Raw genomic sequence first — 50,128 nt, 5'->3', positions numbered from 1 at the left:
GCTCCCGGACGACCTATCGCCCGACCGTGACCCCAGAGGAGAGCACCCATGTGAATACGTTCACGGGTACCACCTCCTCGTTCTCTCGCACGGCCCCCAGAAGGCTAGCAGACCAGAGGGATCAATCTTCCCTACGTTCTTCTTCGGGAGCGGGCGAGCCCTTCGTATGGTTGGCCCACCCAGGGGCGTCGGGTGTGGCTTTCAATCTTCTGCCACTCGTGGCTGGCATCGATTGGCCGCCCGGCGTCCCACGACGACTCGGCTGCCAATTAGGAATTGCGAATGATCGCTCCGTAGGGAATCGACAGCGAGGTCGTCCGTCGGGAGCCACCAGAAGCACACCGCACGGAGGCACCACATGGCCGCGATCTGGGCCGGCATCGACGCAGGAAAAGCCCACCACCACTGCGTCGCGATCGACGAGAGCGGCCGTCGGCTGCTGTCCCGACGCGTCGCCAACGACGAACCTGAACTGCTTCAACTCCTCACCGACGTCCTGGCCCTGGGCGACGAGGTGACCTGGGGCATCGCCCTGGCCGACGGCGGAGCCGCCCTGGCCATCGCCATCCTGCTCAACCACGACCAGCCGGTGCACTACATCTCCGGCCGGGCTATCCACCGGGCCTCCGAGAGCTACCGCGGCGAAGGCAAGACCGACGCCAAAGACGCCGCCGTCATCGCCGACCAGGTCCGCATCCGGCGTGACCTGCACCCTTACGGACCGGTGACGAGACCGCCACCGAGCTCAAGATCCTCACCGGCCGCCGCATGGACCTGGTCGCTGACCGCACCCGCACCGTCAACCGGCTCCGAGCCCAACTCACCGGCTTCTTCCCCTGCCTGGAGCGGGCCCTGGACCTCACCAACACCGGTCCACTCACCCTGCTGACCGGCTACCAGACTCCTGCCGCCCTTCGCCAGCTCGGCGCCAAACGGCTGGAGACCTGGCTCCGCAATCGCAAGGTCGCAGCGCCGATCAGCTCGCCGAGACAGCCGTCCAGGCCGCCGATCGCCAGCACACCAGCCTGCCCGGGGAGAAGCTGACCGCGCAGCTGGTGCACACGCTGGCAGACGAGCGCGGGGCTTTGGCCGCGAGCAGAGCGATCACCTCGTCGCACCAGCGGCGGATCGTGGTGGCGGAGATGTCGTTGCCGCCGGCCAGGTCGGCGGCGCGCTGGTCGTGGCGCAGCACCGCCAGCACAAGCACCGCGATCTGGTCGGCGGAGCGGGACCGCCAGCGGGAGCCGATCGCCTTCAAGTGGGCGCGCAGCAGGTCAGCGACGTAGTTCACGGTGTTCGTGGACAGCGGCAGGCGGCACTGGTAGACAAGGGATCCGGCACCCTCGGAGGGTTTGTTGGTATTCGTCACACAATCCCAACCGCCACCGAGGGTGCCTCCTCACGACCCAGCGCTTACGCACCCGCTGCGCGACCACCTGGCGAGCCCGTGGGCACCTTTGACGCCCGCTAATTTCGTTGAGCCCGCACCTGTGATCGTGTTGGCTATCGGCATCGAACTGTCAGTACCGCTGGTGTCCGCTTGGCTGTAGCAGGGAGTTAAACGTGCAGGACATTGTCGTCGACCCCGGTGTCCATAATCGGGCAGCCTGGGACAAGTATGTCCAGGAGGGCAACGAGTGGACGAGGCCGGTGAGTGCTGAGGATGTCGAGCGCGCCCGCATGGGCGACTGGTCGATTGTTCTCATCGGGCGTGAGCCAGTCGACCGCTCCTGGCTGCCGACGGACCTGACCGGCAAGGACGTGTTGTGCCTGGCCTCCGGCGGTGGCCAGCAGGGTCCGATCCTCGCCGCCGCAGGGGCGCGGGTCACCGTGTTCGACAACTCGCCCCGCCAGCTCGGCCAGGACCAGATGGTGGCGGCGCGCGACGGACTTGAGCTGCGCACCGTCCTGGGTGACATGCGCGACCTCAGCGCCTTCGGCAGCGCAGCATTCGACGTTGTGTTCCACCCGGTCTCGAACGTATTTGTACCCGACTTGGCACCGGTGTGGCGTGAGTGCTTCCGCGTCCTGCGACCGGGCGGAACTCTGCTCGTGGGCTTCCTCAACCCTGATGTGTACTTGTTCGACCACGAGGCCCTCGACGAGCTCGGCGAGCTGGTCGTCGTGCACAAGCTGCCTTACAGCGATGTCACGCAGTACTCCGCCGAGGAACGCGCCACGAAGTTCGGCGCGGATGCCCCTCTTGAATATAGTCACACCCTCACCGACCAGATCGGCGGGCAACTCGCCGCGGGGTTCGTCCTCACCGGCTTCGCAGAAGCACCGCACCAATCCAACGCATCCGCCCAATACATGTCGAACTATTTTGCGACGCTGGCGGTAAAGCCAGGCTGACCCAGCCGCGGCGCTGGCCGAGACGGCCGTGAACAACCAAATGCCATTCGGAGATTGGCCACTGGTTTATTCGATGTGGCCAATCTCCGACTGGCCAAGTGGAGCGCTGTGCCGGCCGACCCCCACTAACTTCGCTGACCCGCTAACGTCAAACGATCGAGACCACAGACAACCGCCCACGACCAGCACGAGCACCCGAGACCCCCGCCATGCCAGCACCCTGCCCAGCCAATTCAGGATGGTGGATCTTCAGTGGTCGCGGCAGACTAGCGTGGAGGGTGCGTCGGGTCCCGTTGCGGGAGCCGACGCGCTGTATTTCAGCTCGGCCACCGGCCGGGTGGTCGCGCTGTCGCCGTACGATGGCAAACCCCTGTGGACAACAGACCCGCAGGCCGATGGTTTGACGGGCGAGCAGGGCGCAAGCCCGCGCGTGAGCGTTGCGGGGCGTGCGGTGATCGTAGCCGCGGCCAAGAACACTCTCTTCGCCTTCGACGCGCAGAAGCCGCCGAAGTCGGGCTGACCCGGGCGGCACCGGACGTCGGCCGCTTTCCTTGCCGTGCGGACACCTCAGCGGCGCACTCGGTCGCCTACGCAGCCGGCGACGAGGTGTCCTTCCACCTTCCACAGACCCACCTGGATGAGGTCGATGTCGAGGCTCATCTCAGACAGCCAGACCACGGAGCGGCTGACCCGCTTGGGGGAGTCGGCAGCGATGATCACTTGCCGGGGGCTGTAGCAGCTCCGGGCTCCACTCCCCGTCCACGTGGTCGAGCAGGCGCTGCTTGCACACGTCGATCCCGCCGTACGGCCTGGTCGTCACGGGGCCAGCGCATGAAGAAACGGCACTTTCCCCGGAGGGACAGTGCCGTTTCGTCAGTTACTTCAGCTCGCCGGGGTCGTGGTGACCGTGACCTGGCGGTCGTTGGCCGCGTACAGCTCCATCGAGGCCACGTTCGCGTGCGAGGTGCTCGTGCCCAGCCAGCGGTAGTACCGGTAGGCCGTGTTGTTGTTGAGCGCCTTCACGTACCAGGACGACGAGTTCGCCGTGGCCGGGCTGTCGTCGATCGTGACAAGGTCGACGAAGCCGTCACTATCCGACGTGTTCGAGCCCTGGAGCTTCGCCCCCGCGATCCGGGCCGCGTTCGTGCCCGAGCGCGGCAGGAACCGGAGCACGTTGACGGGCGTCGGGCTGCCGAAGTCCCAGCCCACGTATGGCGTTGTCGAGCTGTGGTCGTAGAACGTGCCCGGATTGTCGTCGAAAGCGTTCCGCGGCGGGTACGAACCCCCGCTCGTCGAGCCGAACGCAGTGCCGTTGCCGTTGTCGTTCAGGCTCAGGTTGCGCAGCGGTGCCGGTACGTCGGTGAAGGTCACCGTGACCACCACGTCCGCGGCATCCGGGGCCTTCGCCGTCACCTGGTAGGCGCCGTTGCCCGTCACCATCAGCAGGCCGCCGCTCGGGTCGATGGTCGCGTCCGGCGCGGCCGACCCGTCGGCCGCAGTCACCGTCCACGTCCGCCCGGTCCCGGCGACCAGCTGGACCAGGTGCCCGCCGCGCACTGTCACAGCGCTCACGCCGGACAGGTCGGCCTTTGGTACGTCCGAAACGTCCCCGGATTTCACGGCAGACGCTGCCGACGCCAGCGCGGCGTAGGCAGCATCCACGTCCGCCTGGGTCGCCTGCGTGTCGTCGTTGACCTTCCGGGCCGCGGCCAGCGCCGCCTGCAGATCATCCCACGCCTTCGGGGTCGCGAAGTCGTCTGCGGTCAGCTTCGACGCGTTGGCGATTGCCGCGACCAGATCGGTCTTGTCCGGCAGTGTGATTGCGAGGGCCGGGTCGATCGCCTTGATGGCTTCGTTCAGCGCGATGGCCGCGAAGTACGCGGTGTCCTTGCTGATGTTCACCGCCGAATAGCCGGAGTAGCGCGCCTTCACGCCCAAGGCGTTGATGTACGCCATCTGGAGGCGTTCCTGCTGTCCTTCCCAGTCCCGGTTGGTCGAGACCCGCTTGAAGCCGCCACCTCCGGTGGTGTCGCCCGAATACGCCGAGACCTTCTTCGCCGCGGCGAGCACCGAGGCCAACGGGCTGTACTTGCTGAAGTCAGCTCCCGGTGAGGTCACCTTCACGGTGGTCGTGACCGGCGGCAGGCTCGGGTTGGCCATGCTGGTACCGGTGATCGTCACCGTGCCCGCCCCGCGCGCGATCACGAGCCCGTTCTTGTCGACCATCGCCACGTTCTGGTCGCTCGACCGCCAGGCGATCCGCCGGTCGTAGGCGTTGGCCGGGGACACCGAAGCCGTGAGCTGCAGCCGGTTCGTGCCGGTCACCTTGCCGGTGCTGGCACTGGTGGACGCCGGCCCGTAGATCGTCGCTTCCGACGGGCTGAGCAGTTGCAGTCCGGTCGGGACCGTGGACACGTCGGCGACCTTGATGTTGATCGTCTGGCTTACCCCGTTATCTGACAAGCCGCCTTGTTCGACGCTGCGCGCGGTGATCGTCGCGTTCGCGACCTTGCCGCCGCCGGTGCCGACCGCCTGGATCGTCGCCGTGTTCCCGGCCCCGGTCACCTTCACGACCTGGTTGTTCGAGGACTTCCACTCCACCGTGTCGCCGGGCTTGCCGCCCTCGAGCGTGGCCGTGACGGTGCCGGTGCCCGCGGGGGCGTTGCGGTTCTTGCTGTCGTAGACCAGCGTCGTCGAGTACTTGGACAGCGAGATGCCGGTGACGGTGTGGGTCTGGTCGGTGGTGTCGACCATGACCATGTACCGCCTGCCCTGCTTGGTGTTGAACACGAGCTTGCCGCCCTGCACGTCGTAGTCGACGCGCTCGCCCAGCGTGTTGTCGGCGTTGACCATCTGGATGACCGGGCGGCCGCTGGCCCACGGGTCGACCAGCGCGATCTTCCCGTCCCGCTTGCTGGTCACGTCCACATAGGACACCGAGCGCTTGTCCGCGTCGAACGCGCTCGACACCTCGACGTTGCCCTTCGCACCCAGCCGCTCGTAGCTCACCGACTGGGTCCGGTCCCAGTTCGGGAACACCGACAGGGTGGTCAGGAGGTCCGGCGTGGTGCTGCTCTGCAGCAGCATCGCGTTGACGCCCTCCATCGCGCCGACGGTCTCGACCGCGCCACCGCTGCCGTAGTAGGTCAGGTTGCTGGTGCGTACCTTGGCCTTGAGCGCGGTCTTGAACTTCGCCAGCAGGTCCGCGGCCGGCCAGCCCGCGTGCGCCGCGATCGGGAACACCTTGGGGAAGCCGTTGTTCTGGCTGCTCCAGCCGGCGAACCCGGTGGCCGCCCAGGAGTTCATGTACTCGAGCGTGTTCCGGACCTTGCCGAGCAGTTCCGGGTCGCCGTCGAGTTGCTGCGCGTTCTCGAAGGGGAACACCACGCCCTCGAGTTCGACCGGTTGGTCGCCCGGCTCGATCATGTCGACGTGCGCCTGGTTCGGCGACTGGTAGTCCGTGGCCATCAGCGTCGGGACGAAGTTGTCGTTGTTGTTCGCGGAGAATATGCCCTTGGGCAGCCCGGCTTCCGGGAACGCCGTGTGGTCTGCCAGGTCCTTCCATCGAGCGATGGTGGCCGAGGCTTCGCCCATTTCCTTGGCGTGCGCGGACAGGAACTTCGACAGGTACTTGATCGCACCGATGTCGAGGTCAGGGTTGATGTCGGCGGCGTCGCCCTCGTGGATCGACGAGCCGATCACCGAGTAGTGGTACTGCCCGTTCCCGTCGTCCTGCTTCAGGACGTAGGAGCTGTAGAAGTCGAGCAGCTGCTTGAGGTGCGGATAGAGCAGCTTCCGCAGGTACTGATCGTCCAATGTGTATTCATAGTAGGAGAGCATGTTGATCGCGGCGAAGAAGCCGTTCGACTTCTGGTCCGTGGACCCCGAGCTGAACCCGTAGACCGGCACGGGTGCCTTCGGGTTCAGTGCCGGCTGGTCGCTCGCCAGCAGGTGGAACGGGGACAGTGTCCGGACGTGCACCGCGCCGTCATGTCCCTGTGCGGCGGCGTTGTTCTGCTGCCACGGCAGGTCGTAGGCGATGACCCGGTTGAACGGCACTTCGGTGTCAATGCGGTTGATCGAGCCCGACGCGTAGTACTGGGCCTGCTGGTTGTAGTTGAGGAAGTACCGGCCGCCCCAGCCGACGTTGTCGGCGGGGACCCACTCGCCGTACATCGAACCCGGCAGATTCTGCGGGTTCACCTTCCCGTTCGCGCTCGTCGGTCGGTTCGAGCTGCCGAGCACGTACAGCGATCCGTAGTAGTACTGGGCCACTTCGGGATCGGCGAACTGGACGTAGCTGCGGAGCCAGTAGTTCTTCCACCAGGCCTGATGCTCGGCCTTGAGCTGGTCGACGGCGCTCTGCGACGCATACGCGCGGACCCCGTCGACGGCGTCCTTCTGCACGTCCGAGACGCTCTTGATCTTGGTGTAGTTACCGCTGTTGCTGGTCAGGTAGGTCACCAGGGACGCGGTCGCGCCTGGCGCGACGGTGACGTTCCCGGACTCGCCCAGCGAGTTGTAGTACTTCTTCTTGTTGCTGTCGTAGTAGTCGTTCGCTTCGATTTCCTCGCGCGGGTTCGCGAGCGCGGCGCCGACGACGGTCGTCGCGGTCGCCATCCGGCTGCGATAGCCGCTCGTGTTGGTGGTGCTGCTGTCCCGCGTCGTCCAGAGGACGGGACTGGCCTGCGAGGAGTCCACTCCGCCGGTGTACGGGTAGGTGCTCTGTGCATCGGTCAGGTCGGTCGCGCTCGAGCTCGCGTACGCCATCGCCGGGACCCACTGCTTGGTCCTCAGCGTCACCGGCCCGGTTCCGTTGTTGCGGATCTCGGTGACGAAGACGTTCGCGGTGTCGGCGGTCCAGGAGTTCAGCCGGATCGGAGCGTCGGCACCGTGGTCGTCCTTGAGCTCCAGATCCGTGGTGACCTGGGCGTTGAGGATGTCCTGCTTCATCTTGAACGCGCTCGCCGCGTTGGTACCCGCCGCGGTCGTCGGCCAGACGTCCAGCCCGCCGCCGGAGAGGATTCCGTCGTTGTCCTTGACCGAGCTACCCTGCGCGTGCAGCTTGCCAAAGAAGTCGTTCTTGCCGAAGTAGTACTGCTGCGAAGTGTCGGACACGCCGGCAGCGACGGCACCGATGTCGCCGTTGCCCATGAGCTGGCCGGTCGTGTAGCTGCCCTTGTCGACGTCGCTGATCTTGAGCGGCGACGTCACCGAACCGGAGATACCGGACAGGATCTTCTGGAGCTTGGCCCAGTCGTCCTGGCCGAGATGGTCGAGTACCGCTTGCGGCACCTTGAAACCGTCGGCGTTGGATGGCCCGACGTCCGCGGCGAGCGCGGGAACGGCCGTGAGGGCTCCTACCATCGCGAACGCGGATATTACCGTTATATGACGTCTCACATCAGCTCTCCTTGGCCGTCAGGATTTCACGAGCGGCGGCCACCGATGTCAGGCCACGGGGCCGTAAGCCGAGAGTATGGAGAGAAGGTCCGATGTCTGTCAACGATTAGGACCCCAAAACGCGGGCAGTGGATCCTCCATGGCAGGGCGGCTCTGCCTATTGATCCGATGTGTGGTCGTGTGTCGGTCATAGACAAACCCGCGCCTCCTCGCGCCCGGGAACAGCACGGGCTCGGCTGCAACGGCCTACCGCCCACTGGACCTCACGCGCTGTGGTGGGGCGGCAGGACGGAAATCGACACCGGCGAGGGCAAGTTCTACCTCGCGAGTGTCCACGACGCGTTCCCTCGCCTGCCCTGAGCTACGCGATGGGCGAGAGGTACGATGCCGCGCCGGTCAGTGTCGCGTTTCAGATGGCGATCGCGACCAGCGGCGGCCAGGTGAACGGCGTCATCTTCCACACGGACCGCGGCAGCGGAATACACCTCAGAAGCGTTCCAGCAGTTGTGCGGCAGGTGGACGTGGCGCAGTCGATGAGATTCCCGCACTGAACCCGGCGATGACAGGAGACGCCGCCCGGCGGCGGATGCCGTCGGGCGGCGCCTGGGGACAGGCGGCCTCAGCTGTGGTTCTTCGGGTACATGAAGCCGACCTGGATCTCGTCGATCTGGAGTTTCTTGTAGAACTTGGACACTGTGGGCTCGGCCCAGGTGTCGGCGACGTCGAGCTTGAGGTAGCGGGTCTCCAGGGCCGAGCCGCCGAGGTCGATGAAGCGGACGCCTCGGGCGCTCTCCAGGACGCCTTCCTTCACCTGCCGCCAGTGGACGCCGTCATCGCTCGCGGAGACCGTGTAGTTCTTGATGCGTGCGGAGTCCTCCTTGCGGCCGAAGGTCTCCCGGTTGTGGGTCGGGGACCACTCGCGCTGGTTGATGCCGAGGTAGGCGGCCTTGCGTACCTCGCCGAGGTCCAGGGTGAAGGAGACGGGCAGCTTGCCCTTGTTGTCGGTGTAGGTGGTGAAGTCGCCGTCGGTCAGGGCCGGGTCGTCGGCTGTGACGGTGCCCGTGGGGTAGACGCCCTGACGGTGGCTGGTGGTCTCGACCTTGAAGACGGTGTCGTACGGGTCCCAGTCCTGGATCGACCTGATCGTGAGGGTGCCGTCGTGCTGGTCGAACGGGATCTTCTGGCCGGTGCGCAGGTCGGTGATCCCCTTGACGCGGTGGCCGTTGTCCCGGATCTTCACCTGGTCGCTCGTGGTGGGGCGGGTGGTGACGTGGACGTACTGGGTGGTGTCCGGGTGGGCCCGGCTGACGGTGACATAGCCGTACGCACCGTCGTTCCAGGCACCTGGCTGCATGCCGCCGTACATGAAGCCGCCGCCGTCCACGCCGTGCAGGGACTCCCAGATGGGCGGGAGGTAGTCCTTCATCAGGTCGATGAACTTCTCCTGCTGCGGTGGGAACCTCCCGTCGACCATGGCGGTGAAGTCCATCAGGGACCGGACGGAGTTGCCCGCGTTGGCGATGTACCGGTCGACGTTGAGGCCGGTGGTGACGGGCCGGTCCTTGCCGTCGTACCACCAGGAGCCGGAGTCCGGGACCTTGTAGCAGGACTCGGCGAGCCGCGGCATCGGGGTCCAGATCGCCGAGGGCTGGTCGTAGGCCGGGGTCATCCCGGTCTTCTGCTCGTGGGACACCATGTCCATGATCGGGGTGTCCTCGTTGTTGTTGCTGAGCGTCATGTCCGGACGCGTCTCGTAGATCTTCTCGTACAGGTTGTTCTGCAGCCAGTACTCGTTGTTGTTGTCGATCCAGAAGCCCGCGAGCTTCGGGTAGTTGTGCATGACCTCGAAGAAGTTCTCGTAGGAGAACTCACCGAAGCCGGGGCGGGTGGTGAGGTCGACGTCGCGGCCCTTGTAGGCGGAGTAGGCGGCCGAGTCGAGGGTCTCCATGCCCTGCTCGCCGTGCCACTTGGGGTCGTCGGTCATGTAGAGGATGGTCTTGAGGCCCTTGGCCTCGGCGGCGTCGATAAGCTCACCGAGAATGTCCCGCTTGGTGGAGCAGGAGCCGGGGATCTTCGACGGCCAGGGGCGGGCGTAGCCGAGGCGGGAGTGGAAGGTGGCGAGGACGATGTAGCTCGCCTTGATCTTCTTCGCCTCGTCGATCCAGTAGTCGGGGGTCCAGCCGCCGTCGGTGACTGCCTTCTCCCACGACTCGCACGTGTAGTGCTTGGGCTCGGTGAACATGCCCCAGTGCAGGAAGAGTCCTGCGGTGGCGTTGCGGAGCATGGTCTGCCGGGGCGGGTAGGCGGGCGCGGCGGCGGATTCGGGGGCCGCGGGGGCGGCGTCCTGGGCCTGGGCGACCGGGGTGGCGGTCAGGGCGAGTCCGGCGAGCAGGGAGAGCACGGCCGCCCACAGCACTCCGAGTCTGCGGCGGCCTCTGCGGGCTCCGGCACCGCTCACCTGATGCGATCCGGTGGGGGTGGTGCGATTCACGCGTTCACCTCTGTTCCGTTGACGAACACTTTCCTCAGGACCAGATCCGGGGCGGACCGAATGATGTTCGGGTTCGCCATGTTGGTGAAGTCGCAATGCTCGATGTGGATGCCGAGGAACGGGTCGGAATCCAGTCCCTCCAGGTTGATGGCGCGACGGGCGCCGTCATGGACCATGTGCTCCACGCGGACGTTGCGGATGACCGCTGGGCGGTCGCCGGTCTGGTTGGAGTAGCGGGTGGTCAGATAGATGCAGTCGCGGTCGATCTGCCGCCCTTGGAACCGGCGTACGTACACGCCGTCTATGGCGCCGCCCCGTTTCTTGTTGGTCTTCAGGAAGACGGGGTGGCGGGGGTTGTAACGGCCAGGAAAATCGAGGGGGTTGATCCGGCAGTCCTCGGCGAAGATGTCGTACGCCCCGCCGGACATCTCGCTGCCGACCGCGAGTCCGCCCCAGCGGCCGGAGAACACGCAGTTCTGGATGACGATGTTCCGGCTCGGTACGCCGACGCGCAGTCCGTCCTCGTCGCGCCCGGACTTCACGGCGATGGAGTCGTCCTCGGTGTGGAAGCGGCAGCCGGTGATGTGGACGTCGGTGCAGGATTCGGGGTCGCAGCCGTCGCTGTTGGCGATCCGGCCGATCACGTCGACGTCCTTGACCAGGACATTGCTGCACAGCACCGGGTGCAGGGTCCACATGGCGGGTTCGAGGAAGGTGACGCCCTCGATGAGGATGTTCCGGCAGCGGTAGAACTGCACCATGCTGGGGCGCAGGTAGTGGCCCTCGCCGAAGACGCGCTGGTCGACCGGGACGCCCTCCTCGCCCATGCGGCGCAGTTCGGCCTGATCGATGGGGGCGCCGCCGCCGGGGTCGCGCCAACTCTTCCAGGGTCCGGTCATGCCTTGTCCATCGAGGGTGCCGGTGCCGGTGATCGCGAGGTCGCGCTGGTCGAGCGCGTAGACGAAGGGCGAGTAGTTCCAGCACTCCGTGCCCTCCCAGCGGGTGAGCACGACGGGCAGGTAGTCGGCCGGGTCGGTGCTGAACAGGACAGTGCCGATGACGTGCAGGTCGACACCGCTGCGCAGATGGATCGCGCCGGTGAGGAAGCGGCCCTCGGGTACGTCGACATGGCCGCCGCCGGCCCGGTGGCAGGCGTCGATGGCGCGCCGGATCGCTTCCGTGTTCTTCGTGGTGCCGTCGCCCACGGCGCCGAAGTCGCGGATGTCGAAGCGGCGGCGGGGGAAGCGGGGCGGGCGGATGCGCGCAAGGATCCTCGGGACCTTCTCCCAGGGGTCGCGGGCGAGACCCCGAACGGTGCGATCGGCTGCGGCCAGGGCCTCCCCCGGCAGCAGCGGCGGGAGCACCGCGGCGGCCGTGAGGGCCCCGGCGGCCCGCAGCAGGGCGCGGCGCGTGGCGCTCATGACCGCACCTCGGCTCCATTGACGGTGACCCGGTCGAGTGTCAGGTCGTCCGTGAACGCGACGCTGTCCGGCTGGCGTACGCCGGTGAAGTCGCAGTCGGCCAGGTGGACTCCGCGCAGGTGGTCGGTCTCCAGGCCGACGAGTCCGAGGACCGAGCGGGCGCCGTCGAGCCGGGTGTCGCGCACGGTGATGTCGCTGACGGAGACGGGCAGGATGCCGCCCTCGCCGCCGTTGTAGTCCATCGTCACGTAGATGGCCTCCCGTTCGACGGCCTGTCCGGTGAAACGGCGGATGTGCACGCCCTCGACGTAACTGCCGCGTTTCTTGCTCGCCTTGATGTACAGCGGGTACTTCACGGGGTAACGGCCGGGGAACTCAGGCGAATTGATGACGCAGCGCTCGGCGAAGACGTTCCGCACCCCACCGGACATCTCGCTGCCGACGGTCAGGCCGCCCCAGCGGCCGGAGAACATGCAGTCCTGGACGACGATGTTCTCGCTGGGGACGCCGACCCGGTGGCCGTCCTCGTCGCGTCCCGATTTGACGGCGACGCAGTCGTCGTTGGTGTTGAAGCGGCAGCCCGTGATATGGACGTCGCGGCTGGCCTCGGGGTCGCAGCCGTCGGTGTTGTAGAGGCTGCTGTCGACGGTGATGCCGCGCACCGTCACGTTGGAGGAGAGCACCGGGTGCACCGTCCACATCGGCGGGTCGATCAGGGTGACGTCGCTGACCAGGACGTTCTGGCAGCGGTGGAACTGCACCATCTGGGGCCGCAGATAGTGGCCGGCGCCGAAGACCCGGTCCTCCACGGGGGTGCCCGAACTGCCCATCTTCCGCAGGAGCTTCTGGTCCGGGCTCTGCAGTCCGCTGGTGCGATACCAGCTTTCCCAAGGGCCGAGTCGGGCTTGTCCGTCGAGGATGCCGTCACCGGTGACGGCGACGTTCCGCTGTCCGGAGGCGTAGATGAACGGCGAGTAGTTCCAGCACTCGGTGCCCTCCCAGCGGGTGAGCACGGCGGGCAGGAAGTCGGCGGGGTCCGGACTGAAGGCGATCACAGCGCCCTCTGCCACATGGAGGTCCACGCCGCTGAGCAGCCGAATCGCTCCTGTCAGGTACCTGCCATCTTTAGCGACGACGTGGCCGCCGCCCGCGTGGTGCGCGGCCGTGACAGCGCGCCGGAAGGCATCGGTGCACAGGGTCGTCCCGTCGGCGACGGCGCCGTAGTCACGGACGTCGAACCAACGGCTCGGGAAGTGCGGCGGGTGGATACGGGCAAGGATGCGGGGGACCTGACGCCAGGGGTCGTCCCGGCCGACGGGCACGGCGTCGGGGGGCGCGGCGGCGCCGGCCCGGCCGGGCAGCGCCACCGCCATGGCGGCCGAGAGGCCGGCCGCCTTGAGAACCGTTCGTCTGGACAAAGGCGCGTACAACGACGGTCACCTTCCTTGGAACGTGTGGAGGGATGTCAGTGGGGGATGCGGTTTGTCTACGCGGCCCGGTCGTCCTTGCCGCGGGTCACCAACTGGGTCGGATTGACGAAGCACAGCGCGAGGCTCACCCCTTTTCATCGGATGAATTGCGGTCGGGCACTCCACAGACACAGAGAGCAGCGGCGAGCACAGCACCGCCGACGGCCCAGCACGACAGTGTTCGGACTGGGGCCGGATACCTGGGCTGTGGTGCGAACACGGCGGCTCCTGCGGACGTCGGCGGGGGCATTTCCGATACGTGAGACAGCGCTCCCTCGGTCCGTTTGCTCGAACAAGGTCCTGCGATACATCGGATCTGTCAAGGCGTTACAGCCAGACAGGATCACTCAATTCATGAATCACCAGGTCAGCGGGGAGCGTCTCGGATCGCCCGATCAGGCCGCGCGCACGTGGACCAGCGCCGCGCTCTGGGGTGCCCGCGCAGGACCCGGTAGCCCGAGTGCTCCCAGCGCCGCACCAGACGCCTGCATACCCGTAACCTCCCAGGTCACCGACGGGTCGGGCGGAGCCACAAGCGAGGCGTGGTAGCTCCGGTTCGGGTCGAGTCCCGGGATGCGGAGCCGCGGTGGCACGGACACGATCTCGTCGAGCTGGGCGTAGGAGAAGAGCGCCTCCGACCGGTCCCGAGCGACGACTCCATGCGCGAGCAGACCGTCGGCCAGCTCGACACGTGTCAGGCGGCCCGTGTGCAGGAGTGCGCGGTGGCGCTTGTAGAGGTCGATCCAGCACGCGAGGCGGTCCAGTTCGTCATTCGGCACCTTCGTGAGGTCCCACTGGATGCCGAACTGGCCGAAGAAGGCCGTGGCTGCGCGCAAGTCCAGGGTGCTGGTTCGGCCGCTCTGGTGGGAGATCGGCGCGGTGACGTGGGCGCCCAAGTACTCCAACGGGGCGAGCTGGGCGGTCCAGTGCTGGATCGGCTGGCGGGACAGCGGATCGGTGGCGTCGGAGGTCCAGGCGCTCTGGACCCGCTCAAGCACGTCCAGGTCGATTCTGCCGCCTCCCGAGGCGCAGCTCTCCCAGGAGATGGCGGGATGGCGGCGGGCCAGCTCGTCGAGGAGCTTGCGGAAGGCAAGGGTTTGCCGCCGTGACGCGGGCCGGCCGGAGCCGCGCGAGTCGCCGCCGTCGATCTGGTCACGGTTGTGGTCCCACTTGACGAAGTCGATCCGGTGCGCCGCAACCAGGCGGTCGAACGCGTCGAGCAGGTGCGCCCGGACTTCCTCGCGGCTGAGATCGAGCAGGTAGCAGTTGCGTTCCAACACGGGCGACCGGTCGCCCGTGCGCAGGATCCAGTCGGGGTGGGCGCGGTAGACCGCCGAGGTCGGGTTGACGGCCTCCGGCTCCCACCAGAGGCCGAATTCCATCCCTTTCTCGTGCACCCGGTCCACGAGCGGCGCCAGCCCGTCCGGCCACACCGCCGGGTCTGGGGTCCAGTCGCCCAGGCCGTCGTCGAGGGAGGTGCGGCCCGCGAACCACCCGTCGTCGAGCACGAAACGCTCGGCGCCCAGCCTGGCCGAGACGTCGACCAGTGCGGTCAGCGTGTCGAGGTCTTGGTCGAGGTAGACCGCCTCCCACGCGTTGAACATGACGGGTGCGGGCGGGGACGGATGGGCCGCGAGTGACCGGACGTACTGATGGGTGGCGTCCGCCAGGCCATCGAGCCCGCGCGCGGACGCGGCCACGTGCACCCAGGGCATGGTGTATGTCTCGCCCTCAGCGAGGACCAACTCGCCCGGGTGCAGCAACTCGCCGGCTCTGACGACGGCGACGCCGGAGCTGAGCTGCTCGACGGCATACCGGTGGTTGCCGCTCCAGGCGAGGTGGACGCCGAGCACCTCACCGTCGCCGTAGCCGAATCCAGGGGTACCGACCACGAGCAGACCGGTGCCGTCGAGGCTGCGCATGCCGCGGCGGTGCTCCCGGACCCACTGCCCGTCCGCGAGAGCACGGCGCTGGGGCTGCCGCTCGCGGGCCCATCGCCCGGTGAAGTCGAGGATCTCGCCCGCGCCGGTCGGAACGGGGATGACCACGTCGAGCGCGTCGACCACATAGGGACCGGCGCCAGTGTTGGTCAGCAGGTGCCGGAGACGGAGCCCTCCCCCCGGGACGGCTTCGGCCTCGAAGCGCAGTGCGAGTCCCGCTGCCTCGTCGGTGGCCTCGACCACGAGCGAGTCGCCGGCACACCCCACGGAGCCGGGACCGAACGCGGTGGACCAGTCGCTCCCGGGGCCCTCGGGGCCCACCCGGTGGCCGAGCAGCGCAGGCCGTCCCAGGTAGCCTCGCGCGTGCTCCGGGAGCACGCTGACCGGTGAGCCGATCAGCCAGGAGTTCCAGGCAGTGGTCTCGACCGAGGCCGGGATCGTCAGGGAGCGGACGTCCGTCGCCGCCAAGGAAAGGCCCACCCAGCCGATGTCGGGCAAGCCGTCCGCCCGCGGCAGCAGGACCATCGTCGTGGTCTCAGTCCCGCCGAGACCGGAGAGGGACACGGGGGCGGTGGGCGCGGGCACGGCGACGCGTCCGGGCTCGATCATTCGGTGACTCCTTGATGCGGTGAGGAGAGTGGATCATGCGGGCACGGCGAGCAGGCGCGCCTTGAGATCGTCGAGGGCCAGCCGGGCGGCGCCGAGGGCGACGGACTCGTCGCCGAGCAGGGACACGCGGAACTCCGGCAAGTTGAGGGAGGTCGCGGCCAAGTGCCGCTGGAACGGACTGGCCAGAACGTCCCCCGCGCGGGACAGACCGCCGCCGAGCACGACGAGGTCGGGGTCGACGGCGTGGACCAGGGTGGAGGCGCCCAGGGCGAGGGCCTTGGCGACGCGGTCGACGGTGCGCACCGCAGTGCGGTCGCCGTTCGCGGCCGCTTCGAAGAGCGCCCGGACGTCGTCGCCTGTGGACTCCTCGGCGGTCGAGCCCGCGAGCTTGCGGCTCTCGTGGTGGAGTTTCGCCATCGCGTCGGCCCACCCCAGGATCTTCATGGCGCCGACGGACGCCGCCAGGCCGTGCCGTCCGTTGTGGATCTGCCCGGCGATGACGATCGCGGCCCCGAGGCGGTGGCCGGCGTGCATGTAGATGAGGTCGCGTGCCTCGGTGGCGGCGCCCTGCCAGTGCTCGGCCACCGCCGCGAGGTGGATGTCGTTGGAGACCAGCACGTCGCGTTTGAAGCGCCCCGACACCTCCGAGACCACGTCGATCTCGTCGAAGCCGGGCAGCGAGTAGACGTCGAGGTCCTGGCCCGCAGGAATTGTGCGGATGTCCCTGACCTCCGAGCCGTTGGCCGCCACGCCGGTGATGCCACAGGCCACCGAGCGGATGTGTTCCCAGCTCGTCCCGGTCTGCCGGACGGTCGCCTCCATCAGACGCGCCGCGGCCCCGATGCGCCCAGCCGGTCTGAGGTCGGGATCGACGCTGCGCCTGCGCATGGCCACGACGTTCCCGCGCAGGTCGCAGATGACCACGGCCACCTTGTGGGCGCCGATGTCGACTCCGACGACAGCGAAGTTCTCGGCCACGACCTCGTACCGCCGGGCCGGCCGTCCTGCGGACCGCTCGCCGTTCGGACGCCCGGGCGCCTCACGGACGAAGCCCTGATCCAGCAGCGTCGCCAGCAGTTCCTCGGCGGTGGGGCGGGAGACTCCGACGATCGAACACACGTCGCGGACCGTCAGTGACGCGGTGTCGAGGAAGGCCCGCACTGCGGCTGCGAGGTTGAGCTTGCGCAGCAGGCCGGCATCGCCTGCACGGCCGGCGGGAGCCGCGGAGTACTGGGGTCCACTTGTGTCTTGACTCACAGCGCCACGCTATCTAGATTGACGCCGCAACGGCAATATTGCCAAGTAACTTACTTAACAAATCAAGGCAGAGCGACACCTCGGGACCGAGTGACATCCCTGGTGGGTTCGACCGGCAAGGAGGCCTCAATGGGTAAGCGGACCAACTGCGTCGCGATAGCCGCGGCACTAGGCCTGGTCGCACTGACAGGCTGTGCCGTCGGGGGTGGGAACACAGATGGGAACACAGCGGGCGGCGACGTGACGCTGGACCTGCTCACCTTCGAGACCCCCAACCTCACTGCCGCGTACTGGGACGACATCATCGCCAAGACCAGTGCCAAGGTGCCGGGGGTGAAGATCAAGAAGCTCGTCGCGCCCAGTGCCGAGCAGCGCAACGAGTACGCGCGCCAACTGGACTCGACCGGCGCACTGCCCGACATCATGGTCGCGATCGACCCTGCCGGACTGGCGGAGGCGGGCAAGCTCGCGCAGTTCAACCGGAAGGAACTGGCGGACTGGGTCACCCCGACCGCGAACAGCTTCGACGGCAAGATCTACCAACTGCCCACCAACACGCAGAGCTGGCAGATCTACTACCAGAAGGCGGCCTTCGAGAAGGCGGGCATCACCACTCCTCCGAAGACATGGAACGACCTGCTCGCCGCGGTCGGCAAGCTCAAGGCGTCGCGGATCCCGCCGTTCGTCATCGGCAGCGGTGCACCGGACGGCCTCGGCCCGCGGTGGACCTTCTCCCAACTGATGGCCACCGAGGTCTACGCCAAGGACCCGAAGTGGCTCGACAAGCTGGTCGCCGGGAAGACGGATTTCAGCGACCCCCTGTTCGTCGAAGCGGCGACCAAGATGAAGGCACTGGCGGGCAAGAAGAACGTCGACAACCTGTCGGCCACCTACGCACAGGCGCAGGACGCTTTCCTCGCGGGCAAGGGCGCGATGTACCCGATGGGTTCGTGGTTCGCGGCAGCCCCGGACAAGGCGCAGCAGAAGCAGATCGGGGTCTTCCCCATGCCCACGCAGGACGGCTCGCTCGTCGTGCCCGCGTTCACCGGCGGCGGACTGTCGGTGAGCGCCAAGGCCCACGATGTCGCGAAGGCCAAGCAGTGGGCCATCGAGTTCTCCAAGCTGAACGCCGACGGCGGGGCGCGGTACGACGGCTTGTTCATCGCACTCAAGGGCTACAAGCCGCCGGCCGGCCTGCCGCCGCTGTACAACGAGACCCTCGATCTCTACAAGAACGCGGAGTCCAACGGAACGGTGACGCCGAACTTTGGCGACGAGCACGGCATCCCGGCCCTGCCGTCGGGCTTCATGCCCGCGGTCGACGCCGGGCTGAACGATCTCCTCAACGGCCGCTCGGACGTGGGCAAGTTCGTCGCGACGCTGAACACCAAGTTCAAGGAGCTCTCGAAGTGACGCACGCCACGCGCGCCCGGACGGGGGTGGTTGCCGCCGGAGGAATCGCGCCGGCTGGTCAGCCCACTGCTGCCTCGTCCGGGCGCACGGGTGGGCCGAGCAGGTTCCGCACCTGGACGTGGCCGTCGGTGGGAGCCTTCGCCGTCTTCGTCCTGCCGACCCTCACGGTCTTCACCGCGATGGTCCTGGCTCCCATCCTGTGGACCCTCTACATCGGGATGACCGATGAGCGCGCCACCCGCTCGCACACCTCGTTCGTCGGCCTGGACAACTACGGTTACCTCCTCGGGGACGAGGGGTTCCGGCACTCCTTGTGGAACACCGTTGTGATCACAGTGATCGTGGTGCTGCTGACGAACCTGCTCGGTCTCGCAATCGCCCTGCTGCTGCGCCGACAGGGCCGGTTCTACAGCCTTCTCCGCAGCGTCTACTTCACACCAGTGATTCTCTCCGCCGTGGTGGTGTCGGTGATCGGGCGCTCGATCCTGGCCGACGACGGCCTGCTGAACAGCACGCTCGTCTCGATGGGGATCGAGAACCCGCCAGGCTGGCTCACGGATCCGTCGTACGCGATCTACTCCGTCTCCGGGATCATGGTCTGGCAGATGCTCGGCTTCGCCGTCGTGGTCTATCTCGCTGCGCTCGCGGGAATCCCCGCCGAGCTCGAGGAGGCGGCGAGCCTCGACGGCGCCGGCCCCTGGCAACAGTTCCGCGCCATCACCTGGCCGATGCTCGCGCCCGCGTTGACGATCAACACCGTGATGCTGATGATCAGCTCGTTCAAGGTCTACGACCAGATCGCCGTGCTCACCAACGGCGGCCCCGGCACGGGCGGCACGGCCACCGTCGCCTTCGACGTGATCCGCACCGCCTTCTCCGAGCAACGCCCAGGAATGGCGTCCGCGATGGCCGGGATCATGCTCGTCCTCGTCTCGGCCGCGAGCGTGACCGCGCTGAAGCTCCTGCAACGGAGAGAGGTGAACCTGTGAACCCCCGAACGCCGTGGGCGCGCCCGCTGCTGGCCACCGGCGTGGCCGCCGTCTTCTGCCTACCGCTCTATGTGGCGCTGGTCAACGTCTTCAAACCCAGCTCCGAGGTCGTCGCATCGCCGCTGGCGCTCCCGGTTCCGCCGACACTCGACAACCTCGAGCACGTGCTGACCCGGCCGGACGGGCTGTTCTGGTACGGCCTCGTCAACTCCATCATCCTGACCACAGCGTCGATCCTCATTACCACCGTGCTGGCCGCGATGTCGGCGTACCACCTCGTGCGGTCGGGCCGCTGGTGGAGCCGTGCCGTCCTCGGCGTCATGCTGGCCGGCCTGATGATCCCGCCCGCGGTCATCATGCTGCCGATCACGCGGATCCTCGACGCCATCGGGTTGATGCACACGATGCCGGGCGCCGTGCTGGTCAACGTCGGGTACTACCTGCCGTTCGCCGTGTTCGTCTTCATGGGCTTCATCCGCTCGATCCCGCGCGAGCTCGAAGAGGCCGCGGCGGTCGACGGTGCCGGGCGGTTCCGGACCTTCTGGCAGGTGGTCTTCCCACTCCTGCGGCCGGCCTCGGCCAGCGTGCTGATCTTCCTCGGGGTCTGGGTCTGGAACGACTTCCTCACACCGCTGCTCGTCCTGGGCCCGGGAGCCGGGAACACCGTGACGGTCGGGATATTCCGCTCCATCGGCCCCTACCAGCAGGACTTCGGCGCGGTGTTCGCCTTCATGCTGCTGGCCACACTGCCCGTACTGGCCTTCTACCTCGCGTTTCAGAAGCAGTTCGTACGCGGCCTGACCGGTGGCGCCACGAAGGGCTGAGCCGGTGGTCTGAATTCGGGATGTGGATATCGTGGGGTTCAGGAGGACGCTGTTGAACGCCTCGTTCACGGCGTTGACGCCCCTTATAGGCAAGCTGCTCCGGCGGGTTCTGGGCGGGCTTTGTTCCTCTGGTAGACCTCTCGGGCGAGATACCTTCAGACAGCGGATGATCTCCTGTTTCGTCTTGCCTTCGGCGGTGTGCCGGGCCACGTAGTCGATGGTCGGCTGGTGGAAGCGCATCTGGACAACGACGACCCCGCAGAGCGCGGAGTTCACCTGCTGGCGGCCGCCGCGGTTGAGCCGGTGGCGGTCGGTCCTGCCGGAGGAAGCCGGGACGGAGCAGACGCCGGCGAGCCCGGCGAACGCCGCCTGGGAGCGGATCCGTTCGGGATTACCGCCGACCACGACCAGTACCTCCGTCGCGGTGTCCGCACCGATCCCGAACGCGTCCACAAGGTTCGGTGCCTTCTGGCGGGTGAGCTCGCCGAGCAGCCGGTGGTGGCCTTTGTTCTCCTCGCCGAGGTCCAGCCAGCGGCGGGCCAGCGACCGCTGGGACCGCTTGGTCGAGGCCAGGACGATGGTGACCGAGCCGGGCCGCAGCTCCGCGCACCGCTCTATGAGGGCCATCTTCGGCAGGCACTGGAGTTGTTCGCGCAGCTCGTCCGGAACGGTGACGATCAGGGCCTTGAGGGTGACCCTGGCCTGGGTGCGGAACCTCACGGTCGTGTCCCGGGCGATCTTGGTGTGGCAGATCATCTCCACCGTGCCCTCAGCACACTTCGGGGTCGCGGTCGCGGTGCCGGCCACCACCGCCCGGGCGGCGCTCTCCGCGTCGATGGGGTCGGACTTGCCGCGCTGGCGTCGCACTCTGCGGTCGAGGCGGCCAGGCGGCGGGTCAGTTCACCTTCATTCACGACGTTCATTCATCCGATGTATAATCGCGGTCGCAGCATGAGGAGGTCACCACTGTGCCGGTCACCGACGAGGCGATCGAGAAGATCAAGGCGATGATCGTCGAGGGCGAGCTGCGCCCGGGGCAGCGACTGCCCAAGGAGGCCGAGCTGGCCGAGCGGCTGGGGCTGTCGCGCAACTCCCTGCGGGAGGCGGTCAAGGCGCTCTCGCTGATACGAGTGCTGGACGTGCGCCAGGGCGACGGGACGTACGTGACCAGCCTGGAGCCCGACCTGCTGCTGGACGCGCTCGGCTTCGTCGTCGACTTCCATCAGGACGACACGGTGCTGTACTTCCTCGAGGTCCGCCGGATCCTGGAGCCGGCCGCCGCGGCCATGGCGGCGGCAGTGATGCTGGACGAGGATGTCGCCGCGCTGGAGGAGGTGCTCGACCGTCTTCCGCGGGAGCCCTCGCTGGACGAACTCATTGCCAACGACCTCGAGTTCCACCGCCTCATCGCCTCCGGCTCCGGGAACCCGGTACTCTGCTCGCTGATCGACGGGATCTCCGGGCCTACCGCCCGGGCGCGGATCTGGCGCGGGCTGACCGAGGAGGGTGCGGTGCAGCGCACCCGTGACCAGCACCGGGCGATCTGCGAGGCCATCGCCGCCCGGAACCCCGAGCTGGCCCGGTCCTGGATGACGGTGCACGTCGGTGGCGTCGAACAGTGGCTGCACGGCACCCTCGGCGGGAGCACGTCCGCGTTCTGACGGCACGTCACTATTGCTGCTTCCCCGATTCCTGTCTCAGACCTTGCTGGTGTCGGCCCAGGGCTTCGGCAAAGTTGCCCGATGTCCGACTCGTGATCACGTGAGTCCGAGGAGGGTGAGCGGTCGGCGGACGTCGCGGGCGTTGTGTCGAAGGGCGGAAGCGATGCTGGTCTTACCGGCCATGAGGAGGGCGCCGATGGCGAGGTTGTGCCAGGTCGCCATGGCGCGGGGTGCGGCGCCTGTCCGCAGATGGAAGGCGTCTTCGGTGAAGGTCACGTCGCGGATGTGGTGGAGTGACTCGATCTTCCAGTGATCGCGATGAGCGAACCCCGCCAGGACGGTCACGGTGGCGTGGGTGGCCGCGATTCTGGAGGAGCGAAGCTTGATAGTGCTGATCCCTGTGGCTGGGACGGCCGTGCCCGCACCGAGGTGGGTTGGGGCCTAAGCGAAGGGCCGGCGCGGGGGAGGGGTGAGGATCCTCCCGGGAGGCTGGGCGGTCGTGGCGGTCCGTGGCAGAACCTGTAGCGGAGCACACTTTGCGCAGGCATCGGATGGCTTGCGGTATCGAGGGCCTTATGAGTCGGGAACTTGACCGACAAGAGGGGGCCTCGGGTGAATCTCAATGGTGATGTCCGGGTTCTCTATCTGTATCGCGAGGACTCGTTACCTCCATGTTGACCTGTGCATATGAGGGTTTCGAGAGCAAGGTTCCCGAAGAAAGATCGGAGGACTTCTTGCGGTGACGCGGCAGCCGCTCGTATGGTCAAGGCTCCGGAGAGTCCTCCGATGTATTGAAGGTGGCGGAGAGTCTGGACCTCCGGAGCGACGACGGGAGAAATACATGAAGCTGTTGCGGATCGGGGAGCCGGGAGCGGAGATGCCCGCAGTCCTCGGCGACGACGGCACCGCGTTCGCGCTCACCGGCTTGACCACCGACATCGACGGGCCGTTCCTCGCCTCCGGCGGAGTCGACCGGGTCAGGCAGGCGCTGGCCGAGGGATCGCTGCCGCGCGTGGAGGTGGCCGGCCGGCGGATCGGCGCTCCCGTCGCCCGCCCGGGCAAGGTGGTGTGCGTCGGTCTCAACTACCGTGACCACGCCGAGGAGACCGGCGCGGCCGTCCCCGAGCGGCCGGTGGTCTTCATGAAGGACCCCTCCACCGTCGTGGGCCCCCACGACCCGGTGCGGATCCCCCGCGACTCGGTCAAGACCGACTGGGAGGTGGAACTCGCCGTCGTCATCGGCGTCGAGGCCCGCTACCTGGCCGGCCCGGCCGAGGCGGCCGGTCACATCGTCGGCTACGCGATCAGCAACGACGTCTCCGAGCGGGAGTTCCAGCTGGAGTACTCCGCCCAGTGGGACCTCGGCAAGTCCTGCGAGACCTTCAACCCGCTGGGCCCCTGGCTGGTGACCCGCGACGAGGTGGGCGACCCGCAGGGAATCGGCCTGCGCCTGTCCGTCAACGGCGAGGTCCGCCAGGACAGCGACACCAAGAACATGATCTTCGACGTCGCGTACCTCGTCTGGTACCTGAGCCAGTACATGGTGCTGCGCCCCGGCGACGTCATCAACACCGGCACCCCGGCCGGCGTGGCCCTCGGCCTGCCAGGCACCCCGTATCTGCGCGCGGGGGATGTGGTCGAGCTGTCCATCGACGGGCTCGGCACCCAGCGCCAGACGCTCATCAACGCGTGAAAGGCACCGAGTTGTCCGCAACCACCGCGCGGATCACCGCCGTCGACACCTACGACATCCGCTTTCCGACCTCGCGGGAGCTGGACGGGTCCGACGCGATGAATCCCGACCCCGACTACTCCGCCGCCTACGTCGTCCTGCGTAGTTCGACGGGCGGCCACGAGGGCCACGGCTTCACCTTCACCATCGGTCGCGGCAACGATGTCCAGGTCGCCGCCATCGAAGCGCTGCGCGAGCACGTCGTCGGACGTCCGGTCGCCGAACTGTGCGCCGATCCCGGCTCGCTGTACCGCGACCTGATCGGCGACAGCCAGCTGCGCTGGCTCGGGCCGGAGAAGGGCGTGATGCACATGGCCATCGGCGCCGTCGTCAACGCGGTCTGGGATCTGGCGGCCAAGCGCGAGGGCAAGCCGTTGTGGCAGCTCCTCGCCGACGCCGACCCCGCATGGCTGGTCTCCCAGGTCGACTTCCGCTACCTCACCGACGCCCTGACCCCCGACGAGGCCCTGGAACTCCTACGCACGGGCAAGCAGGGCGCCGGCGACCGGGCCGCCGAGCTGCTGCGGCGCGGCTACCCCGCCTACACCACCTCCCCGGGCTGGCTCGGCTACTCCGACGAGAAGCTCACCCGCCTCGCCAAGCAGGCCGTCGCCGAGGGTTTCACCCAGATCAAGCTCAAGGTCGGCGCCGACCTGCAGGACGACATCCGCCGCTGCCGTGCCGCCCGCGAGGCCGTAGGACCAGACTTCCGGATGGCCATCGACGCCAACCAACGGTGGAACGTCGGCGAGGCCGTCGAATGGACCAAGGCACTTGCCGAGTTCGACCCGTACTGGATCGAGGAGCCCACCAGCCCCGACGACGTCCTCGGTCACGCCGCCATCCGGCGTGGCGTCCACCCCGTCAAGGTCGCCACCGGCGAGCACGTGCAGAACCGCGTCGTCTTCAAGCAACTCCTGCAGGCCGACGCCATCGACGTCCTCCAACTGGACTCCGCCCGCGTGGCCGGCGTCAACGAGAACCTCGCCGTCCTGCTGCTCGCCGCCAAGTTCGGCGTCCCGGTGTGCCCGCACGCCGGCGGCGTCGGGCTGTGCGAACTCGTCCAGCACCTGTCGATGTTCGACTACGTGGCCCTCACCGGCACCACCGAGGACCGCGTCATCGAGTACGTCGACCATCTCCACCAGCACTTCCTGGACCCGGTGGTGATCACCGACGGGCACTACCGGGCACCCACCACGCCCGGCTTCTCCGCCACCATGCACCGGACCACCATCGACACCTACAGCTTCCCCCATGGAGCGTTCTGGACGGCCGACGCGGCCCTGGCCGAGCCCGGCACGGACACGACGGACACGGGCACGGAGGACCACGCATGAAGACCGGACTCGACGGGCTCACCGCCCTGGTCACCGGAGGAGCCTCCGGCATCGGACTGGCCACCGCCCAGCTGCTGAGCGAGCACGGCGCGGACGTCGCCGTCCTCGACCTCGACCCTCGCGGCGTGAGCGCCCCGCTGCGCGGCCTCACCGCCGACGTCACCGACGACCGCTCCGTCCGCTCCGCCGTCGAAGCGGCGGCCGGGGAGCTCGGCGGCATCGACATCCTGGTCAACAACGCCGGTATCGGCGCCGCCGGAACGGTCGCGGACAACCCGGACGAAGAGTGGCACCGCGTGCTCGACATCAACGTCCTCGGCATCGTCCGCACCACCCGCGCCGCCCTGCCGTACCTGCGCGACTCGGACGCCGCCTCGGTCGTCAACACCTGCTCCATCGCCGCCACCGCCGGCCTGCCCCAGCGCGCCCTCTACTCCGCAAGCAAGGGCGCCGTGCTCTCGCTCACCCTGGCCATGGCCGCCGACCACGTCCGCGAGGGAATCCGGGTCAACTGCGTCAACCCCGGCACCGTCGACACCCCGTGGATCGGGCGGCTGCTGGACGCCGCCCCGGACCCGGCCGCCGAACGCGCCGCGCTCAATGCCCGCCAGCCCACCGGCCGCCTCGTCACCGCCCAGGAGGTGGCCACCGCCATCGTCTACCTCGCCTCCCCGGCCGCCGGCAGCACCACCGGCACCGCCCTCGCGGTCGACGGCGGCATGGCGGGCCTGCGCCTGCGACCGGAGCCCCAGCCGTGACGCTGCGCCAGAACCAACTCGGACGCAGCGCCGTACGGGTCAGCGAGCTCTCCTTCGGCGCGGCCGGCATCGGCAACCTCTTCACCCCGGTCACCGACCACCAGGCCGAACAGGCCGTGACCGCCGCCTGGGACGCGGGCGTGCGGTACTTCGACACCGCCCCGCACTACGGGCTCGGCCTGTCCGAGCGGCGCCTCGGCGCCGCGCTGCGCGACCGCCCCAGGGACGAGTACACCCTGTCGACCAAGGTCGGCCGGCTGCTCGAACCCGCGGACACCGACGGAACCGACCTCGCAGCCGGCTTCGCCGTCCCCGCGACCCACTGTCGTGTCTGGGACTTCAGCGTCGAGGGCGTCCGCCGCTCCCTCGCCGACAGCCTGGAACGCCTCGGCCTCGACCGGATCGACATCGCGTATCTGCACGACCCGGACGACCACGCCGAGCAGGCCCTGGAGGAGGCCTACCCGGAGCTGGAACGGCTGCGCGGCGAAGGCGTGCTCGGCGCGATCGGCGTCGGCATGAACCAGGCCGAACTGCTGACCCGCTTCATCCGCGAGACCGACATCGACGCGGTCCTCCTGGCCGGCCGATACAGCCTGATCGACCAGCGCGGCCTCGTCGACCTGCTGCCCCTCGCGGCCGACCGTGGCGTGGGGGTCGTCATCGGCGGCGTCTTCAACTCCGGCCTGCTCGCCGACCCCCGCCCCGGCGCCACCTTCGACTACGCCGCCGCGCCCGATGACCTCGTGGCACGCGCCCTCGAGCTCAGGACCGTCTGCGAGCGGTACGGCGTGCCGCTGCGCGCCGCTGCCCTGCGCTTCCCGTTCGGGCACCCGGCCGTCATGAGCGTCCTGGTCGGCACCCGCAGTGCCGCCGAGGCCGAGGACGCCGCCGCCCTGCTCAACCGCCCCGTGCCGGACGCGTTGTGGGCGGAAATCAAGGAACTCGGGCTGTTGTCTCCGGATGTCCCGCTCCCCGCACAGGAGCGCTGATGCGCGTCGCCCTGTTCATCACCTGCTTCAACGACACCCTCTTCCCCGGCACCGGCCGGGCCGTGCTGACCGTACTGGAGCGGCTTGGCCACACCGTGGACTTCCCGCAGGAGCAGACCTGCTGTGGGCAGATGCACTTCAACACCGGCTACCGCCCGGACGCCGTTCCCCTCGTGGCCCGCTTCGCACGGACCTTCGCCGAGTACGACGCCCTGGTCACCCCGTCCGCGTCCTGCGCGGGCATGATCCGGGACAACCACCCCGTGCTGGCCAGGGAGTACGGACCCACCGGCCTCCAGCAGCAGGTCGCCGAACTGGTCCCCCGGGTCCACGAGTTCACTGAGTTCCTCATCGACGTGCTCGGCGTCACCGATGTCGGCGCCCGCTTCCCCCACCGGGTCACCTACCACCCCACCTGCCACTCCCTGCGCGGGCTGCGCCTCGGCGACCGGCCGTTGCGACTGCTGCGCGAGGTCGAGGACATCGACCTCGTGGACCTCCCGGCCGCCGACTCCTGCTGCGGCTTCGGCGGCACCTTCGCCGTCAAGAACGCCGAAACCTCCGGCGCGATGCTCGCCGACAAGACGCGAGACGTCCTGGCCACCGGCGCCGACGTGCTGTGCGCCGCTGACAACTCCTGTCTGATGCACATCGGCGGCGGCCTCTCCCGGCAGGGCAGCGCCGTGCGGACCATGCACCTGGCCGAGATCCTCGCCGCCACCGAAGGAGCCGCGTGATGAGCAACCCTGGTGACCGCGGGGTCGTCTGGCTCGGTTCTCCGTCGTTCCCCGACGCCGCCCGCAGCGCCCTTGGCAACACGCAACTGCGGGTCAACCTGAAGCGGGCCACCTCCACGATCCGTGACAAGCGCCTCGCCGTCGCCTCGGAACTCGACGATTGGGAGGCACTGCGCGAATCGGCCGCCGCCGTGAAGAAGCGCGCCGCCCGCCATCTCGACCGGTATCTGGTGCAGTTGGAGGAGGCGGTCACCGCGGCGGGCGGCACCGTGCACTGGGCCGCCGACGCCGCCGAAGCCAACCGCATCGTTACCGAACTCGTCCAGGCCACCGGCGAGTCGGAGGTCGTCAAGGTCAAGTCCATGGCCACCCAGGAGATCGGCCTCAACGAACACCTCGCCGAGGCAGGCATCACCGCCTACGAGACCGATCTCGCCGAACTCATTGTGCAGTTGGGCGACGACCGTCCCTCGCACATCCTGGTCCCGGCGATCCACCGGAACCGCACCGAGATCCGCGATCTGTTCGCCTCCGAGATGGGCCACTGGGGCCGTCCTGCCCCCGAAGGCCTCACCGACGACCCGGCCGAACTCGCCGAGGCGGCCCGACAGCACCTGCGGCAGAAGTTCCTCACCGCCAAGGTCGCCGTCTCCGGCGCCAACTTCGCCGTCGCCGACACCGGTACCGTCGTCGTCGTGGAATCCGAGGGCAACGGCCGAATGTGCCTGACCCTCCCGGAGACCCTGATCACCGTGATGGGCATCGAGAAGGTCGTCCCCACCTGGTCCGACCTGGAAATCTTCCTCCAGTTGCTGCCCCGCTCCTCCACCGGCGAGCGGATGAACCCGTACACCTCCACCTGGACCGGCACCACCGACGGCGACGGCCCGTCCCGGTTCCACCTGGTACTGCTCGACAACGGCCGAACCGACACACTCGCCGACACCGTCGGCCGCCAGGCCCTCGCCTGCATCCGCTGCTCCGCCTGCCTCAACGTCTGCCCGGTCTTCGAACGCACCGGAGGCCACGCCTACGGCTCCGTCTACCCCGGGCCGATCGGCGCCGTCCTCACCCCGCAACTGGTCGGGGTCGAGCACGCGGCCACCCTGCCCTTCGCCTCCACACTGTGCGGGGCCTGCTACGACGCCTGCCCCGTGAAGATCGACATCCCGAAGCTGCTCGCCCACCTGCGGTCCGAAGTCGTCGAGTCGAAGCGCCGCGCCGCACGCCTGCCCACCGCCGAGGCGGCGGCGATGAAGGCCGCCGCCACCATCCTCGACTCCCCGCGACTCCTCGCCGCGGCACAAAAGGCGGCGGCCCTCGGCGGCCGCGCCCTGGCCCGGCGCGGACGCATCGGCCGGCTGCCCGGCCCGCTGCACGGCTGGTCCGACACCCGGGACACGCCCACACCGCCCGCCGAGTCCTTCCGAGCCTGGTGGCGCAAGAACCGAGAAGGTGACCGATGAGCAGCCGCGACGCGATCCTCGGACGCATCAAAGCCGCCCTCGCCGACGTCCCCGCCGACGAGGCTCCGGTCGACGTGCCCGTCCCCCGGAACTACCGCCGAAGCCACATCCAGCCCGGTGAGGACATCGTGGCCCTGTTCGCCGAACGCGTCGCGGACTACCGCGCCACCGTCACCCGCACCCGTCCGGCAGGCCTGCCCGCCGCCATCGCCGCCGCCCTCACCGCCCGCCGCGCCCGTCGCCTCGCGCTTCCCGAAGGCTTCCCCGCCGAACTGCTCCCGCCCGGCGACTGGCAGTGGCACAGCGAACCGCTCGACGTGCCGGCCCTGGACGCACTGGACGGCGCGCTCACTCTCGCGGCGGTCGGCATCGCCGTCACCGGTACCCTCGTGCTCGACACCGGCCCGGGACAGGGCAGGCGCGCCCTCACCCTCGTCCCGGACTACCACCTGTGCGTCATCCGCGCCGAGCAGATCGCCGCGGACGTCCCCGACGCCCTTCGCCGCCTCGACCCGGCCCGGCCGCTGACCTTCGTCTCCGGCCCGTCCGCCACCAGCGACATCGAACTCGACCGGGTGGAGGGCGTCCACGGACCCCGCACCCTGGCTGTCGTCATCGTCGACCCCACCCACCCGGAGCAGCCATGAGGATCGCCCTGCACACCCGCGTACGCGCGGACCGGATCGCGCAGTACGAGACTGCCCACCGTGAGGTGCCCGCCGAACTCACCACCGCCATCCGGGCCGCGGGCGTCAGCTCGTGGACCATCTGGCGCAGCGGCAGCGAGCTGTTCCACCTGCTGGAGTGCGAGGACTACGCCCGACTGCTCGCCGAACTGGAACACCTCCCGGTCAACGTCGCCTGGCAGGCGCGGATGGCCGACCTCCTCGACGTCGTCCACGACTACTCAGAGGCGGGCGCCGAGGCCGGACTCCCGGTGGTGTGGGAGCTGTGACCGGTCGGCGGATCATCGACGCGCACCACCACGTCTGGAACTTCGCGGCCCGGCCACAGCCGTGGATCACGGGCGAAGCCCTCGCCCCGCTCGCCCGGTCCTTCTCGGCCGCTGACCTCGTCACCGAGGCACGGACGGCGGGCGTGGTCGGCACGATCGTCGTCCAGACGGTCTGCGTGCCCGAGGAGACACCCGAACTGCTGGCCCTCGCGGCCAGCAGCGACCTGGTCGCCGGGGTGGTCGGCTGGACCGACCTCACCGCCCCGGATGTCGCCGACGCGATCGCCGTCCTGCGCGAACGGCCCGGCGGGGACCGGCTGGTCGGCATCCGTCACCAGGTCCAGGAGGAGCCGGACCCGAGCTGGCTGCTGCGCCCGGACGTACGGCGCGGCCTGACCGCCGTCGCCCAGGCCGGGCTCGTCTACGACCTCGTCGTCAAACCACACCAACTGGCCGCCGCGGCCCACGCCGCCGCCCGGCTCACTGGGCTGACCTTCGTACTTGACCACCTCGGCAAGCCCCCGATCGCCACGGGCGCCCTCGCCCCCTGGGCCGCCGGCCTGCGTCGCTTGGCCGCCCTGCCCAACACCGTGTGCAAACTTTCCGGCCTGGTCACCGAGGCCGCCCCCGGCGGCTGGCGTACCGAGGACTTCAAGCCCTACGCCGACACCGTCCTGGACGCCTTCGGTCCGCAGCGGTTGCTGTTCGGATCCGACTGGCCGGTCTGCACCCTGGAGGCGGACTACGCGGCGGTCGTCGGGATCGCAGAATCGCTCACGGAGGCACTCGGCCCAAGGGAGAAGGAAGCGGTGTTCCACGGCAACGCGATCCGCGTCTACCGACTGTAGGCCACCCGACACGCGCCCGCCGGCGGTCTCGTTCAGGCGTAGGCGTAGGCGCTGCGGAGCCACCCCGCCCAGTTCGTCCAGGTTGCGATGACGGCGCTGCTCACGGCGGCGAACGGTGGCGAACCTTCATGCAGTCGTTCGACCCCGCCCATGCCGTCGCAGTCGGGATCAGTGCGACGACGACGCCGTGGATCACCGTCGTGACGCGGTCATCTCCCTGCGATGCAGGGATGCACTGGCTCGTCGGACATCGGTGCCGGGCCCGGGTCCTTGCCACCTGAGGGCCGGGCAGCAAGGAACGGAGGAGCCACTTCTCGGTGTGGGCGACATGAGCCGAAGCCGCGGCCGCTGCGGCAACGGGGCCGTAAGCCTCGACTCGTCAGCGGGGTTGAGGTTGAGTCACCTCCGACGGCCTGTTGGACGACGAGGGGGCGCGGGATGAGCGTGGTGAGGATCGCCCCGAACAGCAGGTACGGCCCACGACGAGCCCGGCTTCTGGGACCGGCGCCGACGGCTCGCTCACCGGATACGCGGGCGGCCTCGAGCGCAAGCAGCACCTGCTCGCGCTCGAGCACACGGTCTGAGGGATCCAGGAGCTCAAGCCGAGGGCAGCCCCCAACTGGGCGCCGGTGCGTTCGGCGTGACCGGTCCGATCCGCAGTTCGGGACGGTCGCCCAGGGCAGTGATCAGCACCGACTCGCCCTTGCCGAGGGCTATGCGGATCGCCCCGTCGCCCGCGTCCTCGCATGCGAGCGGCTTGCCCCGCCCGTCCCGGACGTCGACCGGCCCCGCGATCCCATGGCGTACCACGCAGGGCGCGCCGGCCTCGCTGACCAGCCGCACCCAGCGGGTCGCCCCGGCCTCCCGGACCGCGCTCAGCAGGAACGCGCCCTGGGTGCGAAAGTCGTGCACGGTCAGTTCCCGCCAGGCGGCGGGCAGCGCCGGGAAGACGCGGATCACGCCGCCCCAGGACTGGCACACCATGTCGTGCAGGGACTGTGCGGCGGACAACGGTGTCTCGATGACCGGGCCCGACTCCTTGTACATGGTGTTGGCCTGGATGAAGCGGCTCATCAACTGGCCCAGGTACCTGAGCGCGTCGTCGCCTTTACCGAGGAGGGCTGACATCGACGCCGCGCCCGTGAACGTGTAGCCCTGAAGGGCGCCTTCGAAGCCCACCCAGTGGGCCAGGGACTTCTCGATCAGGGCCTTCTCGTCCGGGGTGCGGCCGGTGAGTTCGTACAGCGGATAGACGGCGAGCAGGTGAGAGTAGTGACGGTGGGACTTCGCGAACGGGATGTCGGCACCGATCATGAAGCCGTTGGAGTCGGTCGGGTAGGGCACGCGCTTGGCCAGGATCTCGCGCCAGCGCGGGGCCAGTTCGTCGTCGATGCCGAGCAGTTCGGCCGACTCCAGCAGCGTCCGGCAGCCCCAGGTCAGCAGCATCAGGTCGTAGTTGCAGTCGCGGGAGTCGCCGCCGTACTCGGGTGAGAACGTCGCCGGCAGGTGCAGTTTGCCGTCCGCGCCCGGCTCCAGGAAGTGCAGGTAGTAGTTGATCGCCTTGCGCAGAAGGGGAAAGAGGACATCGCGCAGGATCGACTCGTCCATGGTGTGGCGGTAGCTGAGCCAGACATTGTGCAGGGCCCAGGTGAGGTTGCCGACCTCGGGCGTGGGCGGGTTCTGGCCGGGGATGCCGACGCCATAGCCGGTGAGAGTGCTTGCCGCGCCGTTGACCAGGGACGGGTCCGTGGTGCGCGGGATGCCGAGCGAGTCGCCGCGGTACGAGGGCGCCACCTCCTTCGCGAGGTTCTCCCGGAACTCGCTCAACGCGCGTGTGACGGCGTCGAGTTCCAGATGGTTGGAACCGTGGATCAGCCAGTACTCCAGCTGCGCGTTCAGGTTCCACCAGGTGTTGGGCCAGGGTGTGGACTCCAGCCAGGGGCCGCAGGTCGCCATCACGGGCGCGTCACGGCGCGCGGCGGAGGCGGCCTTGTAGAGCTGGATCCAGTAGAACCGCTGGATGCGGGCATCGGGCAGGGACAGGAAGCTCTTGCGGTAGAAGTCGTGCCACCAGGCGCGATGCGTGACGGCCAGCGCCTCGTACGGCAAGACGGAGACGTCGCGCACCGCTCGTAGTGCGCGGTCGCGGGCCGTCGACGTGGGGAACGAGTGCGCCACATGCACGTACAGAGTGCGCCGATCACCGCGGGTGCGCTCGCGCCAGGCGGTGACGTGCTGCCCGCCCGCGAGCAACGGCTGCACGGCGACCGACACGTCGTCGTGCTCCTCGACCTCGGCGGGCGGATTACCTCGGTACCCGTCGGGCAGCGGCATGAAGGCGGCGCGCGGACTGATTGCGTTCGCCGGGTGGAACGCCCAGGCGAAGTCGCGCTCGCCCTCGCTCGGGGTCACCTCCACGGCCAGCACCGAACGGAAGGTGTGGACGAAGGCGCGGAGCGCGAGGGTGCCGCGGTCCGTGGTCAGCGTGCCGGTCAGCTCGGCGTCGCGCAGTCCCAGACGCCAGTCCAGGCCCGTGATCGTGCCGACCGGCTCCAGCGTGAAGTGCCCGATCGGCAGCCGCGCGAGGCCGAAGAGGGAGCCGAACTCAGGGCGGTGGTCCTGCACCTCGGAGTGCTGCACATTGAAGCGGACGGCCCTTGTCGCGGCTCCGGGCTCCGCGTAGATCCCTGAGCCGAGCAGACCGTTGCCGAGATATGGCCCCTCGTACCAGGTCTTCGGCATGCGGCGCCAGACGAGATCGGCGTCGTCAAGTACCGTGCGCCAGGCGTCGTCGGGGGCGTCGACACGGCCCGGACCCGTCGTGGGTGCGGCCCCGTGTTCCGGGGCGTCCGCCGCCCGAGCCGGTGTCGGCAGCCCTCCGACCAGTAGCGCTCCGCTGAGCGCGGAGCCGGTCGCGAGTACGGTTCTTCTGGACGGTATCGGCATGACGCCTCCCGGGGCTCGGACTCAGTAAGAATTCATCGGAGCTATCCCGCCATGCAAGGTAGGGATGGTGTGCGAGATCGTCAATACGTCGTGAGAGATCCGATCTGTCAGCCACAGATCACGGCACCGAGTCACGCCCCCGCAATCAGCTCGGGCATCTACCCGTCAATGATCGCTCGCCGTTGCGGCCTGACGCCCAGCCGAGTCGGCGAAGTCATGTCCGGACGCCGATCCGCATCACCGGCCTCGTCCCCGCCCGCGACCGCCACGGCCTGCCCCGGCTCCGGGTCCGGGTGCGCAACACCGGGGCCTGGGCCGTGGACATCACCCCGAAGCTGCCAGTCCGGACAGAGCACCGCCGGCAACCGGGTCACGCTGAACGCGGCGCGCACGGCGTTCTCCTACAGCGGGCCGAGCGGCAACGAGAGCTGCAGCTGGAACCCGGCTGTGGTCATCACAGTGCCCGCCAACGCGGCGACCGGCCAGTACACCGGCACCATCACCCACTCCGCCGCCTAACCAGCTGCACCCACGCATTCCGGCGGAGACCTCACTCGCCGCCCACCGGCTCGCCGCCGTGTCAGGCGCAACGTGTGCGGGCCGTGGGGCCCCGCCCTTCGGTGTCTCGACGAAGGCCCCCACGTACACGCAGCCAGCAGCCGTGGACAGTTGCTGGCCATAGCTGTCCACGCTCTGCCCGGCGAAGGAACTGGTCACGATGACGTGATCCACGGCGCGGCGCACGCTGATATGCACCCGGCGCTGAGCGTTGTGCGGCCCCTTGACCAGCCCCCAACTGGTGCGGCAGCCCGGTTGGTGGCGCAGCAGGAGTGGACCGAAGTCCATGCCGTTGGGTAGCCGCAATGGGACTTCGTCGAACGTTATGACCTGCGCGACCACGTTGGGTGAGCCGCAGCCGGTCTCGATGGGGTCGGTGGCGTCCGCGGGAGAGCCGGGGGTGGACCGCGCCTCCGGCAGGCTTCACCGTTTCCGCGTGGGTCAAGCTGGACAAGTCGACCACTTCCGGTCTTCGATGTCTCCATCAAACCCGGGGCGATTCAGGTTCGGCTTTGCCACGAGTGTGGTTGCCGCTGATGACTAGGCGTGCACCTGCCATTCCTCCTGAGGGATGTGGTTCTTCCGATGTGTCTCCAACGCGATCAGCCCACGCGCGAGCGACGAAGACCGGGCGCGTGAGGAGGATGTCTCCGGCTTGTGCACGCAGCCTCGCAGGCCCGTGACAGCACTTAGTCGCAGAACTCGTCCGGCAGTTCGGACGGCACACGTCCAACTAGTGCTGTGACCGGGATGGTTCACCGTGGTCGGGAGACGGCTCACGGGACGAGCGCGGTCCGCGAGGCGAGTGGTATTACTGGTGCATGCAGGAAGAGACCGCGCGGTCCGCGATCGACACGTTCATCTCCGCGTTCAACGCCTCGGACGACAGCTATGTGACTGCGCTGCTCTCCCAGGCCCTAACCTCGGACGTGGTCTTCTGGGGACCGTTGGGCCGCAGTGAGGGGATCGAGGCGGTCGAGCGGTTCGTGCTGGACATCCGGCGCCACCCCGCGGGGACCGGCACGATGGTGCGCTGTTCGGCGGTGGACATGCCGGACGAGTGGGCCCGGTACCAGTGGGTCTTCACGACGCCGGATGGAGGCCCCCGCCTGGCGGGAACGGACGTCGTCCATCTGCGGCGGAGCCTCATCGACCAGGTCATCGTCTTCGCGGGGGAGATCGAGCCGTCCGCCTCCTGAGTCATTCTCCTCTGGCGCCGTCCTTCTCCTGAACCGGCCCCGTTCGGGGCTCCGGGTCTGCCCAGCCGAGATCATCTTCACACCGCTTCGGTAGTCCGCGCTTGGCCACGAGCGGACCGATGATGCGCTGTGGCTGTGTAAGTTCGCGGTTGGTCAGGCTGCGGTGTTGAGGGGGCGTCCGCCCCAACGGATGCCCTTCTCGCTTCGGACGCGGGCGCGTTCCTTGCGTTCGGCGGCCAGGACGTCGCGGTGGCGGGCGTTGGCGTTGCGCCAGCGTAGATAGGCGTGCGGGGCTCGTGTCTGCACGGTGTGGTTGGGGTGGTTGGAGTTGGCGATCGTGAACTGCCTCAGCGGTCCGAAGTGGGCCTCGATGGGGTTGGCCCAAGAGGCGTAGGTCGGGGTGAAGCACAGCTCGACCTTGTGCTTTGTAGCCCAGCGGCGGATGTCGGTGCCTTTGTGGGCGGACAGGTTGTCCAGGATCACGTAGATGGGGGCGCCGTCGGGCCGGGCGGCGCGGATCGACTTGAGCGCGGCCAGCGTGTTCGCGGTACCTTTCTTGCGGCGGTTGACGCCCCACAGCATGTCGTCGCCGACCGAGTAGCAGCCGTGGAAGTACCGGACTCCATGGGTGCGGTGGTAGGTGGCCGGCACCCGGTCGGAGTGTTTCCGTTCGGCCCAGCCCGAGCCTGCGGTGGGCCGGATCCCGAGTGGGCCGAACTCGTCGAACGCGAAGACCCGGTCGGGGAAACGGTCCAGGACGTGCTCGATCCGGTCCAGCTTCGCCTCGCGGTCGGGGTCGGTGGATTCCTTCCAGGTCTTGGTGCGCTGGAAGGTGACTCCACGACGGGCGAGCAGGCCGCGTAACGCCTCGCGGCCGATACGGATCACTCGGCCGTGGACTGTGCGCAGGTAGGCGACGAGTTTGCGTAGCGACCAGCGAGTGAAAGGCTGGCCGAGCTTGGTGGGGCGGGTGGTGGCCGTCTGGACGACGAAATCCTCGTCGTCATCGCGCTGGCCGTCGCCTTCGTCGTCAACCACCCGGGCGTCACCTCGGCGATCATCGGCCCGCGCACCATGGAGCAGCTGGAGGCGTTCCTGCCCACCGCCGACGTCACGCTGTCTTCCGACGTGCTCGACGCTATTGACGAGATCGTCGCCCCCGGGGTCACGGTCAACCCGGTCGACAACAGCTACGGCGACTTCGAGCTGCGGGCCGACCAGCGGCGACGCTGACAGGATCCGGCCCAAGGCCCGGGGCCGGATCGCCTCCGGAATGGCTTCTGCCTCCTTGCCGGCTCTGGCTCCCTGGAAGAGGCGTCGCGACCTTCCGCGACTGCGGGTGTGCCGCGGGGAGGGAGATCAGTTCTCTCGCGGCCGCCCGGCGAGGGCTTCCTTTGTCGCGGCCCAGGAGGCGAGCAGGCGCAGGCGCTCTTCGGAGGGTGAGTCGGGTTCGGCCGTGTAGATGGTGACGGTGAGGCCGGGTTCGGCCGCCATCTCCAGGCCCTCGTAGGCGAGGGTGATGTCTCCGACGGCCTCGTGGTGGAAGTTTTTGGTGCCGGTGCCATGGTGGCGGACGTTGTGGGCGCCCCAGCGGGTGCGGAAGTCGTCGCTGCGGGTGGAGAGTTCACCGACGAGGTCGTGCAGCTCCTTGTCGTGAGGGTTGCGGCCGGCCTCGGTGCGCAGGATCGCGACGGTGACGTCGGCGGCCAGGCCCCAGTCGGGGTAGAAGCGGCGGGACGCGGGGTCCAGGAACGTGAAGCGGGCGAGGTTCGCCTGGTTGTGGGGGTTCGCGTAGACGTCGCTGTAGAAGGCGCGGGCGAGGGCGTTGGTGCCGAGGATGTCCATGCGGCCGTTGCGGACGAAGGCGGGGCCCGCGGTGATGGCGTCGAGCGTCCACTGCAGGCTCCGGTGCGGGGCCCACTGCCGGGCGGGGCGCCGGCTTCGGGGACGGATGAGGGTGTCGGAGCCGTCGGCGGCCTGGGCCAGATGGAGGAGGTGGGCACGTTCGGCGTCATCGAGCTGGAGGGCGCGGGCGACGGACTCGAGGACGGCGGGGGAGGCACCGGCGAGGTTGCCGCGTTCGAGCTTGGCGTAGTACTCCACGCTCATGTCGGCGAGGGCCGCGACCTCGCTGCGGCGCAGCCCGGGGACGCGGCGCCGGGTCCCGGAGGGCAGTCCGGCCTGCTCGGGGGTGATCTTGGCTCGCCGCGAGGTGAGGAACTCGCGGACCTCCTGTTGGTTGTCCACCCTTCGACCGTACGTGCAGCGGGCCGCATGAGGGATGTACTGCCGGTACACCCATCGACGGTGACTGGCTGGCCGCGACGGAGGGCGGTTACCTGGAGGACGTGGCGCTGTCCCCGGCCGTCCGTCGGCGGGGACGGGGCCGCCCGTCCTCGGCGCGCTGACACCTCGCGGCCCAGGGCCGGGCGTACGCGGACCGCACGCAGCGGTCTGACTTCACGTGAGCAAAGGAACCCTCATGCGCGGCGCAGTGATCCACGCCCCCGGGGACGTCCGCTTCGAGACGCTGGACGACCCGAAGATCCTCCACCCCACCGACGCGGTCATCCGCACGGCCGTCACCTGTGTGTGCGGCTCCGACCTGTGGCCCTGGCGTGGTCTGGAGCCGATCGGCGACGCCCATCCGATGGGCCACGAGTACGTCGGCTTCGTAGAGGAGGTCGGCTCCGAGGTCACGGCCGTGAAGCCGGGCCAGTTCGTCGTCGGCTCGTTCGCGACCTCGGACAACACCTGCACCAACTGCCGTAACGGCTTCCCCTCGAACTGCCTGCATCGCGAGTTCATGAGCACCTGCCAGGCCGACTACGTCCGTATCCCCAACGCCCAGGGCACCCTGGTCGCCACGGACGAGGTGCCGGGCGAGGAGCTGTGGCCCGGTCTTCTGGCCGTCTCCGACGTCATGGGCACCGGCTGGTGGGCCGCCGACGCCGCCGAGGTGAAGCCCGGATCCACCGCCGTGGTCGTGGGCGACGGGGCGGTCGGCCTGTGCGCGGTGATCGCCGCCAAGGAGATGGGCGCCGAGCGGATCATCGCCATGAGCCGCCATGAGTCCCGGCAGAAACTGGCCCGCGAGTTCGGCGCCACCGACATCGTCACCGAGCGCGGCGACGAGGGCATCGCCCGGATCAAGGACCTCACCGACGGCATCGGCGCCGACAGCGTGCTGGAGTGCGTGGGCACCGCGCAGGCCACGCAGCAGGCGCTGCACTCCGCCCGCCCCGGCGGCAACGTCGGCTTCGTCGGCGTCCCCCACGACGTCGCCATCGACGGGCAGGAGCTGTTCTTCTCCCACGTCGGCCTGCGCGGCGGCCCCGCCCCCGTGCGCCGCTACCTGCCCGACCTCATCGAACGCGTCGTGACCGGCCGGATCGAGCCGGGCAAGGTCTTCGACCTCACCCTGCCCCTCGACCAGGTCGCCGAGGGATACAAGGCCATGGACGAGCGCCGAGCCATCAAGGCACTCCTCAAGCCCTGACCCCGGACCATTCCGCTTCCGGGGCTGAACGCCCCTTCACCCCGCTCGAGGAGGACCTCCAGCATGACCACGTTCGCTCTCGTCGGTGCCGGTCCCGGCCTGGGGCTGGCCACCGCCCGCCGCTTCGGCACCGCCGGCCACGGCGTCGCCCTGATCGTCCGCAGCGCCGAACACCTCCAGCACCTGACGGACGATCTCCGCCGCGACGGCGTCGAAGCCCGCGGATTCTCCGCGGACGTCCTGGACTCGGTCGCGCTCACCGGCGCCCTCCAGGACGCGGCCGGGGAACTCGGGCCGATCGAGATCCTGCAGTACAGCCCGGTGTCGCGCGCCGACTTCATGAAGCCGGTCCTCGACACCACCGCCGCCGACCTGGAGGACCCGCTCGCCTTCTCCCTCAAGGGCCCAGTGACCTGCGTGAACGCGGTCCTGCCCGGTATGCGGGCCCTGGGGCGCGGCACCCTTGCCTTCGTCAACGGAGGCAGCGCGGTCCGCCCGCACCCCGAGCGGGCCGGCGCCTCGGTCGCCTTCGCCGCCGAGAGCGCCTACATCCGCATGCTCCACGATGCGCTCGGCCACCGAGAACATCCACGCCACCCAGCTGATCATCCCCGGCGCGATCCGGCCCGATTCCGAGCACAGCACCCCTCAGGTGCTGGCCGAGCGCCTGTACGCCCTGCACACCGAGCGCGACGGCTTCCGCCACTACGCCGAGCCGATGCCCGAGTGACGAACAGGCCGTGGACAAGTCTCCGGCACCCTCTCCCGGCGGTGCCACTTTGGCTCCTCGGGCCGTTTCGACCGGTCCAGTCGGCGATCGCGGCGGCCCTGGGACTGCTGGCTCTGACCGCCTGCTCCGGCACCGGGCAGACCGCCGACCAGTCCGCTTCGGCGGCCGCCTCCGGGCGCCCCCGGACGACCAGCACCCAGCCCACCCCACCGTCCGACTGGAGCAGCACCGTGCGCATCCAACTCACCCTCGACGGACACCCCGTCCGAGCCACCCTGAACGACAGCCCCGCTGCCAGGGACTTCGCCGCGCTGCTCCCGCTCTCGCTCGGCCTGGAGGACTTCCACCGGACCGAGCGGGTCGCCGACCTCCCACGGAAACTTGACACATCCGGCGCCCCGGACGCGCCCACCCCTCAAGCAGGGGACCTGGCCCACTACGCACCCTGGCGCAACCTGGCCCTCTTCTACCGCGACGGCGAGAGATCCCCGGGCCTTGTCATCCTCGGGCACCTCGACGACAGCCAGGACATCGACCGGCTGGCCACCGCCCACCGCGTCACCATCGAACCCCTGACCTGATCTGTCTCGGCCCGCACACCCACTCGGCATACCGCCGCCCCCACGCACCGCACGGAAAGAGCGAAGCCCGTTGAACCCCACGTACGACTTCACCGGCCAGGTCGCCTTCGTCACCGGAGCCTCATCCGGCATGGGCCTGGCCACGGCACGGGCCTTCGCCGAGGCGGGCGCCGCCGTCGGCCTCGCCGACATCGACGAAGCCGCCCTCGATACGGCGGCACGGCAGCTGACCGACGAAGGCCACAGGGCGCTTGCCCTCACCTGCGACGTCACCGACGAGTCCCAGGTCGCCGCCGCCGTCGACCGCACGGTGGAGACCTTCGGACGCCTGGACATGGCCTACAACAACGCCGGCATCCAGATCCCGCCCGCCGACGCCGCCGAGGAAGCGGCCGAGATCTTCGACCGCGCCCACGCCGTCAACCTGCGCGGCATCTGGGCGAGCATGAAGCACGAGCTGCGTCACATGCGCGCCCAGGGCAGTGGAGCGATTGTCAACTGCTCCTCCCTGGGCGGCCTGGTCGGCATCCCCGGCCGCGCCTCGTACCACGCCAGCAAGCACGGCGTCATCGGTCTGACCGGCAGCGCCGCCCTGGAATACGCCCCGCGCGGCATCCGCATCAACGCGATCTGCCCCGGCACCGTCGACACCCCCATGGTGAGCGACATGATCGCCAAGGGAGAACTCGACCGCGCCGAGGCCGAAGCGAACCAGCCGATCAACCGTCTCGGTACCGCCGACGAGATCGCGCAAGCCGTCCTGTGGCTGTGCAGCCCCGGCGCCAGCTTCGTCGTCGGCGTCGCGCTGCCCGTCGACGGCGGCTACGTCGCCCAGTGACCACCAAGTTGGCGAGCGGCTTCCCCCGGCGGGACCGACCCGCTACGCAACAAGGAGTGACAGCATGCCCAAGCAGTCCGCGCCCAAGGAGCTGGAGGCGATCGCGCCCAAGCTCGTCGAGGTCACCAACGAGGTGCTCTTCGGTGACGTATGGGAGCGCCCCGGGCTCTCACCGCGCGACCGTAGCCTGGTGACCGTCAGTGTCCTCGCCGCGCTCTACCGCAGCGAACAGCTGCCCTATCACCTGGGCGTGGCGCTGGAGAACGGCCTGAGCGTCGAGGAGCTCTCCGAGGCCATCACCCACCTGGCCTTCTACGCCGGCTGGCCCAACGCCATGACCGCGATCAACCATCTCAAGAAGCTCGCCGAAGAGCGCGACGCCTGACACCCGCACACCACTTCCCCGCAGCCGCACAGCAAGGAACGCCTTCTGTGGAAATCGTCACGCAGACCCCGACCGCCAAGGCCCCCGCCGAGCGCTTCACCGGCGACGTCTACCTCAACATGATCGAGACCCCAGCCGAGCCGGCCCGGCTGGCGACGGCCCTGGTCCGCTTCACCCCCGGTGCCCGTACCAACTGGCACTCCCACGCCAACGGCCAGACCCTCTACATCACCGACGGTGTCGGCCTCGTCGGCACCCGTGACGGCGACGTCGTACGCGTCAGCGCCGGCCAGACCGTCAAGTGCCCGCCCGGCGAGGAGCACTGGCACGGCGGCACCGACACCACCCTCATGGCGCACATCGCCATGGTCGTCGGCGATGCCGACGGCGACGGCACCACCTGGCTGGAACCCGTGACCGACGAGCAGTACGCCGCAGCGCTCGCCACCGCCACCCGCTGAGGGCCACTGGGACGGTCGGTGCGCGAGTGATGGGACGCACGCCCGGCATTCAATCTGATGCGGTGCCAGGAGGCGTGCTCATGGACTCGTGGCGCTCATGAGCGGCCGGCTCGTGGGGTGATGTCCTTCGGCGCCGTTTGGTCCACGACTGGTCCGGAAGAGATTCCCTTGGATGTCAGACAGTAGCGCGAAGACAACAAAGAATGTTCTTCGTCTGCTGGTGGGGCGGAGCTCGCCGGTCAGGGCGAGCATCGCACCCAAGCGAGCAGGTCCAGGGGCAATCCAGGCGACCTCCAGCCTGATCTGGTTCTGCGTCATGCCCTGGAGCGGGAGGTTGCGCACGCCAGTGGCGCGGGCGGCGCGGATGCGGCCCTCGGCGCGGGCACGCCGGCGGTGACGCAGCTCCAGCGCGGCGACTGGGGTGTTCTTGGTATAGGTGGTGGAGCAGGCCAAGCGCATCCCGTCAGCGTCGGAAGCCCCGGAAAAGTCCCGGAGCGCTCGCGGTGGTGACGGCCACTCCTCCGGCTTCGGCATGGCGGGGGTGCAGGCATGCTGGGTGCATGCGAACTCTCGGCATCGATCTCTCCGCGAGTCCTCCCCGTACCGCCGCCGTCCTGATCGACTGGTCGGCAGCCGGGGCCGTGGCCGGGCCCCCGATCCTCGGCTGCACCGACGAACAACTGCTGGACCTGATCTCGGGTCTTGAGGAGGAAGACCAGGCCGGGGTGGACTGCCCCTTCGGCTGGCCAACCGCCTTCGTCGCCGCCATGGCCGCTCATGCCGCTCCCCACCCCACCTGGCCGGGCCGGGACGCAGACGGCGCAGACGATCTGCGGGCGCTGCGCTACCGGCGCACCGACCTGATCGTTGCGGGCCACGCTCCGAGACATCCGCTGTCGGTCTCCTTCGACAGGCTCGGGGCGGTCGCGGCTCGCTGGGCACGCCTGCAGGCGGTCCTGGCCCACCGTGGCCATCCCGTCGACCGCATGGGAACCGGCCGGGTGGCGGAGGTGTATCCGGCCGCCGCCCGGATGCAGTGGGGTCTGAGGCTGGGCACGGTGGACGAGCTCGAGGCCGCCGCTTCCTGGCTGCGCATGCCCGAGGCGGCACGGCGGGCGTACGCGGCCAGCCGCGACGCCTACGACGCCCTCATCGCCGCCCTCGTCGCCAAGGCGATCAGGTCGCGGCTCACCACCTGGCCCACAGCAGATGACGCCAGACTGGCACAGATCGAGGGCTGGATCCATGTCCCCGGCTCGGGGGCGCTGTCATGCCTGGCGGCACCTGCCGCCGCGCCCTCGTCCGACTGAACGGTGCCACCAGGAAACAGCCGACCGTCTGATGGGCGTCCTCTGAGCAGGGGAACGCATGAAGGACCCGGGCCGCGGCCAGCGCGGTGTTCCGCGCGACCGCTTCCCGTCTGACCAGGCCGTTTCCGGCACAACGTCGCCGAGTGGGGAGCGGTGTGCTGCAGTTGGAGCCAGGCACCCGGTGCGTGGCCGTGGGCATCGCCGTCCAGGCGGGCGAGCAGCCGGACCAGGGTGCGCGGGATGCCGCGGGCCAGGCCGATGCGCTCGTTGCGGCGGCCTTACAGATCGACGTCTGATCGAGGGCGAGCCATCCGCTGCGCTCCGCCATGGCCACCGCCTCCCGGCCGACACCAACCTGACCAAGCTCTATCGGCTGTTGAGGGTCACCGTCTCGTCCGGCACCAGCGGTGACTGCACGCCCGGACCGCGCCCGGCGAACCGCATGGCGACGCACGCACCCAGGTACAGCAGGGCGACGACGAGCAGGAGCGCCTGATAGCCCGTCACCAGGGCCAGATACTCGAGCGCGCCCCCGGTCAGCGCGCCCAGCAGATTCGCGCCGAACGCGGATGTCGGGTCCGGGGCGAGTGCGAGGCGGTCCGAGAAGATGAGGTTGGCGCAGAAGATGGGGGCGAAGGCGAGGGCGATGGCGGCGGCGAGCCGTCCGGCGAAGGGCAGCGAGAGCACGGCGTGTGCTGGGACGAGCCAGGCTACCGCGAGGGTGCCGAAGAGCAGGAGCTGCAGTAGCAGCTGGTTGACCCGCCGTAGCCGGCGCCGGACCTCGACCGCCGCGAGGACGGCGAGCAGGACGCCGATGAAGACCAGGGCGTTGACCAGCCAGGTCGTACCGAAGTAGAGCGCGAAGCCGATCACGTTCTTCGTTTCGAGCAACATGAAGGCCGCGCCCATCAGGAACATGTCGGTGTAGCGGACAGTGCTTCGGATGCGAACCCCGGTCAGGCGCACCGCCAGGAGCGTCACCAGCAGGATCGTGCCCAGCGCGCCCAGGTACAGCGTGGGAATGTCCCGGTGGAGCAGATACGGGAAAGGGTGGTCATCGCTCGCGGCCGCAGGGACCGTGCCGCTGGGCTGCCAGGTCTGATCGCACGACTGGTCGGCGGCCGTCATCCCGGCCACCAACACGGCCGCGTTCTTGCTGAACGTCGTCATGCAGGGGGCGTGGCCGTAGATGTCATCGAGGGAGCCGGCGAAGCGGTCGACCAGCCAGCTCTTCCGGTAATAGTTGTACATGGCGAACGCGCCGTGTGGCGCCAGGTGATCGCGTGCTGCCTCGAACGCCTGCTGGGTGAACAGGTAGCTCTCCAGGCGCAGATTGCTCGCACCGGCCACCAGCGTCAGCGAGTCCGGCAGCGCCAGGACGACGAGGTCGTACTTGGTGCTCGTCCGTTCCAGGAAGGCCCGTCCGTCGTTGATGTGGACGTGCACCCTGGGGTCGTCGTACGGCTTCGCGGGGTGCAGTTGTGCGCCGATCTGCTGCAGCCGGGGATCGATCTCGACCGCGTCCACGCGCTGTGCTCCGTGCGCCAGCGCGACCGCGACGTCATTGCCGTTTCCGGCTCCGATGACCAGCACGCGCTTGTGCGGGTTGCCGGGCGTCTGGTCGTACGCCTGCCGATATGGTGAGTTCTTTTGCATCAGTACCGGGAGCGGCGCGATGTTCTGGTGCGGGACGCCGTTGGCGGAGATGCTGTACCCCCGGGTGGTGGGCGTCAAGGGCGTGAGCTGGATCTTGTAGTAGGGCGACCAGGAGATGCCGGCCGTCGTCGTCTCCACGAACAGCGCAGCGACCATCGCCGTGAGGGGGATGCCGTATCGCAGGGTGTTGCGCCGTCCGCCGAGGATCAGCAGGGCCGCGGCGGCGAGTACGCCCCACACGACCGACGGGGCGCGGAGCCAGGACAGCAGGGCGAAGGACACCGAGCCGGTGAGGCTGCCGAGCAGGTCGTAGCGGTAGGCATCGAGCGAGGGAAGCCGGCGGAAGAGATCGGCGGTGATCTTGCCGATCGCAGCCATGATCACTGCGGTGAGGAGGAAGATGGCCGGCAGCGTCACCCACTCGGGCAGGCCGGTGGTTTTCACGGTGGTGAAGTAGATGACCTGGTCGCTGCTCTGACGCACCTGCACCGGAAACTCGCGTACCAGGATGACGAGAAGCGCGAGCGGGACCGTTGCCCAGCGTTTGAGCCATTGCCCGCGCGCGGCGGGGATCAGGAACCCGATGCCGATGCCCAGGAACGACCCGAGCAGGATGAAGTTCGAAAAGTAGCTGAGGTGGACGACGTTGGCGCCCGCCCATCTGATCAGCGCCAGCTCGACGAAGAGCATGGTGGCGCTGGCCAGCAGGAGCCTCCAGCGCACCGAGTGGTCGGTTTGTCTGGTTTCGATCAGTTTCACGCGTAATTACGGTGCCATCTCCGGCTCGATGGGTCGAGGCGACTTGCCGATTTGGTGACGGTATAGCCTGGCCCGGACCGCTCTTGCGGACCGTCTCCACCAGCAGCACTCCGCCGGCCTGGGACGCCACCCCGCGAACCGTCCCCCCTCGATGCGGACGCGCCGTCCGGTGGCAGGCCCACTGCGCCTGGACGGAGTCAGGGTGGTCTCGGCGAGGGCGAGGCCGCGGCCTTCTCACCCGCGTTGAGTCAGCCGCTACGGGGCTACACATAAACGCTGGTTATGTCCATATCGCCGGGAGGGTGATCCAGACGACGGCGCCTCCGTCGGGGTGGTTGGCCGCGCCGTAATTGCCCCCGGCTGCACGGGCGATGGCGGCGATGATGGCCAGGCCGAGGCCGGTGGTGGTGCGGGCGCGGTCGGACTGGGTGAAGCGGTCGAAGGCCCGGGGGAGGAGGTCGGGCGGGAAGCCGGGGCCGCGGTCACGGACCTCGATGCGGATCTGCCCGTCCTCTTGGCGGGCGGTCACTGCGATGGGGCCGTGGCTGTGCTGCTGGGCGTTGCGGATCAGGTTCGTGACAGCACGTTCCAGCCGGGCTGCGGAGATTGCGGCGGCAACGTCGGTGGCGCAGTCAACGGTGACTGTCTTGTCCGGTGCCCCGTTGCCGAGCCGAGCGGCCACGCGCCGCAGCACCGGCTGGAGGTCGGGTACGGCTGCTGCTCCTCGCTCAGTGCCCTGATGACGGTCGGTGCGCGCGAGAAGCAGCAGGTCCTCCGTCAACTGGACTAGCCGTACGGTCTCCTGCACGCCGACCGTCGCCTGCCCCTTCTTCACATTGCCCGTCTCGTCGACGATTAGCACCGCCTGCTCGGCGCGCAGGTGGTCGACGACGTACTCACGCAGATAGTCACGGGCTGCGTCCGCGTCCCACTTCGCCCGCTCCAGCAGATGCTGCATCCCATCCGGTGTGGCCTCGCCGGCCCACTCCGCGATCGTTCAGCAGTTCTTCCGCGGCAGGTCCGCCAGCAGCCCTCGGACGAACTTCCCCACCGGACGGCGGGGTTCGGCACGCGCGAACCGTCCGGCTGTGCGCCGCATCAGCCCTGCGAAGTCATCGTCCCAACGGCCAGGGTCTACGCTGTGACCAGCGGCCACCGCCTGATCTTCAGTCTTCACACACCGATGATCACCGGTGGCCGGACCCGTCTCCGACCTCACCCCAGAGCTCCCCCGACCTCGTCTACGGTTCCGACATCGCCAACATCGGCCTGACCGTCCCGGCGGTGGCCATCGCAGCGATCCGGCACGAGGGTCCGCTCTTGTTGGGCGTCGGCCCGACCCACCAGGTATCGCTCTTCATCTCGATCGTGGTGGGCACTCTGACGGTCATCCCCGGCCGCGCGACGCTCTAGCAGGGCTGCCTCCATCTGGTGCTGTGCGGCGTACTGGGTGCTGGCGGTCACCCCCTGGCGGCACCGGCTCCCGCCCCGGGGGACCTGCCGCCCAGCCCCGGGATCAGCACCGCCGCCACCGCCAGGTGCATCACAACGAGGGAGACCCGGGTGCCGCCGTCCATGCCGTCGCCGATGAACGGCAGGAAAGACATGGCCAGTACGGTGCCGGCCACCCCGGTCCAGATGGCGCGGGCGCGCCGCGCCCGGAACCGCTCCAGGGCGGCCAGCAGTCCCCAGCCGGAGAGCGACGCGAGCAGTGCGACGACCGCCACGGGCACGGCGCCGATGTCGAGTGTCTGCTCGCCGTCGGCGATCTGCAGCCGGTGCCCCAGCAGTGGGTCCGCGACCAGCCACACCAGGACGGGGGCCAGGACGGTCAGGGCCGTAACCCTCAGGCGCCTTCTCCGGGCGCTCACGTGGCGCCCCCCGAGAGCGCCCCGTGCAGGAAGACCTCCACCAACTCCTGCGGGGTCAGGTCGGGCTCGTCCTCGGTACGCGGCTGGGTGAAGAGCAGCCCGAAGAAAAGGGCCGCGATCTGCTCCGGCGGCCGGCGCAGGGCGGCCTTGTCGGGCTCCAGCAGCTCCGCGAGGGCCGCGCGGATACGGGTCGTCGACTCGTCGCGGCCCGCGCCGCGCACCGTGCCGGGGTGCTTGCCGCCGCGATGCCCCAGCGAGCCGGCGATCGCGCCCATCCTGGACATGTGCGCCTGCAGCGCCTCGGCCGCCTCCGCGAGCCGGTCGGGCAGCGGCTGGGATACGTCGATCGCGTCGAGCTCGCGGACCGCGTGCTCGGGGGAGAGCGCCTCGACCATGCAGGCCTGCAGCAGCTCGTCCTTGTCGGCGAAGACCCGGAAGATCGTGCCCTCGCCGATGCCTGCGGCGCGGGCGATCTTCGCGGTCGTCACCGCGGCCCCGTACTCGGCGATCAGCGGGATCGCGGTCTGGATGATCATTTCGCGGCGCTGCTCCGGCGACATGGCGGGGGCGCGGCGGCGGGTGGTCTGGTTCTCCTTAGGTGCTGTCATGACCGCGAGAGTACGGAGTGAGTCCTCACTCCGTCAATGAGTGAGGACTCACTCCGCTCACTTTTCCGTACTCGGCTGCTTGTCGATGGCAGCCCACCAAGATCCACAACTAGGGCTGGAGTACTAGATGATCGATTCCAAGGGATCGGCTGCGCGCATGAGGCGAGGGAGCCCAAAGTGCGGTTGTGAAGCCAGACTTGGACTCCCTCGCCATCGCGCTGTACGTGAAGACCGACGACATGCTGAAGGCATCGCCGCATCTCGCACCGTGTCGACCGGCTGTCGGGATCACTCCCAAACTCACCGATGCCGAGCTGGTCACCCTCGCGGTGATGCAGGCCCTGCTCGGGTTCACCTCCGAGGCGAAGTGGCTCCGCCACGCCCGCGCTCACCTGCGGCATCTGTTCCCGTACCTGCCCCAGCAGCCCGGCTACAACAAGCGCCTGCGCAAGGCCGTCGACCTGCTCCGCCGGATCACCCGGCTGCTGGCCACCGACACATCCGTGTGGAGCGACGACGTATGGATCGTGGACTCCACGCCCGTGGAATGCGGCCGCTCCCGCGAGACCGTCAAACGCTCCGAGCTGGCCGGATGGGCCGAGTACGGCTACCGCGCCAGCCACAGCCGCTTCTTTTGGGGCCTGCGCCTCCACCTGGTGTGCACGCTCCAGGGACTGCCCGTCGCCTTCGCCCTGACCGGAGCGAAAGCCGACGAGCGCGAGACGCGGCTGGACCTGCTCGACGCCGAGCCGGAACTCGTCGCCACCGGGCCCGGACAGACCTTGATCGGCGGCAAAGAACTACTTCGGCCGCGACTTCGAACGAGAGCTGGCCGAACACGGCATCCGGCTGCTGCGGCCGACCCGCAAGGGCGAACCGGAGCGGCCCGGAGCCGAGCTGTTCAAACCACTGCGACAGGTCATCGAGTCGGTCAACGAGACCTTCAAGGGCCAGCTCGACCTGGAACGGCACCACGGCCGCACACCCGCCGGCGTCGTCGCCCGCGTCATGCAGCGCATCCTCACGTTGACCACCGCCATCTGGCACAACGGCCAGAGCGGACAGCCCGTCCTGCGCTCACTGACCGCCTACGACCGCTAACCCTTGGGACCCATCATCTGGTTGGGCGGTGCCAGGGTGCGCAGGACATCGAACTCGTTGCCCTCGGGATCGGCCATGACCACCCAGCTCCGGCCGGGTCCCTGGCCCACGTCCACCTTGGCGGCGCCGAGGCCGAGCAGCCTGGCCACCTCGTCGTCGGTACTGCCGTCGATCGGACTGACGTCGAGGTGGAGCCGGTTCTTCACGGTCTTGCCCTCGGGCACCCGGGTGAACACCAGGGTGGGCGGTATCTGGTGGGCCCGGACCTCCTCGACGGTCGGCACCCAGGAGCCGATCTCGACCTTGCCCTCGCTCCGGTCGATCACCTGACCTGTGGATCAGTGCGGACCGGCGTGCGTCGTGCGTTCGGGTGGCGCACCGCATCGATCTTGGAGGGAGTCAAGGTCAGACGCGGATGCCGAACATGAACGGCCCACCGATGGTGTTCATCGACTCGTATCGCACGGCCGTCCCGGGGCGCGGTGCGTGCAGGGTCTGGCCGTTGCCGGCGTAGAGGCCGACGTGGTGCAGGTCGTTGAAGAAGAAGACCAGGTCGCCGACCTGGAGCTGGCTCTGCGAGTAGATGCGGGTGCCTATGTTGGCTTGTGCCTCGGACGTGCGTGGGATGGAGACACCCGCCTGCGCGTAGGCCCAGGAGGTCAGGCCCGAGCAGTCGAACGAGGACGGGCCGGTGGCGCCGTAGACGTACGGCGTGCCCACCTTGCTCTGGGCGGCGGAGAACGCGGCGCCGGCCCGGCCGGAGGCGGGGGTGGAGTTGCCCAGCTGCACGCGGTCGGCGGAGGCCCGGCTGGCCCTGGCCTGCTCGGCGGCGAGCGCGGCCTTCTCCGCGGCGGTGAGGCTGTTCAGGAGTCGCTGCGCCTCGGCGAGCTTGCCCTGGACTTCCTTCTTCTTGTTGCCCAGCTCGGTGCGGGTGGCGGCGAGGTCCTTGAGCTTCGAGGAGGCCTC

Annotated in this window: 40 protein-coding genes and 9 pseudogenes; 29 read left to right on the top strand and 20 right to left on the bottom strand. The window is 68.9% G+C overall.

What is annotated here, in order from left to right; translation table 11 throughout:
- Positions 1 to 358: 358 nt before the first annotated feature.
- Positions 359 to 1,088: pseudogene (locus tag ACWEK3_RS34360) on the top strand (IS110 family transposase); the annotation flags it as partial.
- On the opposite strand, the gene ACWEK3_RS34355 reads toward ACWEK3_RS34360, so the two are convergent.
- Positions 977 to 1,369: a hypothetical protein gene (locus ACWEK3_RS34355; protein ID WP_453251457.1), complete on the bottom strand. Its 393-nt coding sequence runs from the start codon at positions 1,367 to 1,369 to the stop codon at positions 977 to 979. The pseudogene ACWEK3_RS34360 and the gene ACWEK3_RS34355 overlap by 112 nt on opposite strands.
- A gap of 194 nt (positions 1,370 to 1,563) precedes the next feature.
- On the opposite strand from ACWEK3_RS34355, the gene ACWEK3_RS34350 reads away from it, so the two are divergent.
- Positions 1,564 to 2,355 (top strand): class I SAM-dependent methyltransferase, encoded by a 792-nt coding sequence (locus ACWEK3_RS34350; protein ID WP_453251454.1) that lies wholly within the window; start codon positions 1,564 to 1,566, stop codon positions 2,353 to 2,355.
- Positions 2,356 to 2,605: 250 nt separating this feature from the next.
- Positions 2,606 to 2,875, top strand: a pseudogene (locus ACWEK3_RS34345) (outer membrane protein assembly factor BamB family protein); the annotation flags it as partial.
- 47 nt (positions 2,876 to 2,922) lie between these two features.
- On the opposite strand, the gene ACWEK3_RS34340 reads toward ACWEK3_RS34345, so the two are convergent.
- From ACWEK3_RS34340 to ACWEK3_RS34310, 7 genes are all read right to left on the bottom strand, one after another.
- Complete coding sequence (locus ACWEK3_RS34340) at positions 2,923 to 3,075, bottom strand: hypothetical protein (RefSeq protein WP_453251453.1); 153 nt, start codon at positions 3,073 to 3,075, stop codon at positions 2,923 to 2,925.
- A 162-nt stretch (positions 3,076 to 3,237) separates the two neighbouring features.
- Positions 3,238 to 7,758, bottom strand: a complete 4,521-nt coding sequence (locus ACWEK3_RS34335) for a glycosyl hydrolase family 95 catalytic domain-containing protein (RefSeq protein ID WP_453251452.1) — start codon at positions 7,756 to 7,758, stop codon at positions 3,238 to 3,240.
- 619 nt (positions 7,759 to 8,377) lie between these two features.
- The gene (locus tag ACWEK3_RS34330) at positions 8,378 to 10,249 is read right to left on the bottom strand and encodes an alpha-L-fucosidase (protein ID WP_453251451.1); all 1,872 of its coding nucleotides are present in this window, start codon (positions 10,247 to 10,249) and stop codon (positions 8,378 to 8,380) included.
- Positions 10,246 to 11,670, bottom strand: a complete 1,425-nt coding sequence (locus ACWEK3_RS34325; RefSeq protein WP_453251450.1) for a glycoside hydrolase family 28 protein — start codon at positions 11,668 to 11,670, stop codon at positions 10,246 to 10,248. The genes ACWEK3_RS34330 and ACWEK3_RS34325 overlap by 4 nt, the downstream gene beginning before the upstream one ends.
- A complete protein-coding gene (locus tag ACWEK3_RS34320; RefSeq protein WP_450539455.1) occupies positions 11,667 to 13,088 on the bottom strand; it encodes a glycoside hydrolase family 28 protein in 1,422 nt (473 codons plus the stop codon). The genes ACWEK3_RS34325 and ACWEK3_RS34320 overlap by 4 nt, the downstream gene beginning before the upstream one ends.
- A gap of 446 nt (positions 13,089 to 13,534) precedes the next feature.
- Positions 13,535 to 15,688 (bottom strand): alpha-galactosidase, encoded by a 2,154-nt coding sequence (locus tag ACWEK3_RS34315; RefSeq protein ID WP_450539453.1) that lies wholly within the window; start codon positions 15,686 to 15,688, stop codon positions 13,535 to 13,537.
- A 33-nt stretch (positions 15,689 to 15,721) separates the two neighbouring features.
- Positions 15,722 to 16,945 (bottom strand): ROK family transcriptional regulator, encoded by a 1,224-nt coding sequence (locus ACWEK3_RS34310; protein ID WP_453251449.1) that lies wholly within the window; start codon positions 16,943 to 16,945, stop codon positions 15,722 to 15,724.
- 129 nt (positions 16,946 to 17,074) lie between these two features.
- Between ACWEK3_RS34310 and ACWEK3_RS34305 the strand changes: the two genes are divergently transcribed.
- The 3 genes from ACWEK3_RS34305 (at position 17,075) to ACWEK3_RS34295 (ending at position 20,171) form a co-directional block, all read left to right on the top strand.
- Positions 17,075 to 18,358, top strand: a complete 1,284-nt coding sequence (locus tag ACWEK3_RS34305; RefSeq protein WP_450539450.1) for an ABC transporter substrate-binding protein — start codon at positions 17,075 to 17,077, stop codon at positions 18,356 to 18,358.
- Between the two features lie 179 nt (positions 18,359 to 18,537).
- Complete coding sequence (locus tag ACWEK3_RS34300; protein WP_376548720.1) at positions 18,538 to 19,347, top strand: carbohydrate ABC transporter permease; 810 nt, start codon at positions 18,538 to 18,540, stop codon at positions 19,345 to 19,347.
- Positions 19,344 to 20,171: a carbohydrate ABC transporter permease gene (locus ACWEK3_RS34295; RefSeq protein ID WP_365425938.1), complete on the top strand. Its 828-nt coding sequence runs from the start codon at positions 19,344 to 19,346 to the stop codon at positions 20,169 to 20,171. The genes ACWEK3_RS34300 and ACWEK3_RS34295 overlap by 4 nt, the downstream gene beginning before the upstream one ends.
- Before the next feature lie 225 nt (positions 20,172 to 20,396).
- On the opposite strand, the pseudogene ACWEK3_RS34290 reads toward ACWEK3_RS34295, so the two are convergent.
- A pseudogene (locus tag ACWEK3_RS34290) lies at positions 20,397 to 20,798 on the bottom strand (transposase); the annotation flags it as partial.
- A 341-nt stretch (positions 20,799 to 21,139) separates the two neighbouring features.
- On the opposite strand from ACWEK3_RS34290, the gene ACWEK3_RS34285 reads away from it, so the two are divergent.
- Positions 21,140 to 21,832, top strand: a complete 693-nt coding sequence (locus tag ACWEK3_RS34285; protein ID WP_450539448.1) for a FadR/GntR family transcriptional regulator — start codon at positions 21,140 to 21,142, stop codon at positions 21,830 to 21,832.
- Between the two features lie 96 nt (positions 21,833 to 21,928).
- On the opposite strand, the gene ACWEK3_RS34280 is transcribed toward ACWEK3_RS34285, so the two are convergent.
- Positions 21,929 to 22,177, bottom strand: coding sequence for a hypothetical protein (locus ACWEK3_RS34280; protein WP_450539446.1), 249 nt, complete (start codon positions 22,175 to 22,177; stop codon positions 21,929 to 21,931).
- Between the two features lie 496 nt (positions 22,178 to 22,673).
- Here ACWEK3_RS34280 and ACWEK3_RS34275 point away from each other — a divergent pair, with 496 nt between their 5' ends.
- The 10 genes and pseudogenes from ACWEK3_RS34275 to ACWEK3_RS34230 form a co-directional block, all read left to right on the top strand.
- Positions 22,674 to 23,525, top strand: coding sequence for a fumarylacetoacetate hydrolase family protein (locus ACWEK3_RS34275; RefSeq protein ID WP_453251448.1), 852 nt, complete (start codon positions 22,674 to 22,676; stop codon positions 23,523 to 23,525).
- An 11-nt stretch (positions 23,526 to 23,536) separates the two neighbouring features.
- The gene (locus ACWEK3_RS34270) at positions 23,537 to 24,904 is read left to right on the top strand and encodes an L-fuconate dehydratase (protein ID WP_453251447.1); all 1,368 of its coding nucleotides are present in this window, start codon (positions 23,537 to 23,539) and stop codon (positions 24,902 to 24,904) included.
- Entirely contained in the window at positions 24,901 to 25,662 is a 762-nt protein-coding gene (locus tag ACWEK3_RS34265) for an SDR family NAD(P)-dependent oxidoreductase (protein ID WP_453251446.1), read from the top strand. Before ACWEK3_RS34270 ends, ACWEK3_RS34265 begins: the two co-directional genes overlap by 4 nt.
- Before the next feature lie 2 nt (positions 25,663 to 25,664).
- Positions 25,665 to 26,654: an aldo/keto reductase gene (locus tag ACWEK3_RS34260; RefSeq protein ID WP_453251456.1), complete on the top strand. Its 990-nt coding sequence runs from the start codon at positions 25,665 to 25,667 to the stop codon at positions 26,652 to 26,654.
- Complete coding sequence (locus ACWEK3_RS34255) at positions 26,654 to 27,391, top strand: (Fe-S)-binding protein (RefSeq protein ID WP_450539441.1); 738 nt, start codon at positions 26,654 to 26,656, stop codon at positions 27,389 to 27,391. The genes ACWEK3_RS34260 and ACWEK3_RS34255 overlap by 1 nt, the downstream gene beginning before the upstream one ends.
- Positions 27,391 to 28,857 (top strand): LutB/LldF family L-lactate oxidation iron-sulfur protein, encoded by a 1,467-nt coding sequence (locus ACWEK3_RS34250; RefSeq protein ID WP_453251445.1) that lies wholly within the window; start codon positions 27,391 to 27,393, stop codon positions 28,855 to 28,857. The genes ACWEK3_RS34255 and ACWEK3_RS34250 overlap by 1 nt, the downstream gene beginning before the upstream one ends.
- A complete protein-coding gene (locus ACWEK3_RS34245; RefSeq protein ID WP_453251444.1) occupies positions 28,854 to 29,504 on the top strand; it encodes a LutC/YkgG family protein in 651 nt (216 codons plus the stop codon). Before ACWEK3_RS34250 ends, ACWEK3_RS34245 begins: the two co-directional genes overlap by 4 nt.
- On the top strand, positions 29,501 to 29,812 hold the full coding sequence (locus tag ACWEK3_RS34240; RefSeq protein ID WP_453251443.1) for an L-rhamnose mutarotase: 312 nt from the start codon (positions 29,501 to 29,503) through the stop codon (positions 29,810 to 29,812). Before ACWEK3_RS34245 ends, ACWEK3_RS34240 begins: the two co-directional genes overlap by 4 nt.
- The gene (locus ACWEK3_RS34235) at positions 29,809 to 30,660 is read left to right on the top strand and encodes an amidohydrolase family protein (protein WP_453251442.1); all 852 of its coding nucleotides are present in this window, start codon (positions 29,809 to 29,811) and stop codon (positions 30,658 to 30,660) included. The genes ACWEK3_RS34240 and ACWEK3_RS34235 overlap by 4 nt, the downstream gene beginning before the upstream one ends.
- Positions 30,661 to 31,163: 503 nt before the next feature.
- Positions 31,164 to 31,244, top strand: a pseudogene (locus ACWEK3_RS34230) (methylated-DNA--[protein]-cysteine S-methyltransferase); the annotation flags it as partial.
- 13 nt (positions 31,245 to 31,257) lie between these two features.
- Here the strand turns inward: ACWEK3_RS34230 and ACWEK3_RS34225 are convergent.
- A complete protein-coding gene (locus ACWEK3_RS34225) occupies positions 31,258 to 33,606 on the bottom strand; it encodes a glycosyl hydrolase family 95 catalytic domain-containing protein (protein WP_453251441.1) in 2,349 nt (782 codons plus the stop codon).
- A 1,379-nt stretch (positions 33,607 to 34,985) separates the two neighbouring features.
- Between ACWEK3_RS34225 and ACWEK3_RS34220 the strand changes: the two genes are divergently transcribed.
- Positions 34,986 to 35,363, top strand: a complete 378-nt coding sequence (locus ACWEK3_RS34220; protein ID WP_024757633.1) for a nuclear transport factor 2 family protein — start codon at positions 34,986 to 34,988, stop codon at positions 35,361 to 35,363.
- Positions 35,364 to 35,516: 153 nt separating this feature from the next.
- Here the strand turns inward: ACWEK3_RS34220 and ACWEK3_RS34215 are convergent.
- A pseudogene (locus tag ACWEK3_RS34215) lies at positions 35,517 to 36,368 on the bottom strand (IS630 family transposase); the annotation flags it as partial.
- Between ACWEK3_RS34215 and ACWEK3_RS34210 the strand changes: the two are divergent.
- Positions 36,312 to 36,596, top strand: a complete 285-nt coding sequence (locus ACWEK3_RS34210) for an aldo/keto reductase (RefSeq protein ID WP_450539556.1) — start codon at positions 36,312 to 36,314, stop codon at positions 36,594 to 36,596. The pseudogene ACWEK3_RS34215 and the gene ACWEK3_RS34210 overlap by 57 nt on opposite strands.
- A gap of 126 nt (positions 36,597 to 36,722) precedes the next feature.
- Here the strand turns inward: ACWEK3_RS34210 and ACWEK3_RS34205 are convergent, their stop codons facing one another.
- Complete coding sequence (locus ACWEK3_RS34205) at positions 36,723 to 37,610, bottom strand: helix-turn-helix transcriptional regulator (RefSeq protein WP_450539428.1); 888 nt, start codon at positions 37,608 to 37,610, stop codon at positions 36,723 to 36,725.
- A 235-nt stretch (positions 37,611 to 37,845) separates the two neighbouring features.
- Between ACWEK3_RS34205 and ACWEK3_RS34200 the strand changes: the two genes are divergently transcribed.
- The 8 genes and pseudogenes from ACWEK3_RS34200 (at position 37,846) to ACWEK3_RS34165 (ending at position 43,463) form a co-directional block, all read left to right on the top strand.
- Positions 37,846 to 38,862, top strand: coding sequence for a zinc-dependent alcohol dehydrogenase family protein (locus ACWEK3_RS34200; RefSeq protein WP_450539427.1), 1,017 nt, complete (start codon positions 37,846 to 37,848; stop codon positions 38,860 to 38,862).
- Between the two features lie 63 nt (positions 38,863 to 38,925).
- A pseudogene (locus tag ACWEK3_RS34195) lies at positions 38,926 to 39,592 on the top strand (SDR family NAD(P)-dependent oxidoreductase).
- Positions 39,593 to 39,633: 41 nt separating this feature from the next.
- Positions 39,634 to 40,173, top strand: coding sequence for a cyclophilin-like fold protein (locus ACWEK3_RS34190; RefSeq protein ID WP_453251440.1), 540 nt, complete (start codon positions 39,634 to 39,636; stop codon positions 40,171 to 40,173).
- A 70-nt stretch (positions 40,174 to 40,243) separates the two neighbouring features.
- The gene (locus ACWEK3_RS34185; RefSeq protein WP_453251439.1) at positions 40,244 to 41,011 is read left to right on the top strand and encodes a glucose 1-dehydrogenase; all 768 of its coding nucleotides are present in this window, start codon (positions 40,244 to 40,246) and stop codon (positions 41,009 to 41,011) included.
- A 64-nt stretch (positions 41,012 to 41,075) separates the two neighbouring features.
- On the top strand, positions 41,076 to 41,396 hold the full coding sequence (locus ACWEK3_RS34180; protein ID WP_450539421.1) for a carboxymuconolactone decarboxylase family protein: 321 nt from the start codon (positions 41,076 to 41,078) through the stop codon (positions 41,394 to 41,396).
- A 47-nt stretch (positions 41,397 to 41,443) separates the two neighbouring features.
- Positions 41,444 to 41,857, top strand: coding sequence for a (R)-mandelonitrile lyase (locus tag ACWEK3_RS34175; protein ID WP_450539419.1), 414 nt, complete (start codon positions 41,444 to 41,446; stop codon positions 41,855 to 41,857).
- 560 nt (positions 41,858 to 42,417) lie between these two features.
- Positions 42,418 to 43,167, top strand: coding sequence for a DUF429 domain-containing protein (locus ACWEK3_RS34170; protein WP_450539418.1), 750 nt, complete (start codon positions 42,418 to 42,420; stop codon positions 43,165 to 43,167).
- A 155-nt stretch (positions 43,168 to 43,322) separates the two neighbouring features.
- Positions 43,323 to 43,463 (top strand): hypothetical protein, encoded by a 141-nt coding sequence (locus ACWEK3_RS34165; protein WP_453251438.1) that lies wholly within the window; start codon positions 43,323 to 43,325, stop codon positions 43,461 to 43,463.
- Between the two features lie 70 nt (positions 43,464 to 43,533).
- Here ACWEK3_RS34165 and ACWEK3_RS34160 read toward each other — a convergent pair whose 3' ends face one another.
- The 3 genes and pseudogenes from ACWEK3_RS34160 to ACWEK3_RS34150 form a co-directional block, all read right to left on the bottom strand.
- Positions 43,534 to 45,582, bottom strand: coding sequence for a spermidine synthase (locus ACWEK3_RS34160; protein ID WP_450539416.1), 2,049 nt, complete (start codon positions 45,580 to 45,582; stop codon positions 43,534 to 43,536).
- A gap of 280 nt (positions 45,583 to 45,862) precedes the next feature.
- On the bottom strand, positions 45,863 to 46,390 hold the full coding sequence (locus tag ACWEK3_RS34155) for a sensor histidine kinase (protein WP_453251455.1): 528 nt from the start codon (positions 46,388 to 46,390) through the stop codon (positions 45,863 to 45,865).
- Positions 46,385 to 46,681 (bottom strand): annotated as a pseudogene (locus ACWEK3_RS34150) (transposase); the annotation flags it as partial. The gene ACWEK3_RS34155 and the pseudogene ACWEK3_RS34150, both read right to left, overlap by 6 nt.
- A 185-nt stretch (positions 46,682 to 46,866) precedes the next feature.
- On the opposite strand from ACWEK3_RS34150, the gene ACWEK3_RS34145 reads away from it, so the two are divergent.
- Positions 46,867 to 46,995: a hypothetical protein gene (locus tag ACWEK3_RS34145; RefSeq protein WP_453251437.1), complete on the top strand. Its 129-nt coding sequence runs from the start codon at positions 46,867 to 46,869 to the stop codon at positions 46,993 to 46,995.
- Between the two features lie 47 nt (positions 46,996 to 47,042).
- Here ACWEK3_RS34145 and ACWEK3_RS34140 read toward each other — a convergent pair whose 3' ends face one another.
- A complete protein-coding gene (locus ACWEK3_RS34140; protein WP_450547768.1) occupies positions 47,043 to 47,453 on the bottom strand; it encodes a DUF6069 family protein in 411 nt (136 codons plus the stop codon).
- A complete protein-coding gene (locus ACWEK3_RS34135) occupies positions 47,450 to 48,061 on the bottom strand; it encodes a TetR/AcrR family transcriptional regulator (protein ID WP_450547769.1) in 612 nt (203 codons plus the stop codon). The genes ACWEK3_RS34140 and ACWEK3_RS34135 overlap by 4 nt, the downstream gene beginning before the upstream one ends.
- 185 nt (positions 48,062 to 48,246) lie before the next feature.
- Here ACWEK3_RS34135 and ACWEK3_RS34130 point away from each other — a divergent pair.
- Positions 48,247 to 49,162: pseudogene (locus tag ACWEK3_RS34130) on the top strand (IS982 family transposase).
- Here ACWEK3_RS34130 and ACWEK3_RS34125 read toward each other — a convergent pair.
- Together ACWEK3_RS34125 and ACWEK3_RS34120 are read right to left on the bottom strand one after the other, a co-directional pair.
- A pseudogene (locus ACWEK3_RS34125) lies at positions 49,159 to 49,491 on the bottom strand (VOC family protein); the annotation flags it as partial. The pseudogenes ACWEK3_RS34130 and ACWEK3_RS34125 sit on opposite strands and share 4 nt — an antisense overlap.
- Before the next feature lie 76 nt (positions 49,492 to 49,567).
- A partial coding sequence (locus tag ACWEK3_RS34120) for a C40 family peptidase (protein WP_453251436.1) occupies positions 49,568 to 50,128 on the bottom strand: 561 nt, incomplete at its 5' end.

It is taken from the genome of Streptomyces sp. NPDC004721 (assembly GCF_053601495.1).
The sequence above is the reverse complement of the archived record's forward strand: the minus strand, read 5'-3'. Positions and strand labels throughout refer to the sequence as shown.

Excerpts from the sequence above, each read along its gene's own strand:
- ACWEK3_RS34255 (WP_450539441.1), top strand. The coding sequence starts at position 26,654 with ATGCGCGTCGCCCTGTTCATCACCTGCTTCAACGACACCCTCTTCCCC.
- ACWEK3_RS34225 (WP_453251441.1), bottom strand. The coding sequence starts at position 33,606 with ATGCCGATACCGTCCAGAAGAACCGTACTCGCGACCGGCTCCGCGCTC.
- ACWEK3_RS34265 (WP_453251446.1), top strand. The coding sequence starts at position 24,901 with ATGAAGACCGGACTCGACGGGCTCACCGCCCTGGTCACCGGAGGAGCC.
- ACWEK3_RS34220 (WP_024757633.1), top strand. The coding sequence starts at position 34,986 with ATGCAGGAAGAGACCGCGCGGTCCGCGATCGACACGTTCATCTCCGCG.
- ACWEK3_RS34200 (WP_450539427.1), top strand. The coding sequence starts at position 37,846 with ATGCGCGGCGCAGTGATCCACGCCCCCGGGGACGTCCGCTTCGAGACG.
- ACWEK3_RS34170 (WP_450539418.1), top strand. The coding sequence starts at position 42,418 with ATGCGAACTCTCGGCATCGATCTCTCCGCGAGTCCTCCCCGTACCGCC.
- ACWEK3_RS34325 (WP_453251450.1), bottom strand. The coding sequence starts at position 11,670 with ATGAGCGCCACGCGCCGCGCCCTGCTGCGGGCCGCCGGGGCCCTCACG.
- ACWEK3_RS34240 (WP_453251443.1), top strand. The coding sequence starts at position 29,501 with ATGAGGATCGCCCTGCACACCCGCGTACGCGCGGACCGGATCGCGCAG.
- ACWEK3_RS34245 (WP_453251444.1), top strand. The coding sequence starts at position 28,854 with ATGAGCAGCCGCGACGCGATCCTCGGACGCATCAAAGCCGCCCTCGCC.
- ACWEK3_RS34300 (WP_376548720.1), top strand. The coding sequence starts at position 18,538 with ATGGTCCTGGCTCCCATCCTGTGGACCCTCTACATCGGGATGACCGAT.
- ACWEK3_RS34250 (WP_453251445.1), top strand. The coding sequence starts at position 27,391 with ATGAGCAACCCTGGTGACCGCGGGGTCGTCTGGCTCGGTTCTCCGTCG.
- ACWEK3_RS34315 (WP_450539453.1), bottom strand. The coding sequence starts at position 15,688 with ATGATCGAGCCCGGACGCGTCGCCGTGCCCGCGCCCACCGCCCCCGTG.
- ACWEK3_RS34305 (WP_450539450.1), top strand. The coding sequence starts at position 17,075 with ATGGGTAAGCGGACCAACTGCGTCGCGATAGCCGCGGCACTAGGCCTG.
- ACWEK3_RS34135 (WP_450547769.1), bottom strand. The coding sequence starts at position 48,061 with ATGACAGCACCTAAGGAGAACCAGACCACCCGCCGCCGCGCCCCCGCC.
- ACWEK3_RS34180 (WP_450539421.1), top strand. The coding sequence starts at position 41,076 with ATGCCCAAGCAGTCCGCGCCCAAGGAGCTGGAGGCGATCGCGCCCAAG.
- ACWEK3_RS34275 (WP_453251448.1), top strand. The coding sequence starts at position 22,674 with ATGAAGCTGTTGCGGATCGGGGAGCCGGGAGCGGAGATGCCCGCAGTC.